The organism is Micromonospora sp. NPDC048040 (genome assembly GCF_055587185.1).
Genome location: NZ_JBVJGT010000017.1, coordinates 1 through 55,573 on the forward strand (window position 1 = coordinate 1; position 55,573 = coordinate 55,573).

The window sequence follows — 55,573 nt, forward strand, 5'->3', positions numbered from 1 at the left end:
CACAGACCGTGCAGGTGTCGGCGTACCCCGACCACTACGCCCAGTGGGAACAGCAGGCCGCCGACCTCGTCGCCAAGCACTGGAACAACTGACACCAGAGACAGACTTTCCACCACAAGGGGGAACGCTGGCCGGCACCCGACACGGGCGCCGGCCAGCGGCACATCTCCCACCACCGCGTGGGACTACCGACGGCGGGCGGCCAGCCAGCGCGTGGCCAGGGCGGCGACGCTGCCCCAGATACCGCGCCGGAACAGCAGCACGACGAGGACGAAGATGCCGCCGGTGACGAGACCGATCGCCTCGAACCCGGAGAACGACAGCCAGTCCTCCAGACGGACCACGATGCCCGCGCCGAGCACCCCGCCCCAGAGCGTGCCGATCCCGCCGAGCACCACCACGATGACGGCCTTACCGGAGGTGGTCCAGTGCAGCACCTCCAGGGAGACGAAGCGGTGCCCGACGGCGAACAGCCCGCCGCCGAGCCCGGCGATGAAGCCCGACAGCACGAACGCGGTCAGCTTGTAGCGGTGCACGGGGTAGCCGAGCGCGCGGGCCCGTGCCGGGTTGTCGCGGATGCCGACCAACACCCGGCCGAAGGGCGAGTGCACGATCCGCCAGGCGCCGGCCAGGCCGAGCAGCACGATCGGCAGGATCGCGTAGTAGAAGTAGTAGTCGTCGGTGAGGTCCAGCCCGAACAGCTCGCGGGGCACGCCCTGCAGGCCGTTCTCGCCCTGGGTCACCGAGCGCCACTCGTTGGCGATGTAGTAGACCATCTGCGCGAAGGCCAGCGTGACCATGGCGAAGTAGATGCCGGTCCGCTTGACCGCCAGGTAGCCGATCGGCACCGCGAGCACGGCCGCAGCGAGCGCCCCGGCCAGCACGGCCACCGGGAACGGCAGGCCGGCGTGGATGGCCACCAACCCGGTGACGTACGCGGAGGCGCCCCAGAAGGCCGCGTGCCCGAAGGACATCAGCCCGGTGAAGCCGAGCAGCAGGTCCACGGCGACGGCGAACAGCGCCCAGCAGAGGATGTCCACCGCCACCGCCGGGTAGAGCCCGTTGGGCAGCCAGAACGCCACCAGCAGCCCGACGGCGAGCAGCGCGTACCGGACCCAGCCGGGCGCCCGGGTCACGGCGACCAGCCCGGACTTCGGCGCCGGGCGGCCGGCGTCGGTCGTGGTGTCGACGGTGCTCGTCATGCCGGTGCCTCCTCACGTCCGAACAACCCGGCCGGGCGCCAGAGCAGCACGACGGCCATCACGATGAAGACGATCGTCTGCGACACGATCGGGAAGTCGGACAGGTACGCCTCGCCCCACGCCTGCACCAGGCCGATGCCGAAGCCGGCGGCGACGGACCCGAAGATCGAGCCCAGCCCGCCGATCACCACCACCGCGAAGACCACGATGACCAGGTCGGCACCCATCAGCGGGTTCACCGCCCGCATCGGCGCGGCGAGCACGCCGGCCAGCCCGGCAAGCCCGATGCCGAAGCCGAAGACCGGGGTGACCCAGCGTCCGACGTTGATGCCGAACGCACGGGTCAGCTCGGGGCGCTCGGTCGACGCCCGGACCACCATGCCGATCCGGGTGCGGGTCAGCACCCACCAGACGCCGACGCAGACGGCGATCGCGAAGCCGAGGATGAAGACCCGGTAGGTGGGGAAGTCGAAGAGCCCGAAGTCGACCGACCCGCTCAGCGCGGACGGGGTCTCGTACGGGCTGGACTGCACGCCGTAGCGGAGCTTCACCAGGTCCTGCAGGATCAGCGTGAGGCCGAAGGTGAGCAGGAAGTTGTAGAGCGGGTCGAGCCGGGTGAGCCGGTGGATGAACGCCCGCTCCAGTGCCATGCCGAGCAGGGCGAGGCCCACCGGCATGATCACCAGCGCCGCCCAGAACGGCACGCCCGCTTCGCTGAGCAGGACGTACGCGCCGAACGCGCCGAGCATGTAGAACGCCCCGTGGGCGAAGTTGACCACCCGCAGCATCCCGAAGATGACCGCGAGCCCGAGGGCGAGCAGGGCGTAGAACGCCCCGCTCACCAACCCGTTGAACGTGTTCTGCAGGAAGCCGGTCATCGGCTCGTCACATCTTGCACGCCGACGACGGCGCGGCGAACGCCTCGGCGGCGGGGATGGTCTCGAGTACCTTGACGTAGTCCCACGGCTCGGTGACCTCGGACTGCGGCTTCACCTGGGCCAGGTACGCGTCGTGCACGACCCGGTGGTCCTCGGCGCGGAACTTGCCGTTGCGCAGGAAGACGTCGTTGACCTCCTTGCCCTCCAGAGCCTTGACGATCGCGTCGGCGTCGTCGGTGCCGGCGGCCTGCGCGGCCTCCAGGTACTGCGTCGCGGCGGAGTAGTTGGCCGCGTGCGCGAAGGACGGCCGGGTGCCGGTCTCCTTCTGGAACCGGTCGGCGAACTCGCGGTTCTGCTGGTCGAAGTTCCAGTACCAGGCGTCGGTGTAGGTGGTGCCGGCGAGCGCGGCCGGGGTGAGCGAGTGGATGTCGGTGATGAACATCAGGCCGACCGCCAGCCCGACGCCCTTGTCCCGCAGCTTGAACTCGTTGTACTGCTTGACCACGTTGACCAGCTCCGCGCCGGCCTGCATGGTGCCGAGCACCTGCGGCTTCGGGTTGAGCGTCGGCGCCTTCAGCAGGAAGGTGGAGAAGTCGCCGCTGGTGTTCGGGAACGGCGCCCCGTCCTTGCCGACGACCTGCCCGCCGGCGGCGGTGATGGCGGCGGAGAAGCTCTTCTCCATGTCCTGCCCGAAGGCGTAGTTCGGGTAGAGGATGTACCAGTTCTTGCCGACCTGCTGGGTGGTGACCTTGCCGGTTCCGTTGGCCAGCATGTACGTGTCGTACGCGTAGTGGAACGTGTACTTGTTGCAGCTCTTGCCGGTCAGGTCGGTGGTCGCCGCGCCGATGTTGAAGTAGAGCTTCTTCTTCGCCTTCGCCACGTCGGCCACCCGCAGCGCCGCCGACGAGGTGGGCACGTCGAGGATCAGGTCGACACCCTGGCGGTCGTACATCTCCTGGGCCTTGCTGTTGGCGACGTCCGGCTTGTTCTGGTGGTCGGCGGTCTCCACGGTGATGTCCTTCGTCACCGCCTTGTCGCCGTGCTTCGCCTTGAAGTCGGCGATGGCCATCTCGACGGCCTTGACCGAGTTCTTGCCGGACAGCTCCGAGTACGCGCCCGACTGGTCGTTCAGCACGCCCAGCACGATCTTGCCCCCGGTCAGCTTCTGGTCCCCGCCCGACTGGGGACCACCGCCGCCGCAGCCGGCGACCAGCACCATCGCCGCCGCCGACGCGGCGGCCACACCCACCGTCCTACGCATGCTCATCCCTCCACCCCCGCGCGGCGCGCGGGTCGTCGAAATCGAAAATCAGATGCCGAGGTACGACAGCAGCTCGCGTTCCCGCGACTGCACCTCGGAGTTGTCCATCGCCTCCGCGATGCGCCCCTCGGCCAGCAGGTAGTGCCGGTCGGCGACGCCGGTGGCGAAGTGCAGGTTCTGCTCGACCAGCAGCACGGTCACCCCGTGCCGCTTGGCCTCGCGCAGGAGGTCGCCGACCTGCTGCACGAGCAGCGGCGAGAGCCCCTCGGTCGGTTCGTCGCAGAGCAGCAGCCGGGCGCCCATCCGCAGCACGCGGGCGAGGGCGAGCATCTGCTGTTCGCCGCCGGAGAGCATGGTGGCGGCCGAGTCCCGTCGCTCGTAGAGGGCGGGGAACGCCTCGTACACCCGCTCCAGCGGCCACGGGTCGGGGCCGACCGTCGGCGGCAGGGTGAGGTTCTCCGTGACGCTCAGCGTGGCGTAGCTGCCCCGGTCGTCGGGAACCCAGCCGAGCCCCAGCCGCGCCCGCCGGTGCGCGGGCAGCTTCCCGACGTCCCGACCGTCCAGCTCCACGGTGCCGCGCTGGCCGGTGTGCAGGCCCATCACGCAGCGCAGCAGGGTGGACTTGCCGGCCCCGTTGCGCCCGACGAGGGTGACCACCTCGCCGGCGGAGACGTCCAGGCTGACGTCCCGCAGCACCTGCGCCTCGCCGTACCAGGCGGACAGGTTCTCAATGCGCAGCATCAGCGGCTCCCAGGTATGCGGTGATCACGCGCTCGTCGGCGCGGACCTGCTCGTACGGGCCCTCGACGAGGACCTTGCCGGCCTGCAGGACGGTGACGGTGTCGGCGAGCCGCCCGACCACGCTCATGTTGTGCTCGACCATCACCACGGTCCGGCCCTGCCGGACGCGCGCGATCAGGTCGACGGTGCGGTCGACGTCCTCCAGGCCCATGCCCGCGGTCGGCTCGTCGAGCAGCAGCACCCTCGGGTCCAGCGCGAGGGCGATGGCCAGCTCCAGCGCCCGCTTGCGCCCGTACGCCAGCGCCTCTGCGGGGGCCTCGGCCAGCTCGGCCAGCCCCACCATGTCGAGCAGTTCGATGGCCCGGTCGGTGTAGCGGCGCATCAGCTTCGCCGAACGCCAGAACCGCCAACCCAGCCCGCTCGGGCTCTGCAACGCCAGTTCGACGTGCTCCCGCGCGGACAGCTGCGGGAAGAGGCTGGTGATCTGGAACGACCGGGCCACGCCGAGCCGAGCGACCTGCTCGGGCGGCAGCCCGGTGACGTCGCGGCCGGCCAGCTCGATCCGGCCGCCGCTGGGCTGTAGGAACCCGGTCAGCAGGTTGAAGAGGGTGGTCTTCCCGGCGCCGTTCGGGCCGACGAGCGCGTGCACGCTGTCCGCCGCGATGTCGAGGTCGACGCCGTCGACCGCCCGGAAGCCCCGGAAGTCGCGGGTCAGCCCACGAGCCGACAGGAGCGCTTGCCCGGCCATCGCCTACTCCTCCGTAGGTGTCGCGACGGCCGGGTCGGTGACCGTGGTCACATGGCCGTCGCGTGCTGGAAACCTACGGCGGCACCAGAGGTCGAGCTATGTCGATGGGAGCCATATTCCGGGGCGGCTGGCCGTGCGGGACCTCCACCTCCCACCCGACAGCCCCGCCGGTTAGCATCGACGATTCTCACTGTCCAGCCCGACGCTTACCACCGGCATGTGGACGGCCCACGGCCACTACCTCCGCACCGTCTTGACCGGCGGCCCTAGTGTCATGGGCCTCCTCCCGCGAAAGGTGCCGAGCGAATGCCCTTCGGCTTCACTGTTGCGATCATCTTCGCCGCCGGTCTGGCGATCTCCGGCGCGCTCGCGCTCGGCGCTCGCGCCAGCTCGATGAAGCGACCCGCCACCCTGGCGGCGCTCGGCTGCCTCGTCGGCGTGGTGGTGTTCGTCGTCGGCTCCAGCGCCCACTCCGTGCCGATCCGCTCGGTCGGCATCGTCACCAGCTTCGGCAAGCCGACGGGCAAGGTCACCGGCTCCGGCCTGAAATGGGTCGCCCCGTGGCAGAAGGTCGGCGAGTGGGACGCCGGCCGGCAGAAGTACGACCACATCGGCGGCGAGAACTGCGTCCGGGTCCGCACCGGCACGCTCGCCGACGCCTGCGTCGAGGTGCTCGTCGAGTGGCAGGTCAGGCCGGAGAACGCGCCGAAGCAGTTCATGGACTACAAGGGCGACTTCGACAGCTTCCGGGGTCAGCGGGTGGGCGTCCAGCTCGACAGCGCCGTCAACGACGCCTTCGCCACGTACAACCCGCTGGAGAAGATCGACGCGAACACCGGCAACCTGAACGTGGACCTGAAGCCCTTCGCCGAGAGCATCAAGGCCAGCGCGGAGACGCGGCTCTCCAGCGACGTCGACATCCTGTCGGTCACGATCACCCGGGTCAACCACGACGACAAGACCGAGGGCAACATCAAGGCCTTCCAGGACAAGCTCGCCCAGACCCGGAACCTGGAGCAGGACCGGAAGAACGCCGCCATCCAGAAGCAGATCACCGAGACGAACGCGAAGGTCGACAAGGTGTCGCGGTGCCTGGAGATCGCCGAGCGCAACGGCAGCAACCCCGGGCTCTGCATCAACCCCGGGATCATCACCGGCGCCAAGTGACGGCCCGACGGCGCTGACCCGCCCCGGTGGACCCGCCCCGGTTCAGCCGGTGAGCGCGTCCAGGGCGAGGTCGACGTCGTCCTGGGTGGAATAGATGTGGAAGGACGCGCGGACCCGGCCGGCGCGGACCGCCGCCCGGACGCCGGCCCGCTCCAGCCGCTGCGCCGCGTCGGGCACCTCCACCGTGACGATGGCGCTCTCCCCCGGCGGGCGGTCCAGCCCGGCGAGGAACCGGTTGGCCAACGCGACGTCGTGCGCGTGCACGGCGGGCACGCCGATCTCGGCGATCAACTCCAGTGCGGGGGCCGTGCCGACCCAGCTGAACCAGGCCGGCGAGATGTCGAACCGGCGGGCGTCGTCGGCCAGTCGCAGCGGCGGGCCGTAGTAGGAGGCGTGCGGGTCGCTGCCCGCGTACCAGCCGGCGGCGTCGGGGCGCAGCCGCTCGCGCAGCTCAGGGGCGAGGTAGGCGAAGGCGGAGCCGCGCGGCGCCATCAGCCACTTGTACGCGCCGACCGCGACCACGTCGGCTCGGCTCGCGTCGAACGGCAGCCAGCCGCACGCCTGGGTGGCGTCCACCGCGACGAGCGCGCCGTGCGCACGGGCCGCCGCGACGATGTCGTCGTACGCGGCGATCGTGCCGTCGGCGGACTGCACCAGGCTGAACGCGACCAGGTCGGTGCCGGCGTCGATCGCGTCGGCCAGCCCGGCCGGCGGCACGGTGCGCACCTGGACGCCCCGCTCGGCCTGCACCAGCCAGGGGAAGAGGTTGGAGGTGAACTCGACCTCCGGCACCACCACGGTCGCGCCGGCGGGCAGCGCGGCGGCGACCGGGGCCAGCAACTGGGAGACGGTGCTGCCGACCGTGACGTCGGCGGCCGGCACGCCGACCAGGCCGGCGAAGGCGGCCCGGGACCGGTGCGTCGACTCTCCCCAGCCCTCCCACGACGTGCGCCCGACGCGCCAGTCGGCCAGCGCCGCCTGCACCGCGTCCCACACCGGGTCGGGCGGCAGCCCGTAGCTGGCGGTGTTCAGCCAGCCCGGCTGCGGCCGCCACAGCTTCTGCGCCTGTGTGATCTCCACACCGCCGACGCTAGTCACCCGCGGCGCGTACCGGGACGGCCAATCCGGCGCTCGCGGCCCCGGCGCCGGGGCCCTGGCGGCGTCAGCTCACGTTGGCGGGGCCGAGGACACTCTTCAGGTCGCCCATCAGCGCGGTGGTGGCCGCCACCCGGAACGGGCCGAGCCGCAGCGTGGTGACCTTGCTGCCGTTGAGCAGCTTCACGTGCACCTCGGTGTCGCCCGGGTGCAGCACCAGGGTCTCCTTGAGCCGCTCCACCAGCGGAGGCGTGCACCGGGTCACCGGGATGGTGAGGGTGATCGGCTTGCTCGCCGGGTTGCTGCTGATGTCGGGCATGGACATGTCCATCGCCATGATGCGCGGGGTGTCGTCGCGCCGGTCCACCCGCCCCTTGACCACCACGATGGCGTCCTCGGCGATGTACTGCCCGATCACCTCGTAGGTGTTGGGGAAGAACAACGCCTCCACGCCGCCCGCCAGGTCCTCCAGGGTGGCCGAGGCCCAGGCCCGGCCCTGCTTGGTGACCCGGCGCTGCACGCCGGAGAGGATGCCGGCGAGGGTCACCACCGCCCCGTCCGGGACGGTGCCCTCCTCCGACAGGGCGGCGATCGTGCAGTCGGCCGCCGCGCCGAGGACGTGCTCCAGGCCGAAGAGCGGGTGGTCGGAGACGTAGAGACCGAGCATCTCGCGTTCGAAGGCGAGCTTGTCGCGCTTGTCCCACTCCCCCTCGCCGATCACCGGCATCACGGTGGTGCTGCTGGTCTCCGCGTCGCCGAAGCCGGCGCCGAAGAGGTCGTACTGGCCGACGGCCTCCTTGCGCTTGACATCGGCGTACGCGTCAATGGCCTCCGCGTGCACCGCGAGCAGCGCCTTGCGGGAGTGCTTGAGCGAGTCGAACGCCCCGGCCTTGATCAGCGATTCGATGGTCTTCTTGTTGCAGACCACCGCGTCGACCTTCGACAGGAAGTCGTAGAAGTCGGCGTAGTCGCCCTTCTCCTCCCGGCAGCGCATGATCGCGGCGACCACGTTCGCCCCGACGTTGCGTACCGCGCCGAGGCCGAACCGGATCTCCTTGCCGACGGGGGTGAACGGCCCGGCGGAGGTGTTCACGTCCGGGGGCAGCACCTGGATGCGCATCCGGCGGCACTCCGAGAGGTAGAGCGCCATCTTGTCCTTGTCGTCGCCGACGGAGGTGAGCAGCGCCGCCATGTACTCGGCCGGGTAGTGCGCCTTCAGGTACGCGGTCCAGTACGACACCAGGCCGTACGCCGCCGAGTGCGCCTTGTTGAAGGCGTAGCCGGCGAACGGGACCAGCACGTCCCAGACCTTCTGGATCGCCTCGTCCGAGTAGCCCCGTTCCCGGCAACCGTCCCGGAACGGGATGAACTCCTTGTCGAGGATCTCCTTCTTCTTCTTGCCCATCGCCCGCCGCAGCAGGTCGGCCTGGCCGAGGGTGTAGCCGGCGAGGATCTGCGCGGCGCGCTGCACCTGCTCCTGGTACACGATCAGGCCGTAGGTGGGCGCGAGGATCTCCCGCAGCGGCTCCTCCAGCTCCGGGTGGATCGGGGTGATCTCCTGGAGGCCGTTCTTGCGCAGCGCGTAGTTGGTGTGCGAGTCCACGCCCATCGGGCCTGGTCGGTACAGGGCGAGGACGGCGGAGATGTCCTCGAAGTTGTCCGGCTTCATCATCCGCAACAGGGAGCGCATCGGCCCGCCGTCGAGCTGGAACACGCCCAGGGTGTCGCCCCGGGCCAGCAGCTCGTACGCGGCCTTGTCGTCCAGCGGCAACCCGAGCAGGTCCAGCTCCTTGCCGTGGTTGAGCTGGATGTTCTTCACCGCGTCGTCGATGATGGTCAGGTTGCGCAGGCCGAGGAAGTCCATCTTCAACAGCCCGAGCGACTCGCACGTCGGGTAGTCGAACTGGGTGATGATGACCCCGTCGGAGTCCCGGCGCATCAGCGGGATGTGGTCGATGATCGGCTCGGCGGACATGATGACGCCGGCGGCGTGCACGCCGGTCTGCCGGATCAGTCCCTCGATGCCACGGGCGGTGTCGATGACCTTCTTGACGTCCGGCTCGGCCTCGTACATGCCCCGGATCTCGCCGGCCTCGGCGTACCGGGGGTGCTTGGGGTCGAAGATGCCCTCCAGGGGGATGTCCTTGCCCATCACCGCCGGGGGCATCGCCTTGGTGATCCGGTCGCCGACCGCGTACGGGTAGCCGAGTACCCGGGCCGAGTCCTTGATCGCGGCCTTCGCCTTGATGGTGCCGAAGGTGGCGATCTGGGCGACCTTGTCCTCGCCCCACTTGTCGGTGACGTACTTGATGACCTCGCCGCGCCGGCGCTCGTCGAAGTCGATGTCGACATCCGGCATCGAGACGCGCTCGGGGTTGAGGAACCGCTCGAAGATCAGGCCGTGCGGGATCGGGTCGAGGTCGGTGATGCCCAGCGCGTACGCCACCAGCGAGCCGGCGGCCGAACCGCGGCCGGGGCCCACGGCGATGCCCTGGCTCTTGGCCCACTGGATGAAGTCGGCGACCACGAGGAAGTACGACGGGAAGCCCATCTGGATGATGACGCCCAGCTCGTACTCGGCCTGCGCGACGTGGCCCTCGGGGATGCCGCCGGGGTAGCGCCGGGCCAGCCCGGCGAAGGTCTCCTTGCGGAACCAGGACTCCTCGGTCTCCCCCTCCGGGATCGGGAAGCGCGGCATCAGGTTGTGGAACTCGAACATCCCGGTGGGGTCGACCTTCTCGGCCACCAGCAGGGTGTTGCGGCAGCCCTCCAGCCAGAGGTCGGAGCTGTCGACGGCGCGCATCTCGTCGGCGGACTTGATGTAGTAGCCGCTGCCGTCGAACCGGAACCGGTTCGGGTCGGCGACGTTCGCCGCCGTCTGCACGCAGAGCAGCACGTCGTGCGCCTCGGCCTGGGCTTCGTGGGTGTAGTGCGAGTCGTTGGTCACTACCGGCGGGATGTCCAGCTTGCGGGAGATGTCGTGCAGCTCCTGGCGGACCCGGCGCTCGATGCTGATGCCGTGGTCCATGACTTCCAGGAAGTAGTTCTCCTTGCCGAAGATCTCCTGGTACCTCGCGGCGGCCTTGAGCGCCTCGTCGTACTGGCCCAGGCGCAGCCGGGTCTGCACCTCCCCGGAGGGGCAGCCGGTGGTCGCCATCAACCCGTCGGCGTTCTCGGCGAGCAGTTCCGCGTCCATCCGCGGCCACTTGACGAAGAACCCCTCCGTGTACGACCGGCTGGTCAGCTTGAAGAGGTTGTGCAGACCGGTCTTGTTCCGCGCCCAGATGGTCATGTGGGTGTAGCCGCCGCTGCCGGAGACGTCGTCGCTCTTCTGCTCCGGCCTGCCCCAGCGCACCCGCTGCTTGTGGAAGCGTGATTCCGGCGCCACGTACGCCTCGATGCCGAGGATCGGCTTGACCCCGGCGGCCATCGCCTGCTTGTAGAAGTCGTTCGCGCCGTGCATGTTGCCGTGGTCGGTCATCGCCACCGCCGGCATGCCCTGCCGCTTGACCTCGGCGAAGAGGTCCTTCAGGCGGGCCGCCCCGTCGAGCATCGAGTACTCCGTGTGCACGTGCAGATGCGCGAACGAATCGCCCATGCGTGGCGCCCCCCGGGTCGGATCATGGGATGGTCGAGGTCGGTCGGCCTACCCTATCGCCGCCGGAAGAGGCCGCTCCAGACGCCGCGCGGGGCCGAGCGGGCGGGGTGTTCTGGATCTCTCCGGCCGCGTGTCGACGAGGTCGCCCCGGCTGCCGGGCGGGACGTGATCCGCACGGCCGACGAAGGCACCCGGCACGGCCGGGTCGACCACACCTTCCGGGAGCGTCGGTCCCGCCGAGCAAAAAGGTTCACCGACGGCGCGGACCCCGCGGGGTCCGCGCCGTCCGTATTGCCGAAACATACTGATGGAGGCTCGCACGATGATGTAGCGCTGGACGATAGTGTGTGGCACACAGTATGGTGTGACACATGGTTAGCGACGAGATCCTGCGGACGCACCTCCAGGAGTTGCGTCGGGGCACCGTGGTGGTGGCGAGCCTCGTCGCCCTGCGGCGCCCCGACTACGGCTACGCGCTGCTGCAACGCCTCTCCGGCCACGGCTTCCCGGTCGACGCCAACACGCTCTATCCGCTGCTGCGGCGGCTGGAGGAGCAGGGGCTGCTGACCAGCGAGTGGAACACCGAGGAGCGCCGGCCGCGCAAGTTCTACCGGACCAGCGAGGAGGGCGAGTCGGTGCTGGGCCGGCTCCTCGCCGACCTCGCCGCAGTGCAGACCTCTTTGACCGGGCTGATCGAAGGAGCCGACCGATGACTTCCCTGACCGACCGCTACCTCGCCGCGACCCTGCGCTCGGTGCCGGTCGCGCGCCGCGAGGAGATCGCCACCGAGCTGCGCGCCTCGATCGAGGACATGGTCGAGGGCCGCACGACCGGCGGGCAGGACGGCACCGCCGCCGAGCGGGAGGTGCTCACCGAGTTGGGCGACCCGGCGCGGCTCGCCGCCCGCTACTCCGACCGCCGGTTGCAGCTCATCGGGCCGACCTACTACCTGGCCTGGGAGCGGCTGCTGAAGCTGCTGCTCAGCTTCGTGCCGGCGACGGCCGGCGTGATCGTCGGCCTGCTGGCGGCAACCGACGGCGAGAACGCCGGCGGGGCCGTCGGCGAGGGCGTCACCACCGCCCTCACGGTGGCCCTCCAGATCGCCTTCTGGGTCACCCTGGTCTTCGCGGTGCTGGAGCGCACCAGGACTCCCCTGCACCTGCCCGACTGGAGCGTCGACCAGCTCCCGGAGGGCCCGGGCGACCGACAGATCACCCTGACCGACACCGCCGCCTCGATCGGCTTCCTGGCGATCTTCATCGCCTACCTGCCGATGCAGCACTTCCGGTCGTTCGTCCCCGCCGACGGTGACGGCAACCTGCCGATCCTCGACCCGGCGCTGTGGAGCTTCTGGCTGCCGGTCCTGATCGCCGTGCTGGTCGCCACCGTGGGCCTGGAGATCGCCAAGTACCGGGCCGGGCGCTGGACCTGGCCGCTGGTCGCGGCGAATGCAGTGCTCGACCTGGCCTTCGCGGTGCCGGTGGTCTGGCTGATGTCGACCGACCGGCTGCTCAACCCCGACCTCGTGGCCCGCTTCGAGTGGCTCGGCGAGGGCGAGAACCTGAACACCGTCGCCACCATCGTGGTCGCCGGCACGGCGCTGATCGTGCTCTGGGACGTCGCCGAGAGCGTGGTCAAGGCGCTGCGCGACCGCCGCTGACCCGACCACGCCACGCGGCCCGGCACGCCCCGGCGTGCCGGGCCGTCAGCCGTGACGAGCGGGCCGGAGGGCGCCGGCGGTGGCCGCGGCGAGGAAGCCGGTCCAGGCCGCGGGGCCGAAGGCCAGCACCGGTCCCCCACGGTCCTTGCTGTCGCGTACGCCCACCACGCCGGCCAGGTTCGTCGCCACCTCGACACAGGTGGACCCGCCGTTGTCGCTGCGGGTGGACTTCCGCCAGATCGCGCCGGTCAGGTCCATGACTCCGCCACCTCCGCGAGGAGCTCCCGGGACGCCCGGCGGGGCAACGCCTCGCCCCGCAGGCTCTCCCACCTGCGTTGCAGGCTATCAATGTCGTCGGAGCGGTCGCTCACGTGCGCGCGCAGCGGGGTGTCCACGTGCGCCACCTCGCCGCCCTCGGGGGTGCGGGCCAGGATGAACGCGCCGGCCAGCCCGGCGTGCATGCCGACGTCGGCGGGCACCACGTGCAGGTCGACGTGCGGCGACCCGGTGACCGCGAGCAGGTGGGCGAACTGCTCGGCCATCACCTTCCGGTCGCCGATCTGCCGGCGCAGCACCGACTCGTCCATGACGAAGACGACCTCCGGCGGGGCCTCCCGGGTCAACACCGCCTGGCGGGACAGCCGGGAGGTCACCCGCTGTTCCACCTCGACCTCGCGGAGCATCCCGCCGCCGGTGAGCACCGCGCGCGCGTACGCCTCGGTCTGGAGCAGGCCGGGAATCAGCGACGGCTCGAACCAGCGGATCAGCGTCGCCTCCGCCTCCACCGAGATCCACTCCCGCAGCCAGGGCGGGGCGGCGTCGGCCCGGACGAGGGTGAGCAGCCGCTCGAAGAAGCCCTCGGACTCCAGCGCCGCGTCGACCCGGCCGACGAAGTCCTGCGACGGGGTCCGCTGGCCGATCTCCACCATGCCGACCAGCGAGGACGAGTAGTTGATCCGCTGGGCCAGCTCCTCCTGGCTCAGCCCCCGGTCGCGCCGCGCCCGGCGCAACTCGCCGCCGAGGAACTCCAACGTGGACACCTGCCCGACGCCCATCACACCTCCACCACAGCCCAGCCGATCACCGTCGGCGCCCGCACCGGCGCCGTGCCCGCCGGCACCCCCGGCCGGCGGCCCCGTCGGCGCCTTCCGACCGTAGTCGCCGCAGCAGCAGAGTGTGAACAGGCGCGACGGAGGAGGTCGACACGGACAGGGGCGCGGATCGCGTACCCCGGCTGCGCGGCGACCGCACGTGGCCGCCCGGCAGGGTGCCTGGCCGACGCCGACCGGCGGGATGGAATCCTGACCAGGGTGAACACCGTGACGGACGACGACTGGCGGCGGCCGGGCCCCACCCCGGAACAGCGGCGGTACGACGTCTACGTCGGGCTGGCCACGGTCGTCCTGGCGCTGGTCAGCCTCACCCTCGCCCGCAGCACCGGGGCCTTCCTGCTGGGGCCGCCGCCCTCCGGGCCGGAGCAGGTCTTCTGGACCGTCGCGGTGACGCTGCCGGTGATCTGGCGACGCCGCTTCCCCGCCACCACCCTCCTGGTCGTCTCGGTCGCGTTCGTCGCCGCGCAGGCGCGCTCCGCCCCGGAGTCGCAGCTCTCCTCCTGGGCGCTCTTCGCGGCCCTCTACTCGCTCGGCGCCTGGGGGCCGGACCGCCGGCTGGCCCGCCGGCTGCGGATCGGCGTCATCGCCACCATGTTCGCGTGGCTGGGGATCTACTACGCGGTCACCATCGACAGGATCCCGGCCGACGCGTTCGACCGCGCGGTCGGGCCGGTGCCCCCCGTGCTCGCCGCGATAGTGAACGGGGTGCTGGTCAACGGCCTCTTCTTCGGGTTCGCGTACTTCTTCGGGGAGACCGCGTGGCTGGCCGCCCGCCGGCAGCACGAGGTGCAGGCGCGGGCCGAGGAGCTGCGCCGCTCGCAGGCCGAGGTCCGTGAGCACGCGGTGGTGGGCGAGCGGGTCCGCATCGCCCGGGAGCTGCACGACGTGGTCGCCCACCACGTGTCGGTGATGGGCGTGCAGGCGTCCGCCGCCCGCCGGGTGCTCGACAAGGACCCGGCGAAGGCCCGCACGGCGCTGGGCGCGATCGAGGAGACGGCCCGTACGGCGGTGGACGAGCTGCGCCGGATGCTCGGCCTGCTCCGCGCCCGCGACGACCGCCCGGACCGCGCGGACGAGCCGGGACCCGCCGCGATCGACCAGGTCACGGCCGTGGTCGACCGGGCCCGCGAGGCCGGCCTGCGGGCCACCCTGGGGGTGTACGGGGACCGGGTGCCGCTGCCGGAGTCGGTCTCCCAGGCCGTGTACCGGGTCGTCCAGGAGGCCGTGACGAACGCGCTCAAGCACGCCGCCGGGGCGACCGCACTCGACGTGCGGATCCGCTACCTGGCGCACGAGGTGGAGGTGGACGTGACCGACGACGGACGGGCCACCCGCCCCGCGAACGCCGACGGGCTGGGCCTCGTCGGGATGCGCGAGCGGGTCGCCACCCACGGCGGGGCGCTGGAGGTCGGCCCGCGGGCCGGCGGTGGCTGGCGGGTGCGGGCCCGGTTCCCGCTGCCGGTCGCGGCGGGGCGTCCGGCGTGAGCGCCGACCGCGAGGTGCCCGGCGTGGGCGCCGACCGCGAGGCGCCCGACGCCGACCGGCCGGTGCGCGTGCTGCTCGCCGACGACCAGCACCTGGTCCGCACCGGCTTCCGGGTCATCCTCGAGGTGGAGGACGACATCGAGGTGGTCGGGGAGGCCGCCGACGGGGAACGCGCCGTCGGCATGACCCGGGCGTTGTGCCCGGACGTGGTGCTGATGGACGTGGAGATGCCCGGGGTCGACGGGCTGGAGGCCACCCGGCGGATCACGGCCGAGCAGGACGAGCCGGGCGGGCCGGCCGTGCTGATCCTCACCACCTTCGACCGGGACGACTACCTGTTCGCCGCGCTGCGCGCCGGGGCCAGCGGCTTCCTGCTCAAGAACGGCACCCCGGAGGCGCTGGTCGAGGCGATCCGGGTGCTCGCCCGGGGCGACGGCCTGCTCGCCCCGGAACTCACCCGGCGGGTGATCGCCACCTTCGCCCGCCCCGGCGACCCCGCCGGGCGGGGCGGCGCGCGGATGCCTCCCGAGGCGGCGCTGCGCGACCTGACGCCCCGCGAACGGGAGGTCCTGGTCCTGGTCGCCGGGGGTGCCAGCAACGCCGAGATCGCCGCGGAGCTGCACCTGGGCGAGGCGACGGTGAAGACGCACGTCAGCCGGGTGCTGGCCAAGCTCGGCCTGCGCGACCGGGTGCAGGCGGTGGTCTTCGCGTACGAACACGGGGTGGTGCGGCCCGGCGGCTGACCCGCCTCCGCCGCGCGGGGGACCTGCCCGCTCAGCCTCCGGGCGGACGGCGGCGGGCAGCGGACGATCTAGCGTGACCGCCGTGACCAGTGTGCTCCGTCTCGACGGCGTCGACCGCAGCTTCGGCGACCGTCGGGTGCTCCAGAACGTCTCCTTCGACGTGGCGGCCGGCCGGATGACCGGTTTCGTCGGCGGCAACGGCGCCGGCAAGACCACCTCCATGCGGATCATCCTGGGGGTGCTCGCCCCGGACGCCGGGGAGGTCAGCTGGCAGGGCGCTCCGCTGACCCGGGAGGTCCGCCGCCGCTTCGGCTACATGCCGGAGGAACGCGGCCTCTATCCGAAGATGAGCGTCCGGGAACAGGTGGCCTACCTGGGCCGGCTGCACGGCATGACGGCCGACGCGGCACGGCGCGGCACGGACGCGCTGTTGGAGCGGGTCGGGCTCGCCGAGCGCGGCGACGACCTGCTGGAGACGCTGTCGCTGGGCAACCAGCAGCGCGCGCAGATCGCCGCCGCGCTGGTGCACGACCCCGAGGTGCTGGTGCTCGACGAGCCGTTCTCCGGCCTCGATCCGCTGGCCGTGGACACGGTCGTGGCGGTCCTGCGGGAGCGGGCCGCCACGGGCGTGCCCGTGCTCTTCTCCAGCCACCAGCTCGACGTCGTGGAGCGGCTCTGCGACGACCTGGTGATCATCGCGGGCGGCGTGATCCGCGCCGCCGGCAGCCGGGAGCAGCTGCGCGCGACGTACACGGTGCCCCGGTTCGAGCTGGTGGTGGAGACCGACGCCGGTTGGTTGCGGGACCAGCCCGGGGTGACCCTGGTCGACCTGGACGGCGCCCGCGCCGTGTTCGACCTCGCGCCCGGCGCGGACGAGCAGGCGGTGCTGCACGCGGCGCTGGCCCGCGGCCCGGTGCGCGCGTTCCGCCCGGTCAGCCCGTCCCTCACCGAGATCTTCCGGGAGGTCGCGCAGTGAACACCTGGCAGGCCACCCGGCTGGTCGCCGCCCGGGAGATCCGGGTCAAGCTGCGCGACCGCACCTTCCTGATCAGCACCCTGTTCTTCCTGCTGATCGCCGCCGCCGCGACCATCCTGCCGCCGCTGCTCTCCGGCGGCCCGTCGAGCGTGGCGGTGACCGAGGCGGCGGCCGGCCCGCTGCGCGAGGCGGGGCTGGAGGTGCGGCTGGCGCCCGACGACCACGCCGCCGAGCAGGCCGTCCGCGACGGCGACGTGGACGCCGCCGTGGTCTCCGGGCCGGCGGTGCTGGCCATGGACGAGGCCCCCGACGACGTGGTCGCGGCGCTGAGCACGCAGCCCCCGGTGCGGCTGCTGGACCCCGACGCGGTGGACCCGGTGGTGGCCTTCCTGGTGCCGTTCGCCTTCGCGTTCGTCTTCTTCGTCACCTCGCAGACCTTCGGCGTGCAGATCGCGCAGAGCATCATCGAGGAGAAGCAGACCCGGATCGTGGAGATCCTGGTGGCCGCGGTGCCGGTCCGGGCGTTGCTGGCCGGCAAGATGGTCGCCGGCACCCTGCTGGCCCTCGGGCAGATCGCCCTGGTCGCCCTGGTCGCCGTGGTGGGTGTGCAGTTCGGCGACAGCGGGGGGCTGCTCTCGCTGCTGGCCCCGGCGATCGGCTGGTTCGTGCCGTTCTTCCTGCTCGGCTTCGTGCTGGTCGCGGCCATGTGGGCGGCGGCCGGGGCGCTGGTCAACCGCCAGGAGGACATCGCCGGCGTGTCGATGCCGGTGCAGCTCGCGGTCATGCTGCCGTTCTTCGCGGTGATCTTCCTGAACGACAACGCGACCGCCATGCGGGTGCTGTCCTACCTGCCGTTCTCCGCGCCCACGGCGATGCCGTTGCGGCTGTTCACCGGGGACGCGGCCGGCTGGGAGCCGCTGCTGTCGCTGGTCCTGCTGCTGGTCGCGGCCGCCGCGCTCGTCGCGGCGGGGGCCCGGGTGTACGAGGGCTCGCTGCTGCGCACCAACGGCCGCACCTCGGTCCGGACGGCGTGGCGGTCGCGCGAGACGGTGGGCTGAGGGTGTCGCGGGGCGCCGGCCTGGCGTACCGCGTCCGGGGCTGACGCACGGCGCGGCCCGGCACGCCCACCACGTGCCGGGCCACTGCGGCCGGTCGGCCCGCGTCCCGCGGGATCGGGCGAGGACCACCGGGAACCGGGACGGACGTGCGCCACCGCCGTCGCGGGCGGCTGCCGGATCAGCCGGTACGCGTCGGCGGTGGCGCGCGGTCGGGTCAGCCGGCGGCGTTGCGGAAGACCGGGTAGTAGCCGCCGGACTGGCCGGCCGCGGTCGGGTGGTAGGAGACGCCGAGGTTGAGGTAGTTGAGGGCGTGCAGCCACTTCTCGCCGTAGCTGCACAGCTGGTGTCCGACGAAGGCCGAACGCACGTCGGCGAAGGTGAAGCCGGCCGCGTTGGCCGCGCTGCGGGTGATGTCGTCCACCAGGTTGATGGCCTCGTTGATCTTGGCTCGCGAGGTGGCGCTCAGCCCGACGCAGACGGTGCCGAGCTGGTAGAAGACCGGGTACCCGACGACCACGACCCGGGCGTTCGGGGCCCGGGTCTTGATGCCGTTGTAGACGTTGCTCAGCAGGCCGGGGAGCTGGGCGCGGGCCTTGTCCTCGGCGGCCTGCACGGCGGCGACGCACTCGGTGGTGCCCTTGAGCACGCAGGTGGTCATGATGTTGGAGTAGCCGACGTCGTTGCCGCCGACCGTGATGCTGACCAGGCTGGTGGTGGAGCTGAGCGCGGAGAGCTGGGTGTTGATCACGCTGGTCGTGGTGGCGCCGGAGCAGGCGACCGAGCGGTACGAGGCGGGCTTGACGCTGGCGGCGTACAGCGCGGGGTAGGCGTTGGTGCTGCGCTGGCAGGAGCCGCTCTCGCTGGTGTAGCTGCCGGCGCCCACGCCCGAGGCGTAGGAGTCGCCGAGGGCGACGTAGCGGTCGGTGGCGGCGGCCTGGGCGGGGGCCGTCATGGACAGGCTGACGCCGAGAGCCGTGGCGAGGCTCAGGGCGAGGGTCACGAAGCGAGTTCTCCGCACGTCGCACTCCGGGGGTGAGAGGGATCGGTGCGAGATTGATATCACTAAATATTTCCCAGCGAAAGATCCTTGCGGTGATCTTAGGGGTGCCGGCAACGGTTTCCGGGTCCGCCACCCCCGTACCGCCTCGTCCGCCCACCCCGCGCCTCCAGGGGTCGGACGCCCCCGGGCACGCCCACCGTCCCCTACCGAACCGGCGGCGGCCGACCGGGCGGAAGGGGGCCGGCTCGGCGGCCGGGCGCGAACCCGGCGGGGCCCCACGTCCGGGCCCGCGATAGCGTCGGCGCGGCGCGGCACCCGACCGGCGGGACGGGCGGCCCTGGCGTCGGCCATCGACACGGAGGCGCGGCATGACGGAGATCGGCGGCACCACCCGGCTGTACGCGCTGCTCGGCGACCCGATCGCGCAGGTGCGCGCCCCCGGCCTGCTCAATCCGGTGCTGACCCGCCGCGGCACCGACGCGGTGCTCGTCCCGGTCCACGTCGCACCGGCCGACCTCACCCCGGTCGTACGCGGCCTGCAACGGGTGGGCAACCTGCACGGGATGCTGGTCACCGTGCCGCACAAGGCCGCCGCCCTGGCCCTCGCGGACCGGGCCAGCGACCGCGCCCGCCTGGCCGGCAGCGCCAACGCCCTGCGGCGCGAGCCCGACGGGACCTGGACCGCGGAGACCTTCGACGGCGACGGGTTCGTCCGCGGGCTGGCCACGGCCGGACACCACCCCCGGGGCCGCCGGGTGTGCGTGGTGGGCGCGGGCGGGGCAGGCAGCGCCATCGCCGTCGCCCTGCTCGACGCCGGCGTGGCGGAGCTGCGGCTGGCCGACACCGACCCGGGCCGGCTGGAGACGCTGCGGCGACGGCTGTCCGACGCGTACCCGGACCGGGTCACCGGGGCGGCGACACCGCGACTGGCCGACGCCGACCTCGCGGTCAACGCGACCCCCCTCGGGCTGCGCCCCGACGACCCGCTGCCGTTCCCGGTGGCCGAACTGCCGGCGGACGCCGTGGTCGCCGACATCATCATGACCCCGGCGGAGACGGCCCTGCTGGCCGAGGCCCGCGCGCGCGGTTTGCGGGCGCACCCCGGCGAGCCGATGCTCGCCCACCAGCTCGACTCCTACCTCGCGTTCTTCGGGCTCTGACCGGGGCCCCGGCCGCCGGGCGAGGTCGTCGCGATGGACCTCGACGCCGGCGAGGAGGTCCACCGCGCGGGTGGGGTGGCCGGTGCGGTCGCCGTCACCACGGTGCGGGGCCGTGGGCACTGGCAGGATGGCCGCTGTGGACCTCGACTCCGGCGCCGGGCTGCTGCACCGGCTGACGTCGTACGTGCCGAACCGCGACTGGGACGTGCCCGGGGACGACCCGCGGCTCCGTCACGACCTCGTGCCGAACGACCCCGAGACCCTGCCACCGCAGCTCAAGGGCTATCCGGACGGCCTGCCCGTCGTCGCCCTGCCGCGCGACCTGCCCGACCCGGGGATCCCCGCGACGGCGGTGCTCGCGGGCGCCGCGGGCCGGGCGCAACTCCTCGACGCCGCGCAGCTCGGCCGCGTGCTCTTCCTCGGCGCCGGCGTCGTCCGCACCGCCGAGCGCCACGGGCGGCCGTTCCTCTACCGGGCCGCCGGTTCGGCCGGCGCACGCTTCCCGCTGGAGGTCTACGCGAGCACCCGCGACGTCGCGGGCGTCCCGGACGGCGTGCACTGGTACGACCCGGCGCGGCACGCGCTCGTCCAGGTCGCCCCCGCCGCCACCGGTGCGGCCACCACGCTCGTGGTCACGGGCGTGCCGTGGCGGACGGGGTGGCGGTACGCCGAGCGCGGCTGGCGGCACCTCTACTGGGACGCCGGGACGCTGCTGTCCCAACTGTCGGCGGCGGCCACGAGCGCCGGCCTCGCGCCACGGCTGCGGACGCTGTTCCCGGACGCCACGCTGCGCCGCCTCGTCGGCGCGGACGGGGTGCACGAGTATCCGCTCGCCCTGCTGTCCCTCGGCGACGGCGAGCCGGCGATCGGCCCCACCGCGGCGGCGGTGCCGGGTGAGCTGCCGCCGGTCGAGCTGCCGCTGTGCACCGCCGCGCAGCGCGCGGGTGAGCGGGACACGCTCGGGGAGCCCTGGCCGGAGGCGCCGCCGCTGCCGGAGTTCCCGCCGTCCGACCCGCTCGACGAGGTGGTGCGCCGGCGCGGGTCGCAGCGCCGCATGGACCGGTCCCGGACGCTGCCGCGCGCCCTGCTGGAGTGGCCCCTGGCCGCCGCCCTGCGCGGCGTGCCGGTGCCGCACTGGGTGGCCGTGCACGGCGTCGACGGTGTGACGCCCGGTCTCTACCGCTGGCCCGACCTGACGACGCCGCTGCGGGCCGCGGAGCTGCGCGACGAGCTGCTGCGGGTCTGCCTGGACCAGGCGCTCGCCGGCGACGCGGCGTACGTCGTCGTCGGAGCCACCCCGCTGTCGGCGCTCGACGACCGCGGCTACCGCGACGCCCAGCTCGCCGCCGGGCTCGTCGAGGGCCGGCTGCACCTCGCGGCGTACGCCCTGGGTGCCGGCGCCTCCGGGATGACCTTCCTCGACTCGGAGGTCCCGGGTCTGCTCGGCGAGCCGGACGACCTCGCGGCGCTGCTGTTCACGTGCGTGGGCGTCCCGGAGTACGCGTCGCGCGCCGGCGGCGGGCCGGGCCGCCCGGTCGAGGTCCGTCCGGTCCTGCCCCGCGACGTCGGGTCCTGACGAGCAGGGCCGAGAACGCTCGGGGCCGGCGGGCGGCGGTCAGCGGGACGGCGGGACGGCGTCCCAGCCGGCCGGCAGGGCCGGCACCGGCCAGGCCGGGTCCGGCCGCCACGACGCCCACGCCTCGTCCCACCACCGCTCCCCGGCGTCGAGCAGGGCGGCGATCCGGTCGCCCTCGGCGCGGATCGCGTCGGCCATCCCCGGATAACGCCCCTCCTCCAGGCGCTGGGCGAACATCTCCACGTCCTTCCAGACGTAGCGGTCGGCGTCGGCCGGCCACCAGAGGTCCAGCTCGTGGTCGAGGGTGTCCACCCCGATCGGGGTACGCCGGAACGGGTCCTGGAGGTTGAAGTACCACCCGGCGAAGGCGCGCTCCGGGCCGGCCCAGAAGACGTCGACGGAGTGCGCCTCGCCCGGGCGGTGCAGCATCAGCTTGCCGTGGCCGCTCCACGCCCGGTGCCCGGCGACCTGCCACGGGTGCCGCCCGCACGGGAACCGCCCGGTCTCGGGGAAGCCGAACTCCGCGCCCGGGGGAAGGTAGAGCACGAGCAGGTCGGGCGAGTCCTCGACGCAGACGGTCGGGCAGGCGAACCACGTCTCGCCGTGCAGGATCTCGCGCCGGACCACGACGTCGCCCGGGGCGAAGCGGTGCCCCTCCCCGACCCGCCCACCGTCTCGCTCCACCCGACCCGGACGTTCCACTCCCCCAACCTACCGAGTGCCGGCGTCGCTGCCCGGCATCGCGAGGCCCGTACGTCCGGGTCGCATGTCGGACAGCGCGCGCCGTCCTCGTCGAGGGTCAGCGGGGTCGGGAGACCACCGCACGGGCTGCGGGTCGGCGCCCGGCGACGGTGGATCCGGCCGTGGCGAAGGGGTTCGGCGTCGCTCCCGTCCAGTGCTGGAGGACGGCGGTGCCGGTCTGCCGCCGCTCACCGTCCACCGTGGTCGTCCCGCTGCTGACCACGTAGAACCGCCCGTCGCCGAGCGCCTCCAGGCCGAAGCTGCCCGGCCCCTCCCAGCCGCGGATCCCGGTGGCCGGATCGGCCAGCCCGGCCGGGGCCAGCGGGACGATCTGCCCGGTCGCGCCGTCCGGCTGGCCGGTGATCACACCGGTCCGCGGGGGGACGGTGCCGTCGATCGCGTAGAGCGTCCAGTTCGGAAACTCCGGCTTGCTGCCCCGGTAGACCGCCATCAGCCACCGGCGGGTGTGCCGGTCGTACTCCAGGTTCTGCACGCCGAAGGTGGTGTTTCCGGTCCGGACGAAGACCTTGGAGTACGGCTGTCCGGGCCCGCTCTGGTGCGGTGCGGTCTGGCTGAGCGGGCGGGCGAGGAGGCTCCACCGCCGCACGTCGTAGGCGAGCAGCACCTGGTGGTCGTTGTCGGTACGCGTGGTGTTCGGGTAGATGCCGTAGGCCACCATCAGCACGTTCCGTCCGCCGCCCAGCGCCGGCCCGAACGAGACCCCGTCGATGCCGCTGGCGCCGTACCGGTGGTCGGCGGTCTGCCCGGTGTCGCCGTCGAAGACGCCGTCGCCGTCCAGGTCGGCCGTGAAGTCGTCGACGACCTCCTTCAGGTAGACGGTGGTCATCACCCCGTCCGTCTCGGCGTCCATTCCGATCCGGGTGATCCGGGCAACGTCGAAGATGGCGATGTAGAAGGCCCGCTGCGCCTTGTACTCCAGCGAGCCGTAGACGCGGCCGTCCTCCGGGTTGACGTCCAGGTCGCCGAGGTGGCCGGTCAAGCCGGTCACCGTGCCGACGACCCGGCCGTCGAGGTTCGTCTTGACCAGGAGGTTCGTGAAGGACCAGTAGACGTGACCACCGCTCCAGTCGACCGCCACGCCCTGCACGTGGCCCGAGGGCCACGCGCCCCCGTACACCGTCGCCGGCATGTTCGGGGGCGCCACCGGCGGGCGCGACGTCCCGACGGCCACGCCCCGGCCCGGAGTCGGCATCGGGCCCGCCGTCGCGTGCGGCGGGGCGACGGCGCCGGCCAGGACGGGAATCGCCAGGACGGCAACCGCGGCGGTGAGGGTCCTTCGCATGTCTCTCCGTTGCTCAAGAAGATCGAACAGCGGGAGATCCTATGCGAGCGTTCCGAACGGCGGGCGTCCGGATGATCATCCGGAAATTTCGCCCGTCCGGGCGATGGCCGCCCCGATCACCGCCCGGACGGGCACGGGGCAGGGCACGACGCAGCGCGCCGGGGCGGCGGTCGCCCGGCGCGCTTCCTCGTCGTGGGTCAGGCCGCGATCAGCCGACCGCGGCCATGATCTCGTCGGAGACGTCGAAGTTCGCGTAGACGTTCTGCACGTCGTCGCAGTCCTCCAGGACGTCGATCAGCTTGAAGATCTTGCGCGCGCCGTCCTCGTCGAGGGGGACGTTGACGCTCGGGATCAGCGACGACTCGGCCGACTCGTACTCGATGCCGGCGTCCTGGAGCGCGGTGCGCACCGCGACCAGGTCGGTCGGCTCGGAGACCACCTCGAACGCCTCGCCCAGGTCGTTGACCTCCTCGGCGCCGGCGTCGAGGACCGCCATCATCACGTCGTCCTCGGTCGTCTCGGCCTTGGGGACGATCACCACGCCCTTGCGGGAGAACATGTACGACACCGAGCCCGCGTCGGCGAACGAGCCGCCGTTGCGGGTCAGCGCGGTGCGCACCTCGGTGGCCGCGCGGTTGCGGTTGTCGGTCAGGCACTCGATGAGCAGCGCCACGCCGTTCGGGCCGTAGCCCTCGTACATGATGGTCTGGTAGTCGGCGCCGCCGGCCTCCAGGCCGGAGCCGCGCTTGACGGCGCGGTCGATGTTGTCGTTCGGGACCGAGTTCTTCTTGGCCTTCTGGATGGCGTCGTAGAGCGTGGGGTTGCCGGCGGGATCGCCGCCGCCGGTCCGCGCGGCGACCTCGACGTTCTTGATGAGCTTGGCGAACATCTTGCCGCGCTTGGCGTCGATGACCGCCTTCTTGTGCTTGGTCGTCGCCCACTTTGAGTGGCCGGACATCTGTTACCTCCGTTGCTACCCGCCGTCTGCATCGACCGCACCGCGCACGCCCCGCTCCCGCCGGCGCACGCGGTGGTGCCGGTCAGCCCTGGTGGAAGCCGTGACGGGCAGATGGCCCTGCCGAATCTCGGCAATCCTACCGACGCCCGGCGGCCCGCTGTCACCGCGCCGCGCCTCGCCGCCACGCCCCGACCGCCCGGACCAGGACAGACGGGGCGAAAACGAGGCACGGCTCGCCGCCGCTCAGCGCGACGCCCGGACCAGCTCCACGAAGTACGCGTGCACGCGCGCGTCGCCGGTCAGTTCGGGATGGAACGAGGTGGCCAGCAGGTTGCCCTGCCGGACCGCCACGATCCGCCCGGCGGCCGGGCCCTCGGTCACCGTGCCGAGCACCTCGACGCCGTCGCCGACCCGCTCGACCCACGGTGCCCGGATGAACACCGCGTGGAACGGCCCGCCCTCGACGCCGGTGATCGCCACCGGCGCCTCGAAGGAGTCGACCTGCCGCCCGAACGCGTTGCGCCGCACGGTCATCTCGATGCCGGCGAAGCCGCGCTGGTCGGGCCGACCGTCGAGGACCTCGGTGGCCAGCATGATCATGCCGGCGCACGAGCCGTACACCGGCATCCCGCCGGCGATCCGCTTGTCGATCGGTTCGCGCATCTCGAAGATGTCCGCGAGCTTGCTGATCGTGGTGGACTCGCCCCCGGGGATCACCAGCCCGTCCACCGCGTCCAACTCCTGCGGCCGGCGCACCGGGCGGGCGTCCGCGCCCGCCGCGGCGAGGGCGGCGACGTGCTCGCGCACGTCGCCCTGGAGCGCGAGCACTCCGATCACGGGTGCGTCGCCCATCTGCCGCTCCTTTCCTGCATGTCGGTCGGGGAGGGGCCCTTCCTGTGCGTCAGACGCCAGGAAGGTGCCCCTTCCCCGCACGTCACCAGCCGCGCTCGGCCAGGCGGTGCGGCTGCGGGATGTCGTCGACGTTGATGCCGACCATCGCCTCGCCCAGGCCCCGGGAGACCTTGGCCAGCACGTCCGGGTCGTCGTGGAAGGTGGTGGCCTTGACGATCGCGGCGGCCCGCTGCGCCGGGTTGCCGGACTTGAAGATGCCGGAGCCGACGAACACGCCCTCGGCGCCGAGCTGCATCATCATCGCGGCGTCGGCCGGGGTGGCGATGCCACCGGCGGTGAACAGCACCACGGGCAGCTTGCCGCTCTCGGCGACCTCCTTGACCAGCTCGTACGGCGCCTGGAGCTCCTTGGCGGCCACGTACAGCTCGTCGGTCGGCAGCGAGCCCAGCCGGCGGATCTCCTGCCGGATCCTGCGCATGTGGGTGGTGGCGTTGGAGACGTCACCGGTGCCGGCCTCGCCCTTGGAGCGGATCATGGCCGCGCCCTCGGTGATCCGGCGCAGGGCCTCGCCGAGGTTGGTCGCGCCGCAGACGAAGGGGACGGTGAAGGCCCACTTGTCGATGTGGTTGGCGTAGTCGGCCGGGGTCAGCACCTCGGACTCGTCGACGTAGTCGACGCCGAGCGACTGGAGGATCCGGGCCTCCACGAAGTGGCCGATCCGGGCCTTCGCCATCACCGGGATGGAGACGGCGTTGATGATGCCGTCGATCATGTCGGGGTCGCTCATCCGGGACACCCCGCCCTGGGCACGGATGTCAGCGGGCACCCGCTCCAGCGCCATCACGGCGACGGCGCCGGCGTCCTCGGCGATCTTGGCCTGCTCGGCGTTGACCACGTCCATGATCACGCCGCCCTTGAGCATCTCGGCCATGCCGCGCTTGACGCGGGCGGTGCCGGTGACCGGGCTGGCGCTGGCGTTCTGGGCAGTCGTTTCGGGCACGGGTCATCGCTCCTCGACGTGCTCGGGGATGGGGTGGCTGCGAAAATGCTACGGCCGTCCCAACGCCCGTCCGACAGCCAATCAGACCCACGGTGGCCTGCCCTGTGGCAGTCGTCACCGCCCCGCCGCCGCCCGGTCGCCGAATGCGTCCGGCGTCCCGTCTGGGCGTTCTGTCGGGTCTTGCCCGCCTCAGCCGGCGGGGACGTCCGCCGGGACGGTGAGGGTGGGGTCGTCGATGTCGAAGTAGCGCGGCCAGGGCCGGCGGCGCCCCATGCGCAGCAGCCGCACCAGCCGACGGCCGCGGGCCGCGCGGGCGTCGCGGACCAGGTCGGTGTGCACCTGGCGGGCCAGGGCGAGCCGTCGGCTGGCGCCGATCACCGCCTCGCAGTCCGGATCGGCCGGGTCCAGCTCCACGGCACGCAACTGGCGGGTGAGGTCGTTCTCGGCGGCCTCCCGCTCGTCCGGCTGCGCGTCCAGCGCGATCCGCGCCGCCGCGTACAGCTCGACGCCGTAGCGCCGCTCGGCCAGGACCGCGGCGGCCGCCGCGCGGCGCAGCAGGTGGGCGTCCAGGGCGCGGGCGGCCAGCTCGGCCCGGCCGTGCAGCCGGTCGACCCGCCCGGCGGTCCAGACCAGGTACGCCGCGACCAGCCCGACGGCCAGGGCCGCGACCACCCCCCACCACATGCCCGACATCGTCAGTCCAGCCCCACCCATTCGGTGTCCATGACCCGCCCGTCGGTGGCCTCGATCGCCGCCGCGTACACCTCCAGGACCCGGCGGGCGACCACCGGCCAGTCGAAGGTGGCCACCACCTGGTCGCCGCAGGCGGTCAGCGCGGCCCGGCCGTCGGGATCGTCGAGCAGGTCGGCCAGGGCGGTACGCAACGCGGCCCCGTCCCCCGTCGGGAAGAGCCGGCCGGCCCGGCCGCCGTCGAGCACGCGGCGGAACGCGTCGAGGTCGCTGGCCACGACCGTGGTGCCCGCCGCGAGCGCCTCGGTGAGGATCATGCCGAAGGACTCCCCGCCGGTGTTCGGCGCCACGTAGAGGTGCACGCTGCGCAGCATCCGCGCCTTGTCCTCCTCGGAGACCAGCCCGAGGAAGGTCACCTGGTCGCGCAGCTCGACCGGGAAGCGCCCGAACAGGTCGTCCGGGTCGCCGGGGCCGGCCACCAGCAGCCGCAGCCCGGGACGCTGCCGGGCCAGCTCGACGAAGGCGTCGCGCAGGATCGGGAAGCCCTTGCGGGCCTCGGTGAACCGGCCGAGGAAGCCGATCGCGCCGCCCCGCCCGGGCGCGCACTCCCCCGGCCAGCCCGGCAGCGGCTGCGCGTGGTTGAACTTCGCGACGGCCACCCCGTTGGGGATCTCCACCGCGCCACCGTCCATGTGCTCGACCTGCACCTTGCGCGCCAGCGCGCTGACCGCGATCCGGGCGGTGATCCGCTCCAGCACGATCTGGAGCACCCCCTGCGCGGCGGCGAGCGCCCGCGACCGGGTCATCGCCGTGTGGAAGGTGGCCACCACCGGCCCTCGGGCGGAGAGCACGGCCAGCAGCGACAGGCTCAGGGTCAGCGGCTCGTGCACGTGCAGCACGTCGAAATCGCCCCGGGTGATCCAGCGCCGCACCCGCGCCGTGGAGACCGGGCCGAACGCGATCCGCGCCACCGAGCCGTTGTACGGCAGCGGCACCGCCCGCCCCGCCGGCACCACGTACGGCGGCAGCGGGGAGTCCTCGTCGGCCGGGGCGAGCACGCTCACCTCGTGCCCGAGGCCGATCAGCGCCTCGGCGAGGTCCATGACGTGGTTCTGCACCCCGCCGGGCACGTCGAAGGAGTACGGGCACACGATGCCGATGCGCACGCCTCAACGCCTCCCTTACGCCTGTCCGGCAGCCGGGGAGGGCAGGGTCGCGCCGCCACCCGTGCCGTGCTGGTCCAGCCACATCCGCTGCAACATGTGCCAGTCTTCCGGATGCCGGGCGATGCCCGCCGCCAGACCGTCGGCGATCCGCTGGGTCAGCGACCGGACCCGCCGGTCGAGCGGGCCCTCCTCGGGGTCGGGCAGCGGCAGCGGACCCTCGATCGACGCGCAGGCCGCGTCCGCCTCGTACCACATCGAGGCGACGTAGAGGGGCACCCCGGTGCGCAGGGCGAGCAGGGCCGGGCCCGGCGGCATCCGGGTGCGGGCCCCGAAGAAGTCGACCTCCACCCCCCGGGCGGAGAGGTCCCGATCGGCCAGCAGGGGCACCACCGCGCCGGCCCGGACGCGGTCGACCAGCACGTCGAACGCCGGCCGGTCGCCGCCGTGGGTGGGCAGGATCTCCATGCCCAGGCTCCGCCGGAAGGCGAGGAATCGCTGGTAGACGCCCTCGGGCTTGAGCCGCTCGGCGACCGTGGTGATCGGCCAGCCGGTCGCCGCGACCCAGGCCCCGGCGGCGTCCCAGTTGCCGGCGTGCGGCAACGCCACCACCGCGCCCCGGCCGGCCGCCACGTCGGCCGCGAGCAGTTCCTCGCCGTCGAGCCGGAAGCCGGCCAGGATCTCCGTCCGGCTGAGCGAGGGCAGCCGGAACGCCTCCATCCAGTAGCGGGCGTACGAGCGCAGGCCGCGGCGGACCAGCTCGTCGAGGTCGGCCTCGGGCAGGTCGGGGCCGACCACCCGGCGCAGGTTCGCGCGCAGTCGGGCCGTACCCCCGCCGCCGCGGCGGTGGGCGCGGTCGGCGCCCGCCCGGAACGCCGCGGCCACGACGGGCCGGGGCAGCGCGCGGATCACGCGCCACCCGGCGACGTAGCCGAGCTCGGTGAGGTTCACCGGCGCCGGCCCCCGGGCAGCGGCCGACCGGCGCTCGTCGCGCTCACCCCTGCCCGCCCGGGGTGTGCACCCGCTGGGCCTGGCGGTAGACGTGGGCCATCCGCTGGCCGACCGTGAAGATCGACACCGCGGCGAGCAGCCAGAGCGCGATCTCCAGCGCGGGCCGGACGCCGAGGCCGGTGAGCAGCCCGCCGACGCCGACGATGAGCAGCCGCTCGGTGCGCTCGGCGATGCCCACGTTGCACGTCATGCCGAGCCCCTCGGCCCGGGCCTTGACGTAGGAGACCAGGCCGCCGGCGGCCAGGCAGATCAGCGCGGCGGCGACGCCCGAATGGTCGTGCTCGGTGGCGAGCCAGTACGCCACCGCGCCGAAGACCGCGCTGTCGGCGATGCGGTCCATGCTCGAATCGAGGAACGCCCCGAATTTCGTGGAGCCGCCGCTCATCCGGGCCATCGTCCCGTCGAGCAAGTCGGTGAGCGCGAACACGGTCACGATCAGGGCCCCGGCGACCAGATGACCGCGGGCACCGAAGCCGAGCGCACCGACGAGCACCCCGAGGGTGCCCGCCACGGTGACCGCGTTGGGGGTTACGCCCGCTCGGAGCAGGCCGCGTGCGACCGGCTCGACGACGCGGGTCATCCCCGCGCGGGCCGTCACTTGGAAGATCTTCGCCATGGCGGTCCCACGATAACGGTCCCGCCGGCACCGGCGGTACGGCCGGTCAGCGACCCGCGCAGGGCGGAGGCTTGTGCCGGCCCCGCAACAGGTGTGAGATCGAGCCAGGAAGGTGAGTCAGCTCACCCACCCGCCCGTTGATTACCCGTAACCCTGCAGAGCACCGGAGGATATCGCCGCGGAACCCGCTCGGGCCGCTTCCCCGTCGCGCGCGGCGGTCGCCACCAACCACGGCTGAGGGAGGTGCGCCCCATGGCGCAGAAAAGTCAGGAGAAGGGGGCCGCCGGCGGCGCGCCGGTGGTGACCGAGCCGGGCCGGATCCGCAACGTGGTGCTCGTCGGGCACTCCGGAGCGGGCAAGACGACCCTGGTCGAGGCGCTGCTCGCGGCGACCGGCACGATCGGCCGGGCCGGCACCGTCGCCGACGGCAGCACCGTCTGCGACCACGACCCGGCGGCCGTACGCCAGCAGCGCTCGGTGAGCCTGGCCTGCGCGCCGCTGCTGCACGACGGAATCAAGGTCAACCTGCTCGACACCCCCGGCTACGCCGACTTCGTGGGCGAGTTGCGCGCGGGGCTGCGGGCCGCCGACGCGGCGCTGTTCGTGGTCTCCGCCGTCGACGGGATGGACGCCGCCACCGCCGCCCTGTGGGAGGAGTGCGCGGCGGTCGACATGCCCCGGGCCGTCGCCGTCGCCCGGCTCGACCACCCGCGCGCCGACTTCGACGAGGCGGTGGCGCTCTGCCAGCGGGTCTTCGGCGACAACGTGCTCCCGCTCTACCTGCCGATGCTCGGCGACGACGGCGTCTCCACCGTCGGCCTGCTCGGCCTGATCACCCGCCGGGTCTTCGACTACACCGCCGGTCTGCCGGCCGACGTGCGCGAGCCGGACCCGGAGCACCTGCCGGCCATCGTCGAGTCCCGCAACGAGCTGATCGAGGGGATCATCGCCGAGAGCGAGGACGAATCCCTGATGGACCGCTACCTCTCGGGCGAGGAGATCGGCACCGAGGTGCTGGTCGAGGACCTGGAGAAGGCGGTCGCGCGGGGCCACTTCTACCCGGTGGTGCCGGTCTGCGCGGAGACCGGGGTCGGGCTGGACGCGCTGCTGGAGGTGCTCACCGCCGGCTTCCCGTCGCCGCTGGAGCACGAGCTGCCGGCGGTCGCCGGGGTGGACGACTCGCCCCGCCCGCCGCTGGCCTGCGACCCGGACGGCCCGCTGGTCGCCGAGGTGGTCAAGACGACCGTCGACCGGCACGTCGGCCGGGTCTCCCTGGTCCGGGTCTTCTCCGGCACGCTGCGCCCGGAGCAGACCGTGCACGTCTCCGGGCACGGGATGGCCGAGCGCGGCCACCCCGACCACGACGCCGACGAGCGGGTCGGGCACATCTACACCCCGCTGGGCGCGAGCCTGCGCGAGGTGGGCGCCTGCGTGGCCGGCGACATCTGCGCGATCACCAAGTCGGGCAGCGCGGAGACCGGCGACACGATCTCCGCCAAGGACGACCCGCTGCTGATCGCCCCCTGGGAGATGCCCGAGCCGCTGCTGCCGGTCGCCGTCGTGGCCCACAGCCGCGCCGACGAGGACGCCCTCGCGCGCAACCTGGCCCGCCTGGTCGCCGGCGACCCGACCATGCGGTTGGAGCGCAACCCGGAGACCCACCAGCTGGTGCTCTGGTGCATGGGCGAGGCGCACGCCGACGTGGTGCTGGAGCGGCTGCGCGCGGGCGGGGTGGAGCTGGACACCGAGCCGGTCCGGGTCGCGCTGCGGGAGACGCTGACCGTCCCGGCCAAGGGGCACGGCCGGCACGTCAAGCAGTCCGGCGGCCACGGACAGTACGCCGTCTGCGCCATCGAGGTCGAGCCGCTGCCGCGCGGGGCCGGCTTCGAGTTCGTCGACCGGGTGGTCGGCGGCGCGGTGCCGCACAACTACATCCCCTCCGTCGAGAAGGGCGTACGCGCCCAGATGGAGCGGGGCCTGGTCGCCGGCCATCCGGTGGTGGACCTGCGGGTGACCCTCTTCGACGGCAAGGCGCACAGCGTGGACTCCTCCGACGCGGCCTTCCAGACCGCCGGCGCGCTGGCGCTGCGGGACGCCGCCGAGAAGGGCCAGCCGGCGCTGCTGGAGCCGGTCGACGAGGTGGTGATCCGGGTGTCCGACTCGTCCGTCGGCGCGGTGATGGGCGACCTGTCCGGGCGGCGCGGCCGGGTGCTCGGCACCGAGCCGGACGCGGACGCCGAGGGGCGCACCCTGGTCCGCGCCGAGGTGCCCGCCACGGAACTGCTCCGTTACGCGGTCGAGCTGCGCTCGATGACGTCGGGCACCGGCACCTTCCGCCGCCACTTCGTCCGCTACGACCCCATGCCCGCCCACCTGGCCGACCAGGTCCGCAAGGAACACGGCAGCCACCCCTGACCGGGCTCCTCGCGGGCGTAGTTGTGGCACGGAGCCGCTCGGCGCGGTGGAGCTGCCCGACGAAACGGGCGATCCGGGGCGCGACGCCCACCACGACTGCGTGATCGACGGTGCTCCGGCGGCTGGGGCGCGTCAGGGGCGGGCGGTGGGGAGCATGGGGCTCGGGTGGTGGGGGCGATCGGCCTCGCGGAGCGCGGCCGAGCGGAGCGCCGCCAACTGGCGTTCCACCTCGGCGAACTGGTCGGGCGGCAGCGGCCCCCGGTGCAGGGCGGCGGCGTTTTCCTCGACCTGCGCGACGGTGCGGCAGCCGGGGATCGGGACGGTGCGCCCGCTGCGCGCCCAGATCCAGCCCAGCGCGCCCTGGGCCGGGGTGCGGCCGTCGGCGGTCAGCGCCGCCCGCACGGCGGCGGCCCGCCGCAGCCACTCCGGGGCGGGCCGACCGCCCCGGAACCACTCCAGCCAGCCCGGCGCGACCCCCCGCACGTCGTCGCGGGGCAGGGTGGAGCCGGTCGTGTACTTGCCGGAGAGCAGGCCCATCCCCAGCGGCCCCCGGTTGACGCTGGCCAGGTCGTACTTGTCGCAGACGGCGAGCAGCTCGGGGGCGTCCCGGAGCACCGAGAGGGTGTGCTGCACGGCGGTGGCGTGCCGGGCGCCCTGGCCGAAGGCGGCCGCCCGGTCGGGGCGGTCGGTGCTCCAGCCGTACGCGCGGACCAGCCCGTCGGCGACCAGGTCCTCCAGGGTGCCGACGAGCGCCTCGGCCCGGGGCACCGGCAGGTCGGCGAGGTGCAACTGGTAGAGGTCGATCCGGTCGGTGCCGAGCCGGCGCAGCGACGCCTCCACCGCCCGCCGCAGGTACGCCGGGGAGCTGTCCGCGCCGGTGGCCTGGCGGGTCGCCTCGTCGAAGGTGTGGCCCCACTTGGTGGCGATCACGGCCTCGTCGCGCCGGCCGGCGAGCGCCCGGCCCAGAACCCGCTCCGAGTGACCCGCCCCGTAGGTGTCGGCGGTGTCGAAGAGGGTCACGCCGAGGTCGAGCGCGCGGCGTACCGCCCGGACGGACTCCTCGTCGTCGACGGCGCCCCAGCCCAGCGGCTGCGTGCCCTCGGCCCAGGGGCCGCCGATCGCCCAGCACCCCATGCCCAGCGCGCTGACCTCGATACCGCTGCGGCCCAACGTCCGTGTCGTGACTGCCATCGACGCATCGTGCCACCTCCGGCTCCCGCCCCGATGTCCCCGCCGCCGCCCGGGATCCCGACCCGGCCCGGGCGCGGGCGGGCCGGAGTCAGTCGGGCCGGGCGCGGCGGGCCGGGTCAGGAGGGCCAGGCGCGGGCGAGCAGCTCCCGGGTGTCCCCGAGCAGTTGCGGCAGCACCTTGGTGCGCCCGATCACCGGCATGAAGTTGGCGTCCCCGCCCCAGCGGGGCACGACGTGCTGGTGCAGGTGCGCGGCGATCCCGGCGCCGGCCACCCCGCCCTGGTTCATCCCGAGGTTGAACCCGTGGGCGTTGCTGACCTTGCGGATCACCCGCATCGCGGTCTGGGTGAACGACGCCAGCTCGGCGGTCTCCGGCCCGTCGAGGTCGGTGTAGTCGGCGACGTGCCGGTAGGGGCAGACCAGCAGGTGCCCCGGGTTGTACGGGTAGAGGTTGAGCACCACGAAGACGTGCGCGCCGCGCGCGACGACGAGGCTCTCCTCCGCCGGCAGGCCGGGGGCGAGGCAGAAGGGGCACCCCTTCGGCTTCTCGTAACCCTCGGGACGGTCCTCGCCCGAGATGTAGGTCATCCGGTGCGGCGTCCAGAGCCGCTCCAGGCCGTCGGCCATGCCGCTGTCCGTGTGCCGTTCCACCCCTGCCACAAGCCGATCCTACGGAGCGGCCCGACGACCGGCGAGGCCCGCCGTGGGGAACCCGGCGATGGAAGTTGTTGACGAATCGAAGTGCACCATTGAAACTTCCATCCATCGACTTGCTTCCATAGACCGATGGAGGTCTCCGTGATCCGACGGTTCGGCAGATTCCTCGCGGCGCTCGCGCTGACCGCCGCCACCACCGTGGTCGGCGTCACCTTCACCGCCGGCGCGGCCCACGCCGACGGCTGTTACACGTGGGGACGCACCCTGTCCGAGGGGATGTCCGGCGAGGACGTCCGGCAACTCCAGATCCGGGTCTCGGGCTACCCCGGCTACGGCGCCGTGCTCGCCCTCGACGGGGTGTACGGCCCGGGCACCCGGTCCGCCGTGATCCGCTTCCAGCAGGCGTACGGGCTGGGCGCCGACGGCATCGCCGGGCCGCAGACCTTCAACCAGATCTACGCGCTCCAGGACGACGACTGCACGCCGGTCAGCTTCAGCTACGCGGAGTGGAACAGGTGCAACAGCGACTGGTCCGGCGGCGCGGTGTCCGCCAGCACCGCCCGCTTCAACGCCCGCGTGTCGATGTGGAAGCTCCAGGCCATGCGACGCGCACTCGGCAACGTGCCGATCTACATCAGCAGCGGATTCCGCAGCTACGCCTGCAACAGCGCGGTCGGCGGCGCCGCCGGCAGCCGGCACCTCTACGGCGACGGGGTCGACCTGGTCGGCTCGCCCTCGCTGTGCCGGCTCGCCCAGCAGGCCCGCTACCACGGCTTCAGCAACATCCTCGGCCCCGGCTACCCGGGCCACAACGACCACACCCACCTGGGCAACACGCCGAGCCGGTCCTGGTCCGCCCCGACCTGCGGGATCTGACGCCCGACGGCCCGTCGACGAAGGCCCCCCGCCGACGGCGGGGGGCCTTCCGTGCGTCGTGGACTCCGGCGTGGTGGATCAGGCGGCCGACGGGCCGACGTTGGTGCGCGAGCCGACCACGTCGAGCACGTGGGCCACCGCGTCGGCGATCGGCACCCCGTTGCGCTGCGAGCCGTCCCGGTAGCGGAACGAGACCGTGCCGGCCGCCACGTCGTCGTCGCCGGCGATCACCATGAACGGGATCTTCTGCTGCTGGGCGTTGCGGATCTTCTTCTGCATCCGGTCGTCGCCCGCGTCCACCTGGGCGCGGATGCCCTCGGCGCGCAACGCCGCGACGAAGCCGTGCAGGTAGTCGGTGTGGTCCTCGCGGATCGGGATGCCCACCACCTGCACCGGGGCCAGCCAGGCCGGGAACGCGCCCGCGTAGTGCTCGGTGAGCACCCCGAAGAAGCGCTCGATCGAGCCGAAGAGCGCCCGGTGGATCATCACCGGCTGCTGCCGGCTGCCGTCCGCCGCCTGGTACTCCAACCCGAACCGCGCCGGCTGGTTGAAGTCGACCTGGATGGTGGACATCTGCCAGGTCCGGCCGATCGCGTCCTTGGCCTGCACCGAGATCTTCGGGCCGTAGAAGGCCGCGCCGCCCGGGTCCGGCACCAGGTCCAGGCCGGATGCCTCGGCGGCGGTGCGCAGGGCCTCCGTGGCCTCCGCCCAGTCCTCGTCCGAGCCGATGAACTTCGGCGAGTCGTCCCGGGTGGACAGCTCCAGGTAGAAGTCGTCCAGGCCGTAGTCGCGCAGCAGGTCGAGCACGAAGGTGAGCAGGGTGGTCAGCTCGCCCGCCATCTGCTCCCGGGTGCAGTAGATGTGCGAGTCGTCCTGGGTCAGGCCGCGTACCCGGGTGAGGCCGTGCACCACGCCGGACTTCTCGTACCGGTAGACCGTGCCGAACTCGAAGAGCCGCAGCGGCAGCTCCCGGTACGACCGCCCGCGCGCCCTGAAGATCAGGTTGTGCATCGGGCAGTTCATGGCCTTGAGGTAGTACTCCGCGCCCTCGAGCTGCATCGGCGGGAACATCGTGTCGGCGTAGTAGGGCAGGTGACCGGAGGTCTCGAACAGCTGCGCCTTGGTGATGTGCGGGCTGTTGACGAACTCGTACCCGGCCGCCTCGTGCCGGCGGCGGGAGTAGTTCTCCAGCTCGCGGCGGATGATGCCGCCCTTGGGGTGGAAGACCGCCAGGCCGGAGCCGATCTCGTCGGGGAAGCTGAACAGGTCGAGGTCCGCGCCGAGCTTGCGGTGGTCGCGCCGGGCGGCCTCCTCCAGCAGCTTCAGGTACGCCTTCAGCTCGTCCCGGGTCGGCCAGGCGGTGCCGTACACCCGCTGGAGCTGCGGGTTCTTCTCCGACCCGCGCCAGTACGCGGCGGCCGAGCGCATCAGCTTGAACGCGCCGATCAGCCGGGTGTTCGGCAGGTGCGGGCCGCGGCACAGGTCCGACCAGCAGACCTTGTCCTCGGTCGCGGCGAGGTTGTCGTAGATGGTCAGCTCGCCGCCGCCCACCTCCATCACCTCGGAGGTGTCCAGCCCCTCACCCTTGACGTCGATCAGCTCCAGCTTGAACGGCTCGGCGGCCAGCTCGGCCTTCGCCTCGTCCAGGCTGCCGAAGCGGCGACGGCGGAACCGCTGGCCGGACTTGATGATCTCCTGCATCCGCTTCTCGAGCTTGCCGAGGTCGTCCGGCTGGAACGGCTTGTCGACCGCGAAGTCGTAGTAGAAGCCGTTCTCGATGGGCGGGCCGATGCCGAGCTTGGCCTCGGGGAAGACGTCCTGCACGGCCTGGGCGAGCACGTGCGCGGTGGAGTGCCGCAGCACGTTGAGCCCGTCCGGGGAGTCGAGGCTGACCGGCTCGACCTCGGTGTCGACCTGCGGCGACCAGTCCAGGTCACGCAGCTGGCCCTGCGGGTCGCGGACCACGACGACCGCCTTCGGGCCGGCCGCGGGCAGCCCGGCCGCGGCCACCGCGTCGGCCGCCGTGGTCCCGGCGGCGACGACGACGGGGTCGGCCACGGCGGGGGTACGGGGTGCGGACACGGTCACTCCTCCAGCAGACGGTACGGATGACGCCGAGCGTTCGGCTCCTGCGATGCTATCGGTCGCCTCCGCCGGCACGGTCGGCGACGCCACCGCCCCGCGACCCGTGGGACGCCGGCCCCGGCGCCCGCCCGACCGGCGGGAAGGGTCAGGCGGACCAGTCGGGCAGCGGCTCGCGGGCGGCCAGCCAGTCGGCGGGCACCCCGCCGGGAGTGCCCACCCCGGTGTGCGCGGCCACCACCGAGCCGACGATGGCGGCGGTGGTGTCCACGTCCCCGCCCGCCTCGACGCAGGCGCCGATCGCCGCCGGGTAGTCGTCCAGGTGCGCGGCCGCCACCCAGCAGGTGAAGGCGACGGTGTCCTGGGCGGTGACCCGGGAGCCGTTGCCGAGCACGTCGACGGCCGCGCGCAGCGGCCGGTCGAGCAGGTCGGCCGCCCGGCGTACGCCCCGGTGCACCTCGGTGGCCGGGTCCAGCGCGGCGGCCACCCCGGCGAGCAGCCGGCGCGGGGGCGGCCGGTGGCCGTCCAGCCGGGCCCGGGCGGCCAGCGAGGCGGCCACCGCCACCGCGACCGCCCCGGCGATGCCCTCCGGGTGCGCGTGGGTCACCTCGGCCGACGCCCGGGCCTGCGCCGCCGCGCGGGCGGTCGAGTCGGCGAACCAGGCGCCCAGCGGGCCGACGCGCATCGCCGCGCCGTTGCCGCACGAGCCCTGCCCGTCGAAGGCGGCGGCGGCCGCCACCGGCCACGGCGTGCCCGTGCGGATCAGCCGCAGGATCGTCACGGCGCCCGGCCCGTACCCCCGGTAGGGCTCGCAGCGCTCGGCGAAGGCGACGGCGAGGGCGTCCCGGTCGATGGTGCCCGCCGCGGCGAGGGCGGCGACCACCGAGCAGGCCATCTCGGTGTCGTCGGTCCACTCCCACGGCGGCGGGGGGAGCCTGCCGGCGGCCAGGTCGGCGGGGTGCCGGCCGGGGACGAAGAACTGCGAGCCGAGCGCGTCACCGACCGACAGGCCGGCGAGGGAGTCCCGGGCGAGCGCGAGGCGGGTGTCGGCAAAGAGCGTGAAGGACATCGTTGCACCAGCTTGCCCGGTTCGCAGGTGCGCCGCAACGCGATCAACTTGCCACGCCGAGTACCGTCTTGGCGTGGCCACCGTGCTCCTGGTCGAAGACGATCACGTCGTACGCGGCGCGATGCTGCGGTCCCTCGCCGACCGGGGGCACGCCGTGCACGCCGTGGGCACCGCCCTGGACGCGCTGCGCCGCGTGGCCGCCGAGACCCCCGACCTGGTGGTGCTCGACCTCGGCCTGCCCGACCTCGACGGCTCGGACGCGCTGCGGATGCTGCGCGGCATCACCGACGTGCCGATCATCATCGCCACCGCGCGCGACGACGAGCAGTCCGTGGTCCGGCTGCTGCGCGCCGGGGCCGACGACTACATGGTCAAGCCGTTCACCGGCGCGCACCTCGACGCCCGGATCACCACGGTGCTGCGCCGGGCCGGGCGGGCCAGCCGGGCGGTGCAGCCGGCCGTGCACAGCGTCGGCGGGCTGCGGGTGGACGTCGGGGAGCGCACCGCCCACCTCGACGGCGAGCCGTTGGCGCTGACCCGCAAGGAATTCGACCTGTTGGCGTATCTCGCCGCGCGTCCGGGCCGGGTAGTGTCCCGCCGGGAACTTCTGGAGGAGGTATGGCGGCAGCCGTCGGTCGGCGAGGACCAGACCATCGACGTTCACCTTTACTGGCTACGTCGCAAAATGGGCGAGTCCGCGGCGAAGCCGCGCTACCTGCGCACCGTGCGGGGGGTCGGCTTCCGGTTGGTGGCGCCGGACTGAGGGCGTCGCTGGCCCGTCTCACGGCCGGCATGTGCGCCCTGGTCGCGTTCGCCTTCCTCGTCCCGCTCGCCACCGGCCTCGGTGACCGGGCCCGCGATGAGGCGATCGCGGATGCCGCCCGCCGCAGCGCGCTGGTGACCGGGGCGCTCGCGGTCAGCACCGATCCCGCCGTGGTGCAGCGCGCCGTGGCCGCCAGCGGCGACGACCCGGCCACCCGGCCCGTCGTGCACGGCCTGGGGGCCGACGAGTCCGCGGGCCGGGCCGGCGGCGCGGACCTGGAGCGGGCGCGGGCCGAGCGGCGCTCCGTGGTCGTCGACGTCGACGGCGGCGTGCTCCGGCTCGACCCCGTGGTGCTCGGCGACCGCACCGCCGTGGTGGAGGTCTTCGTGCCCGAGTCGGCGCTGGACGAGGGCGCCGGCGGCCGGTGGCTGCTGCTGCTCGGGGTGGCCGCCGCGCTGGTGGGCGCGGCGGTGCTGGTGGTCGACCGGGTCGCCGCCCGCGCGGTCGACTCGGCCCGGGGGCTGGTCAGGGCGGCGCTCGCGATCGGCGACGGCGACCTGGCCGTACGCGTCGAGCCCAGCGGCCCGCGCGAGCTGGCCGAGGCCGGGTACGCCTTCAACCGGATGGCCGACCGGATGGTCGCGGCGCGCACCGACGAGCGGGAGCTGGTCGCCGACCTGTCGCACCGGCTGCGCACCCCGCTGACCGTGCTGCGGCTGGACGCCGAGGCGCTGGAGTCCGACGACACCAGCGTGGGCTCGTTCAGCGCGGCGGAGCTGGACCGGCGGCGCGGCATCCGACGGATCCGCCAGGCGATCGTCACCCTCGAGGGCGAGATCGACGTGCTGATCAAGACCACCCGCAAGGCGGTGGCGCACGAGGCGGGGCCGGCGATGTGCGACGTCAGCGAGGTGGTCCGGGACCGGATGGTGTTCTGGGCCGCGCTGGCCGGCGACCAGAACCGCCCGCACCGGGTGACCGGCGCCCAGCTGCGCATCCCGGCGCCGGTGCCGCGGGCCGAGCTGGCCGCCGCGCTGGACGCGGTGATCGGCAACGTCTTCCGCTACACCCCGCAGGGCACCGCGTTCGAGGTGGCGGTCTCCCGCCGCGACGGCTACGTGGCCATCCGGATCGACGACGCGGGGCCGGGGATCGCCAACCCCGACCGGGCGCTGCGCCGGGGCGCCAGCGACCAGGGCTCCACCGGGCTGGGGCTGGACATCGCCAGGCGGGTGGCGTTGCAGGCCAACGGCTCGGTGAGCATCGACCGGGCCCGGCTCGGCGGGGCGAGCGTGGTCATGCTGCTCGCCGATCCCGAGGCGACGCCCCGGCAGGTCAGCCGGTTCGGGCTGGTCGGCCGAGCTGTGGGCCGGCGCAAGTCTTCCTTAGATCCCGATTAACCGCGGCGGCCGTCCCGTCGCGGACTGCCATGATCTTCCACGAACCCATCAGTTCCACCGGTCACTGCCCCGAGCACCCACCGGCCGGTGGAGCCGTGCGCGCGGCGGGAGCAACGGTCCCCCCACAACCTGCTCCCGCCGCGCGCCACACTTCTCCCGCCACACCTTTCCGCGCGACGCGCGACGCTCTCCCGCCGCACCTTACTTTTGCGCGGCGCGCGACGCTCTCCTGTTACGCCGCGCGCCGGCTCCCCCGTCCCGTTCAGCGGGTGACGGCCGCCACGTAGGCGTCGATCTCGGCCCCGATCCGCTGCTTGCCCGCCGGGTCCAGGAAGGAGGCGGTCACCGCGTTGCGGGCCAGCGCGGCCAGCCCCTCCGGCCCCGCGTCGAGCAGCCGGGCCGCGACGGCGTACTCGTCGTTGAGGGTGGTGCCGAACATCGGCGGATCGTCGGAGTTGACGGTGACCAGCAGGCCGGCGTCGACCAACTGCCGCAACGGGTGCTCGTCGATGGTGGCGACCGCACGGGTCCGCACGTTGGAGGTCGGGCAGACTTCCATGCCGATCTGGTGCTCGGCGAGGTGGGCCAGCAGTTCCGGGTCCTGCGCGGCGGAGATGCCGTGCCCGATCCGCTCCGCGCCCAGGTCGCGCAGCGCGTCCCAGACCGTCTGCGGGCCGGTGGTCTCGCCGGCGTGCGGCACCGAGCGCAGGCCGGCCGCCCGGGCCTGGTCGAAGTACGGCTTGAACTGCGGCCGGGGCACGCCGATCTCCGGGCCACCCAGGCCGAAGCTGATCAGCCCGTCCGGGCGCTCCTCCAGCGAGATCCGCAGGGTCTCCTCGGCGGCCGGCAGGCCCGCCTCGCCGGGGATGTCGAAGCACCAGCGCAGCTCGATGCCGAAGTCCGCCGCGGCCCGCTTGCGGGCGTCCTCGATCGCCTCGCAGAACGCCGGCGCGGGGATGCCCCGGTGCACGTGCGAGTAGGGCGTCACGGTCAGCTCGGCGTAGCGGACCTGCTGGCGGGCCAGCTCGCGGGCCACCTCGTGGGTGAGGATCCAGACGTCCTCCTGGTCGCGGATGAGGTCCACGACGCTCAGATAGACCTCGATGAAGTGCGCGAAGTCGCGGAAGGCGAAGTAGTCGGCGAGCGCGGCCGGGTCCGCGGGCACGGGGCTGCGACCCTCGTGGCGGGCGGCCAGCTCGGCGACGATCCGGGGCGAGGCGGAGCCGACGTGGTGCACGTGCAGCTCCACCTTGGGCAGTCCGGCGATGAAGGTTTGCAGGTCGGTCACATGTTCTCCTCTGCACGGGCGCCGGTACGGGCGACGAAGAAGACGCGTCGGAACGGGAAGTACACCTGACCGTGTCGCGCCGGGTAGGCCTGCGCGAGGCGTACGCCGAGTTCGGCCCGGAAGTCGGCCCAGCCGGCGGCGTCCAGGGCCGCGCGGACAGGCCGGAGCGCGGTGCCCTCCATCCAGGTCAGCACGGGGTGGTCCGCGTCGGCGCGGGCCGGCAGCAGGTGCACATAGGTAGTCTCCCAGGCGTCCACGGCGCAGCCGGCACCGGTCAGCAACCCGGCGTAGCCGGTGGCGTCGTCGACCGGGGCCTCGCGCAGCAGTGGAGCGAGGTCGGCGCGCCAGGCCGGGCGGCCGGCGACCTCGCGCAGCGCCCGGTGTGAGGGCGCGTCGAAGTTGCCCGGCACCTGCACCGCCAGCCAGGCCCCGCCGGGCAGCTCACGCGCCCAGCGGGCGAGCAGCTCGCGATGGCCGGGGACCCACTGCAGCACCGCGTTGCTGACCACCACGTCCACGTCGGATTCCGGCCGCCAGTCCCGGACGTCGCCCACCGCGAAGGAGACCGGGGACGCGGTGGCGTGTGCCCGCGCGATCATCTCCGCGGAGGAGTCGAGGCCGACGACGCGGCTGTCCGGCCAGCGTCCGGCGAGGGTCTCCGTCAGGTTGCCGGGCCCGCAGCCGAGGTCGACCACGGCGCGCGGCCGCTCGGCCGGGACCCGCGCGAGCAGGTCGTGGAAGGGCCGGGAGCGCTCGTCGCCGTAGCGCAGGTATGTCGTCGGATCCCACATCACAGCCTCCCAAACCGTACGTCCGTCTTGTTAACCGTACGGCCCGTGGCGCGGCCCCACAAGCGGGATCACTAGGCTCGGTGGCATGGAGCAGCGGACCTTCCCCCGGCCGGGGCGGCACGTCGGGGCGATCGGGCCGGGCAGCGAGCAGCTCGTCGGACGGTTCCCCGGGACGGGGATCGACGAAGGGGAGTCACGATGAAGGGCTGGCTGCCGCTCACCCTCGGCCTGCTCGCCGTGGTCGGCGGGGCGGTCTGGACGGTGCAGGGCCTCGGCTACGTCGAGGGCAGCCTGATGACCGACCAGCGACTCTGGGCGATCCTCGGGCCGCTCGTCGTCCTGATCGGACTCGCCCTGCTCTGGTCCGGGCTGCGCGCCCGCCGACGCCGCTGAGTGCCCCGGCGCTCCCGCCCCCCGGCCCCGGCGCGCCGACCGCACCCGGATACGCGGAAAGCCCCGCATCCCGGGCGGGATACGGGGCTTCACTGGTGATCCGGGCGTCGGATCATCCACTGGCCGGCGACTGCCGACCGGCGGTGCTCAGATGGGGCGGACCTGCTCGGCCTGCGGACCCTTCTGACCCTGGGCGATCTCGAACTCCACCCGCTGGTTCTCCTCCAGCGTGCGGTAGCCGCTGGTCTGGATGGCCGAGAAGTGGACGAACACGTCAGCACCCCCGCCGTCGACGGTGATGAAGCCGAAGCCCTTGTCAGCGTTGAACCACTTCACGGTTCCCTGCGCCATGTGTATCTCCTTCTAAAACTGGCGGCCGAGCACGCCGTGCGGCCGATTGGCCGTTTTCGAGCAGCGGCGCCTGAGGCGGCCCCCATTGAAGGAGACTTCTCTCAACCCACGCCATCTCTCAACAGCGTGGAACAGCAAACCACGTACGCAAAAACTCTGCACAGCCTACCCGACGAAATTCTCCGACATGTGACCTGACGGATGCCGAAGATCCGCTGGGTGGGCGCTTACCGCCGTGCGAAAGGCCCCCTCACTGCCACGGCGAGGGAGCCTTCGGCGAAAGCCGGGTCAGTCCGGCCAGTGCCCGGTCAGCCGGCGTACGCCCACCGCGCCGCCCCGGTCGACGGCGGCCCGGACGACCGCGAAGATGGCGCCCTGCAAGGCCGCCGCCGCCAGGATCTCGCCCCAGCCGCGGTCCTCGTCCGTGGCGCTGGGCGCCTCGCCGTCGCCCGCCGTCACCTTCCAGACCTGCCGGAAGATCATGCCCGCGACCGCACCGGCGGCGATGCCCATCAGCACGCCGACCGGTTTGTACGCGGCCCTCCCGATGTTCCTGCTCACCTACGCCTCCCCCGGACGATCAACAGCACGATAGCGGCGGCCACTGCGCCGGCCGCGAGGGCCACGAACGGCGCCGGGTTGCGCCGGACGACCGCGCCCGTCTCCTGCGCCTGCCCTCGCGCGAGTTGCGCCTTCTGTGCCGCCTGCCCGCGCACCCGGGCCACGGTCTGCGCGGCCTGCTCCCGCATCCGCTCCTTCGCCTGGTCGGCGGAGGACTTCAGCCGCGCCTTGACGTCGGCCTTGGCGGCCAACGCCTCCATGGTCTCGCCCAACTCGACCCGGGTCCGCCGGATCTCCTCCCGGAGGGCCTCGGTGTCGCCGGTGCCCCGTCCGTTGCCCGTCGTCATGCCCGCCCCCTGTCCTTCACCGCGGCGGCGACGGTGTCGACGTCGGCCCGGACGCTGCGCACCGTGGCCGCCGGTACCGGCGGGACCGCCTGGCTGACCTGCTTCTTGCCCACCAGGGCGAGGATGCCGGCCATCACGAAGAGCACCACCGCGACGATCAGGGCCGCGGCCCAGGCCGGCAGCACCAGATCGAGCAGCAGGATCGCGGTGGCGACCAGGGCGCCCAGGCCGTAGAGCGCCAGCGCCCCGCCGCCGCCGAAGAGGCCGATGCCGATGCCGGCATGCTTGCCCTTCTGGGTCAGCTCTGCGCGGGCCAGGGCCAGTTCGTCGCGGACCAGGCGGGAGACCTGCTCCGTGGCCCGCTGCACCAGCTCGGCGGTGGACGGCTCGCTCCCGTCGCGGGAGGTGCGGGCGTTCGCCACGTCAGCCATGCTGTCCTCCTTTCATCATCACCGCGCTGTATGCCCGGAGTCGCCGCCCGTCAATCCTTCGCGCGCCGGCCGGTGAGCCCGGGCCGCCGCGTCCCTCGTGCCGGCGGACGGCGCGCGGGAGGAGGTGCAGAAGCGTCGCGCAGCAGGTCCCCACGAAATGCCCGGTCAAACTTCCCGAGCCAGCGCACTCCGCCCGGCCACCCCACGAGGCACAACCCCACCCACACCTCCAACCGCCCCCAGCCCCCACAGGTCACGACCCACCCACCCCTGCCCTCCCCCCGACCCCCACCCGGCCTCGCGATCTTGCCCCTTCCGCCCCGGCAAAGCGGACGTTCTCCGCATCCGGAGGGCACGATGCGCAAGATCGCGGGGCGGGGCGGGGCGGGGCGGGGCAGGGTGGGGCAGGGGCGGGGGTTGAGGGGCGCGGGGGTTGAGGGGCGCGGGGGTTGAGGGGCGCGGGGGTCAGCGGCGGGTTTCGGCGGGCTCGTCAGGGCCGACGAAGGCCTCGCTGCGGGCGTCGCCGTCGTCGCTGCCGCCGAAGACCCGGGCGTCGTCGGGCACCTCGCCGTCGGCGAGGCGGCGCACCGGCCGGCGGGGCCGTACCCACTGCCACGGCAGGTTGCTCTCCGCGTCGCCGATCTCGGTACGCATCCGGGGCATCGCGGTCGGCCGCTGGTCCCGGATCCAGGCGACCAGGTGCTCGCGGACCAGGCAGCGCAGGTCCCACAGGCTGCCCGCGTCGGCCGCGCTGACCAGGGCGCGCACCTTGATCATGCCGCCGGTCGCGTCGGTCACCTGGAGCACGCAGACCCGGCCGTCCCACAGGTCGGTGCTCTCCACCAGGCGGCGCAGCTCCTCCCGCATGGCCTGCACCGGGATCGCCCAGTCGACGTCGAACTCGGCGGTGCCCAGCACGGCCGCCTCGGTGCGGGTCCAGTTCTGGAACGGCTTGGTGGTGAAGTACGAGGTGGGCAGGATCAGCCGGCGGTCGTCCCAGATCTGCACCACCACGTAGCTGAGGGTCAGCTCCTCGATCCGGCCCCACTCCCCCTCGACCACCACCACGTCGTCGAGGCGCACCGCGTCGCTGAAGGCGAGCTGGAGGCCGGCGAAGACGTTGCCCAGCAGGCTCTGCGCGGCGAGCGCGGCGACCACACCGACGACACCGGCGCTGGTCAGCACGCCGGCGCCGATGCCGCGTACGGCCGGGAAGGTCATCAGCATCACGCCGACCGCCAGCACGACGATCACCGCGATGGTCAACCGGCGCAGCATCACCACCTGGGTCCGCACCCGCCGCGCGTGCCGGTTGTCCGGCACGTCCACCCGGAACCGGGCGAGCGCCGTGTCCTCCGCCACCACGAGCAGCGAGGCGACCAGCCAGGCGACGCTCGCGATCACGCCGAGCACCAGCGCGTGCAGCAGCACCTGCCGCCACTGCTCGCCGACCGCGTAGCCGGTGCTGAAGCGGACGGCGAACTGGACGGCGAGGACCGTGGCGGCGACCTGGATCGACCGGTGCGCGTGCTCGGTGAGCTCGGTCAGCAGCAGCGAGCGCCGGCCGAGCCGCCGGACCACGCGATGCACGACCTCGACGACGAACAGGGCGATCGCCGCCGCGGCGAGCGCGGCGACGATCGTCCCGAGGTAGCTCTGCACAGGTTTTCTCCTCTTCCGGACCGGGCGGCCTGTTTCGGGGCAAAGGCCCAATAGTGCCGGACGGCCCCGGAATCGACCAGGCTCAGACCTTGCGGTACCGGGACTGGAGGAAGCAGAAGAGGCCGAAGGCGGCGATGCCGAGGGCCACGAGGGTGAGCAGCAGTTGACCGTACGACTGGTCGCGCAGCGTGCGCAGCGCCGCGTCCAGGCCCCGGGCCTTCTCCGGGTCGTAGTTGACGGCGGCCAGGATGATCAGCAGGCCGGCGATGCCGTACGCGACGCCCTTGGCGACGTAGCCGGCGATGCCGAGCCGGCGGGCGAGCTGGCGGGTCCGCGGGCTCATCTCACCGCTTCTGAGATGCTTCTCGAAGCGCTTGACCAGCCCGTAGATCACCAGGCCGACGCCGATCGCGGCGAGCACGAGCCCGGCCAGGCCGACCAGCCAGCGACCGCCGGAGGACTCCATCGCCCGGCCGGTCAGCGCCTCCTGCTGGTCGGCGCTGTTCGAGCCGGCGTCCTTGAAGACCTTGACGGCCGTCCAGGCGAAGTAGAGGTAGACGAGGGTCCGCCCGAGCGAGGCCAGCCGCTCCCAGACCCGCTCCTTGCCGCGCTCGGCGCGGTGCCCGACCGCTGCCTCCAGCGCCTGCCAGATCGCCATGGCGAACAGGCCGACCGCGATGGTGACGACGAGGAACCTGCCCAGCGGCTGGGCGGCGATGGTGCGCAGCGCACCGGACTGGTCGCCGTCGTCGGCGGGCTTCCCGAACGCGATCTGCAACGCCAGCCAGGCGAACAGGAGGTGCACGATGCCGTAGCCGATGAAACCGGCCCGGGCCAACAGTTCGAGCCACCGGCTGTGCGCCGTGCGGGCGGCGGTGGCTTCGGCGTTCCAGGTGAGTGACATGGCGCCACAATCTCCGAATGCGAAGATCCCCAAACGTCGGCCACCGCCACCCCGGGCGGTCAGTTGCCGGCGGTCGCCACCCGGATCTTGACCTCCTGGTCGGTGACGCTGTCCAGCGTCACGGAGAAGCCGCCGACGTCGGTAGCCTGCTGGCCGGTGGTCAGCGTCAGTTGCTCGCCGGCGACCTCGACGGTCACCTGGTCACCCTGCGCGCCGACCAGCTTGGCCTCCACCCCGAGGATGGTGGCGCTGGCCTCGACGCCACGGTCGAAGGTGACCGTGCAGGCGTTCAGGCCGCAGTCGGTGGAGGCGCCCTCGGAGCTGCAACCGGCCAGCAGGGCGACGCCGAGCGCCAGGCCGGCCAGCAGGCCGGCAGCCCGGCGGGTGGGGGTCAGCGGGGAGTACACGCGTCGGTTCGTCACGCGGCCAAGGGTACGAGACGACCGCGACCCCGGCATTGTGATGATCATCCGCCCAGGTGGCGGCACCGGTGAGGGCCGGCGCGGCTAGGGTCCCGGGCATGCCGTTCGACATCGCCCGCACCCGCGCCGCCTACCCCGCCCTGGCCGAGGGCTTCGTCCACCTCGACGGGGCCGGGGGCACCCAGACCGCCGCGCCCGTGGTCGACGCGGTCGCCGACGCGATGCGCGCGGCCATGGGCAACCGCAGCGCCGCGTTCCCGCCCGGCCAGCGGTCGCTGGAGATGGTGGCCGCCGCCCGCGTGGCGGTGGCCGACCTGCTCGGCGCGGAAGCCGACGGGGTGGTGCTGGGCCCGAGCGCGACGGCGCTGACGTACACCCTGGCCCGGACCCTGGGCGCGGGCTGGCGGCCGGGCGACGAGGTGGTGGTCTCCCGACTCGACCACGACGCGAACGTCCGCCCCTGGGTGCAGGCCGCCGAGGCGGCCGGCGCGACGGTGCGCTGGGCCGAGTTCGACCGGGTCACCGGGGAGCTGCCGGCCGGGCAGTACGCGGACCTGGTCGGCGAGCGGACACGGCTGGTCGCGGTGACCGCCGGCAGCAACGCGATCGGCACCGTCCCCGACGTGGCGGCGATCGCCAAGACCGCGCACGCGGCCGGCGCGCTGGTCTGCGTCGACGGGGTGCACTCGGTGCCGCACGGCCCCACCGACCTCGCCGCGCTGGGCGCCGACTTCCTGGTCACCAGCGCCTACAAGTGGTCGGGGCCGCACCTGGCCGCGGTGGTGGCCGAGCCGGCCGCCTGGGAGCGACTGCGTCCGGCGAAGCTGCGGCCCTCCTCCGACGCCGTGCCGGACCGCTTCGAGTACGGCACGCCGAGCTTCCCGCTGCTGGCCGGGGTCGCCGCCGCGGTGGACCACCTGGCCGGGCTGGATCCGGCGGCCACCGGCAGCCGCCGGGAGCGGCTGCGGGCCGGGCTGGCCGCCGCGCAGGCGTACGAGGAGTCGCTGCTGGACCGGCTGCTCGGCGGGCTGGTCGGGCTGCCCGGCGTCCGGGTGCTCGGCTCCCCCGCCCGGCGCTGCCCGACGGTGTCGTTCCGGCTGGCCGGGCTCTCCCCGCAGCGCACCCAGGAGGAGCTGGGCGCGGCCGGGTTCTGCCTCTCCGCGGGCGACTACTACGCCTACGAGTACTTCCAGGCGACGGGGCTGCGGGACAGCGGCGGGGCGGTGCGCGCCAGCATCTACCACTACAACACGGCCGACGAGGTGGACCGGTTGCTCGCCGAACTGGACCGGCTCGCCGGTGGCGGGGGCAGAATGGCCGGGTGAGCACCCTGGTCGAGGACAACCCCGCCAAGCACCGGTTCGAGATCCTGGTCGACGACGCGCTGGCCGGGTTCACCGCGTACCTGCCGCGCGGCGAGGTGCTGGTCTTCACCCACACCGAGGTGGACCCGAAGTTCCAGAACATGGGCGTCGGCGCGACGTTGGTCCGGGACACCCTCGACCAGCTCCGCGAGCGCGGCACGCGGGTGGTGCCCCGCTGCCCGTTCATGGCCGCCTTCATCGACCGCCACCCCGAGTACGCCGACCTGGTCGTCCCCGAGGCGTAGCGGGGGCGACCCGGCGGTCGGCGACGTCGGCGGGACGGGCGGGTCAGCGACCGGTCAGCAGCTCGGCGGCGGCGCGGGCGGCGGCCCGGGTGGCGCCGTGGGTGGCGACGTGAACGGCACCGGTGACCGCCTCGGGCACGCCCAGCTCGACCACGACCGCGTCCGGGCGGGCGGCCAGCGCGCGGCCCACCGCCGCCCGCACCCAGTCGTGCCGGTGCAGGTCGCGCACCACCAGCACCACGCACCGGCCGGCCGCACCGGCGGTCGGGTCGGCGGGCACGTCGGCCTCGGCGTACCGGGCGGTGGTGGTGCCGGCGAGCAGGTCGGCGAGCGGGGCGGCCAGGCCCCACGGCGTCTCCGGGCCGATCGCGATGTTGCGCGGCGGCTCGAACTCCACCACGTGCGCGGGGCCGGCCAGCGGCAGCGCGCCGACGCCGGCGGGCGCGGTGGTGACCCGCAGCGCCCGCCGGGCGGCGGCCAGCCCGACGGCCGAGCCCTCGGCGGAGGGACGGGGCCGGGGCGGCCGCTCGGCGCGCGCGGTCACCGTCCAGGCGGCGAGCTGGCCGACCCGCTTGGCCGCCTCGGCGAGGCGTTCCTCCGGCAGGTCGCCGGCGACGACGGCGGCGACGATGGCGTCCCGCAGCAGCCGCGCCGACTCCTCGTCGGCCCGCTCGCCGCCGATGCAGATCGCGTCGGCCCCGGCCGCGAGGGCACGCACCGTCGCGCCGGCGAAGCCGTACCGGCCGGCGACGGCCCGCATCTCCACCGCGTCCGTGACCACGACGCCGGAGAAGCCCAGCTCGTCGCGGAGCAGCCCGCCCAGGATCCGGCCGCTGAGGGTGGCCGGCAGCTCCGGGTCCAGCGCCGGCACCAGCAGGTGGCCGGTCATCACCGCCTGCACGCCGGCGGCCACGGCGGCCCGGAACGGGGCCAGCTCGACGGCGTCGAGGCGGGCCCGGTCGGCCGCGATCCGGGGCAGGGCGTGGTGCGAGTCGACCCGCGTGTCCCCGTGCCCGGGGAAGTGCTTGGCGCAGGCGGCGACCCCGCCGGCCTGGAGGCCGCGCACCCAGGCGGCGGTGTGCCGGGCGACCAGCGCCGGCTCCGCGCCGAAGGAGCGGACGCCGATCACCGGGTTGGCCGGGTTGGAGTTGACGTCGGCGTCCGGCGCGTAGTCCAGGGTGATCCCGAGCGCGGCGAGGTCGGCGGCGAGGTCCCGGGCGACCTGCTCGGTCAGCGCCGGGTCGTCCACCGCGCCGAGGGCGAGGTTGCCGGGCCGGGAGCTGCCCCGGGCGGACTCGATCCGGGTCACGTCGCCGGCCTCCTCGTCGATGGCGACGACGACGTCGGGGCGCTCGGCGCGCAGGGTGGCGGTCAGCGCGGCCACCTGCTCTGGGTCGACCACGTTGCGGGCGAAGAGCACCACCGAGCCGAGCCCCTCGCCGAGCCAGCGGCAGATCCAGGGCGGCGGGGTGGTGCCGACGAATCCGGGCTGCAGGACGGCGGCGGCCAGGGCCGCCAGGCTTCCGGCGCTCACGCCAGCACCTCGGCCCGCCCGGCGCGGGGCGCCACCACTTCGGCCCGCCCGGCGCGGGGCGCCACCTGCCGGTGTCCCGGCGTCCGGCCGGCGCGCCCGCTCACGCCGGCCCGCCCGCGTGGTGTCTGATGGTTCGCTCGCTCATGCGGTCGTCGTACCCCCGTCTTCTCCGCGCCCCGGCGGCCCGCCACCGGCGGCGGTGCTGCCATGGTCACATCGCCCGACCGAATAGTCAATAAACTTTACAGTTGCCGTCGGCCGCGGAGCTGGGGACAGTTCGGGGATGGATCCCCTGCTGCTGGCCGACGCGACGAGCCCGGCCGACGTCCCCGGCGTACGCCTGCTCGGCCTGGTGGTCGGCGGCCTGCTGCTGCTCGCCGCGATCCGCGCGATGTTCCGGCGCTGATCCCCGCCCGCGCGGCCCGGCCGGTTCCGACGGCGGCCACCGGGGTACCGCCTGCCTCGTTGGACCCGGTACGACACGGCGAGGGGGAAACATGAGGATCGGCTACTTTCTGTCCACAGAGGAGTACGCGCCGGCGGAGCTGCTCGAACAGGCGCGCGCCGCGGAGCGGGCCGGCTTCGAGGCGCTCTGGATCTCCGACCACTACCACCCGTGGACGGACGCGCAGGGGCAGAGCCCTTTCGTCTGGTCGGTGATCGGCGCGCTCAGCCAGGTCTGCCGACTCCCGGTCACCACCGCCGTCACCTGCCCGACGGTGCGCGTCCACCCGGCGATCGTCGCCCAGGCGGCGGCCACCAGCGCGGTCATGCACTCCGGCCGGTTCGTGCTCGGGGTGGGCAGCGGCGAGGCGCTCAACGAGCACATCCTCGGCGACGTCTGGCCGCAGACCGACGTCCGACTGGAGATGCTGGAGGAGGCCGTCGCGGTGATCCGCGAACTCTGGCGGGGCGGCTTCGTCAACCACCACGGCCGGCACTACACCGTTGAGCACGCCCGGATCTACACGCTGCCGGACACTCCCCCGCCGATCTACGTGTCGGGCTTCGGCCCGAAGGCCGTCGATCTGGCGGCCCGGATCGGCGACGGTTTCGTCAACACGTCCCCCGACGCCGATCTGGTCCGGCGGTTCCGCGCGGGCGGCGGCGGCGACAAGCCGTGCCAGGCCGGCTTCAAGGCGGCGTACGCGCAGACCGAGGAGGAGGGGATGCGGATCGCGTACGAGCGCTGGCCGAACGCCGGGGTGCCGGGCGAACTGCCCCAGGTGCTGCCCTCGCCGCGGCACTTCGAGCAGGCCGCGGAGCTGGTCCGGCCGGAGATGATGAAGGACGCGTTCGTCTGCGGGCGGGACGCCGACGCGCACCTGGCCAAGATCGACGAGTACGCCAAGGCCGGCTTCGACGAGGTCTACGTGGCCAACACGGGGCCGAACTGGCAGGGCATGCTCGACCTCTACCAGCGCGAGGTGTTCCCGCGCCTGCGCTGAGCGGTGTTTCCCGGGCGGGGCGACAGGTGCCCCGGCCCGGCTCAGTCGGGCGCCGGGGCGATGCCGCGTAGCAGGGTGACGACCAGGTCGTCGACGGTCCGCGCGGGCAGCTCGGCCGGGGCCGGGGCGGCCGGGTCGAGCAGGTGGCCGAGCACCAGGTCGTGACAGACCCCGACGACCAGGGCCGCGACGGCGTCGGGCCGGGCGTCCGGGGCCACCCGGCCGAGCCGCTGCTCCGCCCGCAGGTAGTCGGCCAGCTCGGCGCGCACCGAGCCACCCGCGACGGGACCGGGCAGCTCCGCGAAGCGGGCGAGCACCCGGGGCTGGTGCAGCAGCCCGGTGAAGGCCGGCAGGACCGCCGCGTGCAGCGCGAGGGCCCGGGTAAGGTGCGCGCGCAGGTTCGCCCCGACGGTCCCGGTGCCCGGCTCCGGCGCCGGCCCGCCCGCCCGCTCCTCGGCGGCGCGGACGTGGGCGTGCAGCGCGTGCGCGAGCAACTCCTCCTTGTCGGCGAAGTGGTTGTAGAGCACGCCGTCGGCCACGCCGGCGGCCCGGGCGATGTCGCGCACGGTCAACCCGGCCACGCCACGGTCGGCGATCAGCCGCTCCGCCGTGGCGATCAGGTGATCGCGCAGACTCCGGTCGCCGCCCCGCAGGGCCGCCGCTGTCCTGGGTGACATCACCCGAATCGTAGAGACGTCGCCGAAGGCCGGCCGACCGCCCCGGTCAGCCGGGGCGGCGGGCGGTGACCAGCCAGGCGGTGCCGCGCAGGCGTACCGCGTCGGGCTGCTCGTACCGGCGCAGCGCCTCGGTCAGCGCGGCGGTGGCCCGGTCGACGGTCGACCGGTCCACGCGGTCGAACTGGTGACGGATCGGCCCCCAGCCGGCCAGGAAGGCCGCGGCATCGGCGGCGTCCCGTCCCCAGACCTGGGGCGCCTCGACGGCGGCGCAGTCGACGTCGGTGAAGCCGGCCGCGGTGAGCACCCGGTCGACCACCGTCGGGTCGGCCAGCGACAGCGGCTCGGCCACCCCCGTCCCGTCCCCGTCCGGCGGGGGCAGGTGGGCGGCGAGGGCGGCGAGCACCTGGCCGAGGTCACGTCGGCGGATGTCGTCCATGCAGAGGAAGGCGAGGCGACCGCCGGGCCGCAGCGCGCGGCCGAGGTTGGCGAAGGCGGCCACCGGGTCGGCGAAGAACATCACCCCGAAGCGGCTCAGCGCCACGTCGAACGCCCCTGGCGGGAACGGGTGGACCTGCGCGTCGGCCTGGTGGAACCGGACGTTGTCCACCCGCTCGGCGACGGCCCGGTCCCGGGCCCGTTCCAGCATGGGGGCGGAGAGGTCGACGCCGAGCGCCTCGCCGGCGCCCGCCCGGCCGGCCGCCAGCCGGGTGAGCTGGCCGTTGCCGCAGCCGATGTCGAGGACCCGGTCACCGGGGCGTACGGCCGCCAGCAGGGCCTCGTTGAACCCGCTGTTCACCGCGTCGTAGCGGTCGTGGTGCGCGGCCCAGTGCCGCCCCTCGTAGCCGTTCCACGCCTGCGCCTGCTGCTCGTTGACGATCATCGACCCGCCTTCGGAACGTAATGAACAGTCGTTCATGAACGAGTGTTCATAGTGGCTGGCGGATGTCCCGGCTGTCAACGGAGCCGGCCGTCGGGGATCGTCCGCGCCACCCACCCCGCGGCGGTTTCGCCGCTGATCACGGCGGGTACCTCCGGCCCTCGATGAAACTGTCCACGCACTCGACGACCCTGCGCCGCGCGGCCAAGAGCCTCTTCGGCTGGACGGCGCTGCGGCCCCACCAACTGGCCGCCATGCGGGCGGTGATGAAGCGCCGCGACGCCCTGGTGGTGCTGCCCACCGGTGCCGGCAAGTCGGCGATCTACCAGATCCCGGCCAGCCTGATCCCCGGCCCGACCGTGGTGATCTCCCCGCTGCTCGCCCTCCAGCAGGACCAGATCGCGGCCCTCAACGAGCGGCAGCGGCCGGAGCTGCGCGCGGTGCGGATCAGTTCCGCCGAGTCGCCCGCCCAGCAGGCCGAGGCGATCGCCGAGATCCGCGACGGGCGGGCGGAGTTCCTCTTCATCACCCCGGAGCAGCTCGCCAACCCCGACCGGACGGCCGAGGTGAGGTCGCTGAAGCCGGCGCTGGTGGCGATCGACGAGGCGCACTGCATCTCCGCGTGGGGGCACGACTTCCGCCCGGACTACCTGGCGCTCGGCCACCTCGTCGAGGGCATCGGCCGGCCGCCGGTGGTGGCGCTGACGGCGACCGCCTCACCGCCCGTACGCGACGACATCGTCGCCCGGCTCCGGCTGCGCGAGCCCGAGGTGGTGGTCTCCGGGCTGGACCGGCCGAACCTGTTCCTCGAGGTCGCCCACTGCCCGACGGAGGACTACCGGTGGCGGCGGCTGCTCGCCCTGCTGCGCGACGACACCCGGCCCGGCATCGTGTACGTGCCCACCCGGCGCTCCGCGGAGGAGCTGGCGGCCCGGCTCACCGACGCCGGGTTCCCGGCGCAGTACTACCACGGCGGCATGGCGGCCGGCGCCCGCGCCGAACTGCACGAGGCGTTCCTCGCCGACCAGGTGCCGATCATGGTGGCCACTTCGGCGTTCGGGATGGGCATCGACAAGCCCACCATCGCCTGGGTGGTCCACATGGCGCTGCCCGACTCGCCGGACAGCTACTTCCAGGAGATCGGGCGGGCCGGCCGGGACGGCGCGCCGGCGCGGGTGCTGCTGCTCTGGCAGGCCGAGGACGTCGGGCTGCAACGGTTCTTCAGCGGCGGGCTGCCGGACGAGACGGAACTGCGCGACCTGTCCGCGCTGCTGCGCAAGCAGGCGCGCACCAAAAAGGAGCTGCGCGAGGTGACCGGCCTGGGCCCGCGCAAGCTCGGCCAGTACCTCGCCCTGCTGGAGCAGGTCGGCGCGGCCGAGACGCGGGCGAGGCAGCGCGTCGGCGCGCCCCGCTACTCCCCCACGCCCGTGGACGCCGCCGCGGCGGCCCTGGCCGAGGCGGAGCGGCAACAGAGCGTGACCCGGTCGCGCACCGACATGATGCGGGCCTTCGCCGAGACCACCGCCTGCCGGGGGCAGACGCTGCTGGCCTACTTCGGCGAGCAGATGACCAAGGTCTGCGGGCACTGCGACAACTGCCACGCCGGCACCAGCACCGCCGACGACGGCGCGGTCGGCCCGTTCCCGGTGCACAGCCAGGTCCGGCACCCGGAGTGGGGCCCCGGCCTGGTGCTGAGCTACGAGGAGGACCGGATGACGGTTCTCTTCGACGAGGTGGGGTACAAGACGCTGTCCGTCAGCGTGGTGTCCGAACAGGGCCTGCTGACCCTCGACTAGCCTGAGCCGGGCACCGCTGGCGGGGCCGTGGACGACGAGCGATTCAGTGCGGGAAGGGGCGTTGCCGTGATCGAGCAGCCGGCGTACACCGGGTTCGGTTTCTCCGACGAGGACTGGGGGCTGCTGGTCGGCCTGCCACAGTCGGTGGTGGCCGCGGCGAGCGCCGCCGAGTCCGACGGCACCAGGCGCACCATGGCGGAGAACGCGGCCGGGCTGGAGACCATCTCCGCCGGCCG

Annotated in this window: 55 protein-coding genes (1 of these 55 cut by a window edge); 20 read left to right on the forward strand and 35 right to left on the reverse strand. The window is 73.5% G+C overall.

Going from position 1 to position 55,573, the window contains the following annotated elements:
• Positions 1–185 precede the first annotated feature (185 nt).
• The 5 genes from ACZ6O2_RS18155 to ACZ6O2_RS18175 are packed head-to-tail and all read right to left on the reverse strand — an operon-like array spanning position 186 to position 4,830.
• Entirely contained in the window at positions 186–1,202 is a 1,017-nt protein-coding gene (locus ACZ6O2_RS18155) for a branched-chain amino acid ABC transporter permease (protein ID WP_466023619.1), read from the reverse strand.
• Positions 1,199–2,080: a branched-chain amino acid ABC transporter permease gene (locus ACZ6O2_RS18160; RefSeq protein ID WP_350706200.1), complete on the reverse strand. Its 882-nt coding sequence runs from the start codon at positions 2,078–2,080 to the stop codon at positions 1,199–1,201. Before ACZ6O2_RS18160 ends, ACZ6O2_RS18155 begins: the two co-directional genes overlap by 4 nt.
• Before the next feature lie 7 nt (positions 2,081–2,087).
• The gene (locus tag ACZ6O2_RS18165; RefSeq protein WP_466023620.1) at positions 2,088–3,347 is read right to left on the reverse strand and encodes an ABC transporter substrate-binding protein; all 1,260 of its coding nucleotides are present in this window, start codon (positions 3,345–3,347) and stop codon (positions 2,088–2,090) included.
• A gap of 42 nt (positions 3,348–3,389) precedes the next feature.
• The gene (locus tag ACZ6O2_RS18170) at positions 3,390–4,082 is read right to left on the reverse strand and encodes an ABC transporter ATP-binding protein (RefSeq protein ID WP_350706204.1); all 693 of its coding nucleotides are present in this window, start codon (positions 4,080–4,082) and stop codon (positions 3,390–3,392) included.
• Entirely contained in the window at positions 4,069–4,830 is a 762-nt protein-coding gene (locus ACZ6O2_RS18175; protein ID WP_466023621.1) for an ABC transporter ATP-binding protein, read from the reverse strand. Before ACZ6O2_RS18175 ends, ACZ6O2_RS18170 begins: the two co-directional genes overlap by 14 nt.
• Before the next feature lie 306 nt (positions 4,831–5,136).
• Between ACZ6O2_RS18175 and ACZ6O2_RS18180 the strand changes: the two genes are divergently transcribed.
• Entirely contained in the window at positions 5,137–5,997 is an 861-nt protein-coding gene (locus ACZ6O2_RS18180) for an SPFH domain-containing protein (protein WP_466023622.1), read from the forward strand.
• Between the two features lie 42 nt (positions 5,998–6,039).
• On the opposite strand, the gene ACZ6O2_RS18185 is transcribed toward ACZ6O2_RS18180, so the two are convergent.
• Complete coding sequence (locus ACZ6O2_RS18185) at positions 6,040–7,077, reverse strand: aminotransferase class V-fold PLP-dependent enzyme (RefSeq protein WP_466023623.1); 1,038 nt, start codon at positions 7,075–7,077, stop codon at positions 6,040–6,042.
• 82 nt (positions 7,078–7,159) lie between these two features.
• A complete protein-coding gene (gene dnaE / locus ACZ6O2_RS18190) occupies positions 7,160–10,690 on the reverse strand; it encodes a DNA polymerase III subunit alpha (RefSeq protein ID WP_350706212.1) in 3,531 nt (1,176 codons plus the stop codon).
• A 371-nt stretch (positions 10,691–11,061) separates the two neighbouring features.
• Here dnaE and ACZ6O2_RS18195 point away from each other — a divergent pair, with 371 nt between their 5' ends.
• Both ACZ6O2_RS18195 and ACZ6O2_RS18200 read left to right on the forward strand, forming a co-directional pair.
• Positions 11,062–11,403: a PadR family transcriptional regulator gene (locus ACZ6O2_RS18195; RefSeq protein ID WP_466023624.1), complete on the forward strand. Its 342-nt coding sequence runs from the start codon at positions 11,062–11,064 to the stop codon at positions 11,401–11,403.
• Positions 11,400–12,350 (forward strand): HAAS signaling domain-containing protein, encoded by a 951-nt coding sequence (locus ACZ6O2_RS18200; RefSeq protein WP_350706216.1) that lies wholly within the window; start codon positions 11,400–11,402, stop codon positions 12,348–12,350. Before ACZ6O2_RS18195 ends, ACZ6O2_RS18200 begins: the two co-directional genes overlap by 4 nt.
• A 45-nt stretch (positions 12,351–12,395) precedes the next feature.
• On the opposite strand, the gene ACZ6O2_RS18205 is transcribed toward ACZ6O2_RS18200, so the two are convergent.
• Positions 12,396–12,608: a DUF397 domain-containing protein gene (locus ACZ6O2_RS18205; RefSeq protein ID WP_466023625.1), complete on the reverse strand. Its 213-nt coding sequence runs from the start codon at positions 12,606–12,608 to the stop codon at positions 12,396–12,398.
• Positions 12,599–13,405 (reverse strand): helix-turn-helix domain-containing protein, encoded by an 807-nt coding sequence (locus ACZ6O2_RS18210; protein ID WP_466023626.1) that lies wholly within the window; start codon positions 13,403–13,405, stop codon positions 12,599–12,601. The genes ACZ6O2_RS18205 and ACZ6O2_RS18210 overlap by 10 nt, the downstream gene beginning before the upstream one ends.
• A 255-nt stretch (positions 13,406–13,660) precedes the next feature.
• Between ACZ6O2_RS18210 and ACZ6O2_RS18215 the strand changes: the two genes are divergently transcribed.
• The 4 genes from ACZ6O2_RS18215 to ACZ6O2_RS18230 all read left to right on the forward strand — a co-directional run bounded on the left by ACZ6O2_RS18215 (position 13,661) and on the right by ACZ6O2_RS18230 (position 17,724).
• On the forward strand, positions 13,661–14,947 hold the full coding sequence (locus ACZ6O2_RS18215; RefSeq protein WP_466023627.1) for a sensor histidine kinase: 1,287 nt from the start codon (positions 13,661–13,663) through the stop codon (positions 14,945–14,947).
• A 23-nt stretch (positions 14,948–14,970) separates the two neighbouring features.
• Entirely contained in the window at positions 14,971–15,690 is a 720-nt protein-coding gene (locus ACZ6O2_RS18220) for a response regulator (RefSeq protein WP_466023675.1), read from the forward strand.
• Between the two features lie 82 nt (positions 15,691–15,772).
• On the forward strand, positions 15,773–16,666 hold the full coding sequence (locus tag ACZ6O2_RS18225; RefSeq protein WP_350706224.1) for an ABC transporter ATP-binding protein: 894 nt from the start codon (positions 15,773–15,775) through the stop codon (positions 16,664–16,666).
• Positions 16,663–17,724, forward strand: a complete 1,062-nt coding sequence (locus ACZ6O2_RS18230) for an ABC transporter permease (protein WP_350706226.1) — start codon at positions 16,663–16,665, stop codon at positions 17,722–17,724. Before ACZ6O2_RS18225 ends, ACZ6O2_RS18230 begins: the two co-directional genes overlap by 4 nt.
• Before the next feature lie 214 nt (positions 17,725–17,938).
• On the opposite strand, the gene ACZ6O2_RS18235 is transcribed toward ACZ6O2_RS18230, so the two are convergent.
• Positions 17,939–18,742 carry an SGNH/GDSL hydrolase family protein gene (locus ACZ6O2_RS18235; RefSeq protein WP_350706228.1) on the reverse strand — a complete coding sequence of 268 codons (804 nt, stop codon included), beginning with the start codon at positions 18,740–18,742 and terminating at the stop codon, positions 17,939–17,941.
• 350 nt (positions 18,743–19,092) lie between these two features.
• On the opposite strand from ACZ6O2_RS18235, the gene ACZ6O2_RS18240 reads away from it, so the two are divergent.
• The gene (locus ACZ6O2_RS18240) at positions 19,093–19,884 is read left to right on the forward strand and encodes a shikimate dehydrogenase family protein (protein WP_466023628.1); all 792 of its coding nucleotides are present in this window, start codon (positions 19,093–19,095) and stop codon (positions 19,882–19,884) included.
• 127 nt (positions 19,885–20,011) lie between these two features.
• Entirely contained in the window at positions 20,012–21,460 is a 1,449-nt protein-coding gene (locus ACZ6O2_RS18245; RefSeq protein WP_466023629.1) for a nitroreductase family protein, read from the forward strand.
• Positions 21,461–21,499: 39 nt separating this feature from the next.
• Here the strand turns inward: ACZ6O2_RS18245 and ACZ6O2_RS18250 are convergent, their stop codons facing one another.
• The 9 genes from ACZ6O2_RS18250 to pgsA form a co-directional block, all read right to left on the reverse strand.
• Complete coding sequence (locus tag ACZ6O2_RS18250; protein ID WP_466023630.1) at positions 21,500–22,162, reverse strand: ribonuclease FAU-1 family protein; 663 nt, start codon at positions 22,160–22,162, stop codon at positions 21,500–21,502.
• Between the two features lie 97 nt (positions 22,163–22,259).
• On the reverse strand, positions 22,260–23,504 hold the full coding sequence (locus ACZ6O2_RS18255; RefSeq protein WP_466023631.1) for a hypothetical protein: 1,245 nt from the start codon (positions 23,502–23,504) through the stop codon (positions 22,260–22,262).
• A 208-nt stretch (positions 23,505–23,712) separates the two neighbouring features.
• Positions 23,713–24,462, reverse strand: a complete 750-nt coding sequence (locus tag ACZ6O2_RS18260) for a YebC/PmpR family DNA-binding transcriptional regulator (RefSeq protein ID WP_350706237.1) — start codon at positions 24,460–24,462, stop codon at positions 23,713–23,715.
• 243 nt (positions 24,463–24,705) lie between these two features.
• A complete protein-coding gene (pdxT, locus tag ACZ6O2_RS18265; RefSeq protein WP_350706239.1) occupies positions 24,706–25,314 on the reverse strand; it encodes a pyridoxal 5'-phosphate synthase glutaminase subunit PdxT in 609 nt (202 codons plus the stop codon).
• Between the two features lie 82 nt (positions 25,315–25,396).
• The gene (gene pdxS, locus ACZ6O2_RS18270; RefSeq protein WP_350706241.1) at positions 25,397–26,314 is read right to left on the reverse strand and encodes a pyridoxal 5'-phosphate synthase lyase subunit PdxS; all 918 of its coding nucleotides are present in this window, start codon (positions 26,312–26,314) and stop codon (positions 25,397–25,399) included.
• A 189-nt stretch (positions 26,315–26,503) separates the two neighbouring features.
• The gene (locus ACZ6O2_RS18275; protein ID WP_350706682.1) at positions 26,504–27,007 is read right to left on the reverse strand and encodes a hypothetical protein; all 504 of its coding nucleotides are present in this window, start codon (positions 27,005–27,007) and stop codon (positions 26,504–26,506) included.
• A gap of 2 nt (positions 27,008–27,009) precedes the next feature.
• The gene (locus ACZ6O2_RS18280) at positions 27,010–28,170 is read right to left on the reverse strand and encodes a glycosyltransferase family 4 protein (RefSeq protein ID WP_466023632.1); all 1,161 of its coding nucleotides are present in this window, start codon (positions 28,168–28,170) and stop codon (positions 27,010–27,012) included.
• Positions 28,171–28,185: 15 nt separating this feature from the next.
• Positions 28,186–29,118: a phosphatidylinositol mannoside acyltransferase gene (locus ACZ6O2_RS18285; RefSeq protein ID WP_466023633.1), complete on the reverse strand. Its 933-nt coding sequence runs from the start codon at positions 29,116–29,118 to the stop codon at positions 28,186–28,188.
• Between the two features lie 43 nt (positions 29,119–29,161).
• Positions 29,162–29,794, reverse strand: a complete 633-nt coding sequence (gene pgsA, locus ACZ6O2_RS18290; RefSeq protein ID WP_350706247.1) for a phosphatidylinositol phosphate synthase — start codon at positions 29,792–29,794, stop codon at positions 29,162–29,164.
• Positions 29,795–30,046: 252 nt separating this feature from the next.
• Between pgsA and ACZ6O2_RS18295 the strand changes: the two genes are divergently transcribed.
• Entirely contained in the window at positions 30,047–32,209 is a 2,163-nt protein-coding gene (locus ACZ6O2_RS18295; protein WP_466023634.1) for an elongation factor G-like protein EF-G2, read from the forward strand.
• A gap of 132 nt (positions 32,210–32,341) precedes the next feature.
• Here the strand turns inward: ACZ6O2_RS18295 and ACZ6O2_RS18300 are convergent, their stop codons facing one another.
• Together ACZ6O2_RS18300 and ACZ6O2_RS18305 are read right to left on the reverse strand one after the other, a co-directional pair.
• Positions 32,342–33,400: an aldo/keto reductase gene (locus tag ACZ6O2_RS18300; protein WP_466023635.1), complete on the reverse strand. Its 1,059-nt coding sequence runs from the start codon at positions 33,398–33,400 to the stop codon at positions 32,342–32,344.
• A 116-nt stretch (positions 33,401–33,516) separates the two neighbouring features.
• Positions 33,517–34,026: an HIT family protein gene (locus tag ACZ6O2_RS18305; protein ID WP_350706683.1), complete on the reverse strand. Its 510-nt coding sequence runs from the start codon at positions 34,024–34,026 to the stop codon at positions 33,517–33,519.
• A gap of 159 nt (positions 34,027–34,185) precedes the next feature.
• Between ACZ6O2_RS18305 and ACZ6O2_RS18310 the strand changes: the two genes are divergently transcribed.
• Positions 34,186–34,932, forward strand: a complete 747-nt coding sequence (locus ACZ6O2_RS18310) for a D-Ala-D-Ala carboxypeptidase family metallohydrolase (RefSeq protein ID WP_350706253.1) — start codon at positions 34,186–34,188, stop codon at positions 34,930–34,932.
• 78 nt (positions 34,933–35,010) lie between these two features.
• On the opposite strand, the gene thrS is transcribed toward ACZ6O2_RS18310, so the two are convergent.
• Both thrS and ACZ6O2_RS18320 read right to left on the reverse strand, forming a co-directional pair.
• Entirely contained in the window at positions 35,011–37,014 is a 2,004-nt protein-coding gene (gene thrS, locus ACZ6O2_RS18315) for a threonine--tRNA ligase (protein WP_350706254.1), read from the reverse strand.
• A 148-nt stretch (positions 37,015–37,162) separates the two neighbouring features.
• Positions 37,163–38,083 (reverse strand): ADP-ribosylglycohydrolase family protein, encoded by a 921-nt coding sequence (locus tag ACZ6O2_RS18320; protein ID WP_350706256.1) that lies wholly within the window; start codon positions 38,081–38,083, stop codon positions 37,163–37,165.
• A gap of 73 nt (positions 38,084–38,156) precedes the next feature.
• Here ACZ6O2_RS18320 and ACZ6O2_RS18325 point away from each other — a divergent pair, with 73 nt between their 5' ends.
• Together ACZ6O2_RS18325 and ACZ6O2_RS18330 are read left to right on the forward strand one after the other, a co-directional pair.
• Entirely contained in the window at positions 38,157–38,846 is a 690-nt protein-coding gene (locus ACZ6O2_RS18325; RefSeq protein ID WP_350706258.1) for a response regulator transcription factor, read from the forward strand.
• A gap of 29 nt (positions 38,847–38,875) precedes the next feature.
• Complete coding sequence (locus ACZ6O2_RS18330; RefSeq protein WP_466023636.1) at positions 38,876–40,246, forward strand: HAMP domain-containing sensor histidine kinase; 1,371 nt, start codon at positions 38,876–38,878, stop codon at positions 40,244–40,246.
• Between the two features lie 262 nt (positions 40,247–40,508).
• Here ACZ6O2_RS18330 and ACZ6O2_RS18335 read toward each other — a convergent pair whose 3' ends face one another.
• Both ACZ6O2_RS18335 and ACZ6O2_RS18340 read right to left on the reverse strand, forming a co-directional pair.
• Complete coding sequence (locus tag ACZ6O2_RS18335; protein ID WP_350706262.1) at positions 40,509–41,534, reverse strand: adenosine deaminase; 1,026 nt, start codon at positions 41,532–41,534, stop codon at positions 40,509–40,511.
• A complete protein-coding gene (locus tag ACZ6O2_RS18340) occupies positions 41,531–42,325 on the reverse strand; it encodes a trans-aconitate 2-methyltransferase (RefSeq protein ID WP_350706264.1) in 795 nt (264 codons plus the stop codon). The genes ACZ6O2_RS18335 and ACZ6O2_RS18340 overlap by 4 nt, the downstream gene beginning before the upstream one ends.
• Before the next feature lie 198 nt (positions 42,326–42,523).
• Between ACZ6O2_RS18340 and ACZ6O2_RS18345 the strand changes: the two genes are divergently transcribed.
• Complete coding sequence (locus ACZ6O2_RS18345) at positions 42,524–42,718, forward strand: hypothetical protein (protein ID WP_350706266.1); 195 nt, start codon at positions 42,524–42,526, stop codon at positions 42,716–42,718.
• 147 nt (positions 42,719–42,865) lie between these two features.
• Here ACZ6O2_RS18345 and ACZ6O2_RS18350 read toward each other — a convergent pair whose 3' ends face one another.
• The 7 genes from ACZ6O2_RS18350 to ACZ6O2_RS18380 all read right to left on the reverse strand — a co-directional run bounded on the left by ACZ6O2_RS18350 (position 42,866) and on the right by ACZ6O2_RS18380 (position 47,396).
• A complete protein-coding gene (locus ACZ6O2_RS18350) occupies positions 42,866–43,069 on the reverse strand; it encodes a cold-shock protein (protein ID WP_007075740.1) in 204 nt (67 codons plus the stop codon).
• Positions 43,070–43,357: 288 nt separating this feature from the next.
• On the reverse strand, positions 43,358–43,618 hold the full coding sequence (locus tag ACZ6O2_RS18355) for a DUF4235 domain-containing protein (protein WP_466023676.1): 261 nt from the start codon (positions 43,616–43,618) through the stop codon (positions 43,358–43,360).
• Between the two features lie 8 nt (positions 43,619–43,626).
• Positions 43,627–43,977, reverse strand: coding sequence for a DUF3618 domain-containing protein (locus tag ACZ6O2_RS18360; protein WP_350706270.1), 351 nt, complete (start codon positions 43,975–43,977; stop codon positions 43,627–43,629).
• Positions 43,974–44,408: a phage holin family protein gene (locus ACZ6O2_RS18365; RefSeq protein ID WP_350706272.1), complete on the reverse strand. Its 435-nt coding sequence runs from the start codon at positions 44,406–44,408 to the stop codon at positions 43,974–43,976. Before ACZ6O2_RS18365 ends, ACZ6O2_RS18360 begins: the two co-directional genes overlap by 4 nt.
• Before the next feature lie 465 nt (positions 44,409–44,873).
• Positions 44,874–46,070 (reverse strand): mechanosensitive ion channel family protein, encoded by a 1,197-nt coding sequence (locus tag ACZ6O2_RS18370; protein WP_466023637.1) that lies wholly within the window; start codon positions 46,068–46,070, stop codon positions 44,874–44,876.
• Positions 46,071–46,152: 82 nt separating this feature from the next.
• Positions 46,153–46,974, reverse strand: coding sequence for a DUF1206 domain-containing protein (locus ACZ6O2_RS18375; RefSeq protein WP_466023638.1), 822 nt, complete (start codon positions 46,972–46,974; stop codon positions 46,153–46,155).
• Between the two features lie 59 nt (positions 46,975–47,033).
• The gene (locus ACZ6O2_RS18380; RefSeq protein WP_466023639.1) at positions 47,034–47,396 is read right to left on the reverse strand and encodes a hypothetical protein; all 363 of its coding nucleotides are present in this window, start codon (positions 47,394–47,396) and stop codon (positions 47,034–47,036) included.
• A gap of 98 nt (positions 47,397–47,494) precedes the next feature.
• Here ACZ6O2_RS18380 and ACZ6O2_RS18385 point away from each other — a divergent pair, with 98 nt between their 5' ends.
• Positions 47,495–48,721 carry a cysteine desulfurase-like protein gene (locus tag ACZ6O2_RS18385; RefSeq protein WP_466023640.1) on the forward strand — a complete coding sequence of 409 codons (1,227 nt, stop codon included), beginning with the start codon at positions 47,495–47,497 and terminating at the stop codon, positions 48,719–48,721.
• The gene (locus tag ACZ6O2_RS18390) at positions 48,718–49,005 is read left to right on the forward strand and encodes a GNAT family N-acetyltransferase (protein ID WP_350706281.1); all 288 of its coding nucleotides are present in this window, start codon (positions 48,718–48,720) and stop codon (positions 49,003–49,005) included. The genes ACZ6O2_RS18385 and ACZ6O2_RS18390 overlap by 4 nt, the downstream gene beginning before the upstream one ends.
• Positions 49,006–49,048: 43 nt before the next feature.
• On the opposite strand, the gene ACZ6O2_RS18395 is transcribed toward ACZ6O2_RS18390, so the two are convergent.
• Positions 49,049–50,539: a glycoside hydrolase family 3 protein gene (locus tag ACZ6O2_RS18395; protein ID WP_466023641.1), complete on the reverse strand. Its 1,491-nt coding sequence runs from the start codon at positions 50,537–50,539 to the stop codon at positions 49,049–49,051.
• Positions 50,540–50,822: 283 nt separating this feature from the next.
• Here ACZ6O2_RS18395 and ACZ6O2_RS18400 point away from each other — a divergent pair, with 283 nt between their 5' ends.
• A complete protein-coding gene (locus tag ACZ6O2_RS18400; protein ID WP_350686202.1) occupies positions 50,823–50,945 on the forward strand; it encodes a hypothetical protein in 123 nt (40 codons plus the stop codon).
• Positions 50,946–51,036: 91 nt separating this feature from the next.
• On the forward strand, positions 51,037–51,987 hold the full coding sequence (locus ACZ6O2_RS18405; protein WP_466023642.1) for a TIGR03557 family F420-dependent LLM class oxidoreductase: 951 nt from the start codon (positions 51,037–51,039) through the stop codon (positions 51,985–51,987).
• A gap of 41 nt (positions 51,988–52,028) precedes the next feature.
• Here ACZ6O2_RS18405 and ACZ6O2_RS18410 read toward each other — a convergent pair whose 3' ends face one another.
• Positions 52,029–52,664: a TetR/AcrR family transcriptional regulator gene (locus ACZ6O2_RS18410; RefSeq protein ID WP_466023643.1), complete on the reverse strand. Its 636-nt coding sequence runs from the start codon at positions 52,662–52,664 to the stop codon at positions 52,029–52,031.
• Between the two features lie 46 nt (positions 52,665–52,710).
• Entirely contained in the window at positions 52,711–53,544 is an 834-nt protein-coding gene (locus ACZ6O2_RS18415) for a class I SAM-dependent methyltransferase (RefSeq protein ID WP_466023644.1), read from the reverse strand.
• A 161-nt stretch (positions 53,545–53,705) separates the two neighbouring features.
• Here ACZ6O2_RS18415 and ACZ6O2_RS18420 point away from each other — a divergent pair, with 161 nt between their 5' ends.
• Both ACZ6O2_RS18420 and ACZ6O2_RS18425 read left to right on the forward strand, forming a co-directional pair.
• Positions 53,706–55,337 (forward strand): RecQ family ATP-dependent DNA helicase, encoded by a 1,632-nt coding sequence (locus ACZ6O2_RS18420; protein ID WP_466023645.1) that lies wholly within the window; start codon positions 53,706–53,708, stop codon positions 55,335–55,337.
• Positions 55,338–55,403: 66 nt separating this feature from the next.
• Positions 55,404–55,573 carry the beginning of a hypothetical protein gene (locus tag ACZ6O2_RS18425; RefSeq protein WP_350706292.1) on the forward strand. Its footprint extends 334 nt past the window's final position, so only the first 170 of its 504 coding nucleotides appear in the window; the start codon lies at positions 55,404–55,406; its stop codon lies beyond the right edge, outside the window.

Coding starts and splice junctions, on each gene's coding strand:
- ACZ6O2_RS18155 (WP_466023619.1), bottom strand. CDS start 1,202: ATGACGAGCACCGTCGACACCACGACCGACGCCGGCCGCCCGGCGCCG.
- ACZ6O2_RS18160 (WP_350706200.1), bottom strand. CDS start 2,080: ATGACCGGCTTCCTGCAGAACACGTTCAACGGGTTGGTGAGCGGGGCG.
- ACZ6O2_RS18165 (WP_466023620.1), bottom strand. CDS start 3,347: ATGAGCATGCGTAGGACGGTGGGTGTGGCCGCCGCGTCGGCGGCGGCG.
- ACZ6O2_RS18170 (WP_350706204.1), bottom strand. CDS start 4,082: ATGCTGCGCATTGAGAACCTGTCCGCCTGGTACGGCGAGGCGCAGGTG.
- ACZ6O2_RS18175 (WP_466023621.1), bottom strand. CDS start 4,830: ATGGCCGGGCAAGCGCTCCTGTCGGCTCGTGGGCTGACCCGCGACTTC.
- ACZ6O2_RS18180 (WP_466023622.1), top strand. CDS start 5,137: ATGCCCTTCGGCTTCACTGTTGCGATCATCTTCGCCGCCGGTCTGGCG.
- dnaE (WP_350706212.1), bottom strand. CDS start 10,690: ATGGGCGATTCGTTCGCGCATCTGCACGTGCACACGGAGTACTCGATG.
- ACZ6O2_RS18195 (WP_466023624.1), top strand. CDS start 11,062: ATGGTTAGCGACGAGATCCTGCGGACGCACCTCCAGGAGTTGCGTCGG.
- ACZ6O2_RS18200 (WP_350706216.1), top strand. CDS start 11,400: ATGACTTCCCTGACCGACCGCTACCTCGCCGCGACCCTGCGCTCGGTG.
- ACZ6O2_RS18205 (WP_466023625.1), bottom strand. CDS start 12,608: ATGGACCTGACCGGCGCGATCTGGCGGAAGTCCACCCGCAGCGACAAC.
- ACZ6O2_RS18210 (WP_466023626.1), bottom strand. CDS start 13,405: ATGGGCGTCGGGCAGGTGTCCACGTTGGAGTTCCTCGGCGGCGAGTTG.
- ACZ6O2_RS18240 (WP_466023628.1), top strand. CDS start 19,093: ATGACGGAGATCGGCGGCACCACCCGGCTGTACGCGCTGCTCGGCGAC.
- ACZ6O2_RS18245 (WP_466023629.1), top strand. CDS start 20,012: ATGGCCGCTGTGGACCTCGACTCCGGCGCCGGGCTGCTGCACCGGCTG.
- ACZ6O2_RS18255 (WP_466023631.1), bottom strand. CDS start 23,504: ATGCGAAGGACCCTCACCGCCGCGGTTGCCGTCCTGGCGATTCCCGTC.
- ACZ6O2_RS18260 (WP_350706237.1), bottom strand. CDS start 24,462: ATGTCCGGCCACTCAAAGTGGGCGACGACCAAGCACAAGAAGGCGGTC.
- pdxT (WP_350706239.1), bottom strand. CDS start 25,314: ATGGGCGACGCACCCGTGATCGGAGTGCTCGCGCTCCAGGGCGACGTG.
- ACZ6O2_RS18275 (WP_350706682.1), bottom strand. CDS start 27,007: ATGTCGGGCATGTGGTGGGGGGTGGTCGCGGCCCTGGCCGTCGGGCTG.
- pgsA (WP_350706247.1), bottom strand. CDS start 29,794: ATGGCGAAGATCTTCCAAGTGACGGCCCGCGCGGGGATGACCCGCGTC.
- ACZ6O2_RS18295 (WP_466023634.1), top strand. CDS start 30,047: ATGGCGCAGAAAAGTCAGGAGAAGGGGGCCGCCGGCGGCGCGCCGGTG.
- ACZ6O2_RS18300 (WP_466023635.1), bottom strand. CDS start 33,400: ATGGCAGTCACGACACGGACGTTGGGCCGCAGCGGTATCGAGGTCAGC.
- ACZ6O2_RS18305 (WP_350706683.1), bottom strand. CDS start 34,026: ATGGCCGACGGCCTGGAGCGGCTCTGGACGCCGCACCGGATGACCTAC.
- ACZ6O2_RS18310 (WP_350706253.1), top strand. CDS start 34,186: ATGGAGGTCTCCGTGATCCGACGGTTCGGCAGATTCCTCGCGGCGCTC.
- ACZ6O2_RS18320 (WP_350706256.1), bottom strand. CDS start 38,083: ATGTCCTTCACGCTCTTTGCCGACACCCGCCTCGCGCTCGCCCGGGAC.
- ACZ6O2_RS18330 (WP_466023636.1), top strand. CDS start 38,876: ATGTGCGCCCTGGTCGCGTTCGCCTTCCTCGTCCCGCTCGCCACCGGC.
- ACZ6O2_RS18340 (WP_350706264.1), bottom strand. CDS start 42,325: ATGTGGGATCCGACGACATACCTGCGCTACGGCGACGAGCGCTCCCGG.
- ACZ6O2_RS18345 (WP_350706266.1), top strand. CDS start 42,524: ATGAAGGGCTGGCTGCCGCTCACCCTCGGCCTGCTCGCCGTGGTCGGC.
- ACZ6O2_RS18350 (WP_007075740.1), bottom strand. CDS start 43,069: ATGGCGCAGGGAACCGTGAAGTGGTTCAACGCTGACAAGGGCTTCGGC.
- ACZ6O2_RS18360 (WP_350706270.1), bottom strand. CDS start 43,977: ATGACGACGGGCAACGGACGGGGCACCGGCGACACCGAGGCCCTCCGG.
- ACZ6O2_RS18365 (WP_350706272.1), bottom strand. CDS start 44,408: ATGGCTGACGTGGCGAACGCCCGCACCTCCCGCGACGGGAGCGAGCCG.
- ACZ6O2_RS18375 (WP_466023638.1), bottom strand. CDS start 46,974: ATGTCACTCACCTGGAACGCCGAAGCCACCGCCGCCCGCACGGCGCAC.
- ACZ6O2_RS18385 (WP_466023640.1), top strand. CDS start 47,495: ATGCCGTTCGACATCGCCCGCACCCGCGCCGCCTACCCCGCCCTGGCC.
- ACZ6O2_RS18400 (WP_350686202.1), top strand. CDS start 50,823: ATGGATCCCCTGCTGCTGGCCGACGCGACGAGCCCGGCCGACGTCCCC.
- ACZ6O2_RS18405 (WP_466023642.1), top strand. CDS start 51,037: ATGAGGATCGGCTACTTTCTGTCCACAGAGGAGTACGCGCCGGCGGAG.
- ACZ6O2_RS18410 (WP_466023643.1), bottom strand. CDS start 52,664: ATGTCACCCAGGACAGCGGCGGCCCTGCGGGGCGGCGACCGGAGTCTG.
- ACZ6O2_RS18415 (WP_466023644.1), bottom strand. CDS start 53,544: ATGATCGTCAACGAGCAGCAGGCGCAGGCGTGGAACGGCTACGAGGGG.
- ACZ6O2_RS18420 (WP_466023645.1), top strand. CDS start 53,706: ATGAAACTGTCCACGCACTCGACGACCCTGCGCCGCGCGGCCAAGAGC.